We start from the raw sequence: 57,671 nt of genomic DNA on the forward strand, positions 1-57,671 counted from the left end.
TGGAGACGCCGGCGCCGAGAAAACCGCGCACGAGGCCGATCGCCTCATCCGCCCCCTGCACGCGTACGGCGCCGCTCTGGCAGGCGCTCAAGACCACCAGCCTCGCCCGCAGCGGCAACCGGTAAATCGTGCGAACATCGAGCCAACCGTCCGCCAGTTTCAGCGCCGAAAAGAAAGGGTTGTCGGGGCGGAACAGCCCATGCGTGGCAAAATGCAATACATCGCAGGCGGCGGCGTTTTGAAGTTGGCTTAACGTGGCCTCAGCATCGATGAACACGCGGGCTTCCTCGAAATAACGAGCGGCCGATTGCACTTCGTTCTCGGTCTGCGGGATCGACGGCTCGCGCAGCGCAAAGCCGGCGAGCGAATGGAAGCCATTGCTTTCGTTGCGCCGCCGACGCTGCACTTCGACGCTGGCGCTCGGTGCATAGGACACTTCAAAGCGCTCCAAAAGATAGCGCTTGCCGTCCCAAAGCGCATGAAAGGGCGTCAGGTGCAGGTCTCCGTATGGAATGATCAGCAGACGTTCGGCCTCCAGCAGATGGACGAGCGGCGCAACGAGCAGCGCATAAACGCGCTGAAGGGCCGTCCCTGCTCCGCGCAGCAAGCGTTCGTGATGGCGCGTCAGGTAATCGGCGCCGATCTCAATGCGACCCAGTTGGAAGCGAAGGTCCGCCAGAGCTGCGTCAAGGGAGGCGTGTCTGCACAGGCGACGCACGATCTGCGCCGATCTGCGGTCGACGACAAAGGCCATCCACTCATCGCCGGCTTTGTAGTAGATGAGCGCCTGCTCGCACGGCTCGAGCGCCGCCTGCAGCGCGCTCAACGGTTCGGGTTCAACCTCGACCAATTCGGCGGCAAGACGTCGCTCGATTTGCGCTAACGTTGCTTCGTGTTGGCGAATGGTTTCGGAGAGGCGTTGGCCGGCGCCGCGGCTATCGGGATTGTCGCTCAGGAGTTGATTGTAGAGCCAGGTGAGCTGTTGACGAAGGGCGGCGCTACGTTCGGCGGCGGCCATTTCCTGCTGGCCCGCTGCGTGGGCTTCAACAGCGCTCAAGAGGCGCTCCAGGAGCACGCGTGCACGGGCGCGTTCGATGACGGCGAACGCATCCGCCAGCGCCTGCTCCGTTGGCGCCGGCTCATCGAGCAGGGCGAGCGTCAGATCGGCGTAGAGGGTCGCCTTGTCGTCGAGAAAGGCTGTGCGAAATTCTTCAAGGGGCAGCAGGGCGCGCTGCCGCTCCACCGTTTCCACCGCCTGCTGAAAGAAGCGACGCGCAGCAACAAGATCGCCTCCGCGGCGCGCCAGCAAGCCGCGCGCGTGCAGAATTTGCAGCGCAAGGTGCGGGTAGAGGAGCGCCGGCTCGGCGGGCGCCGCGGCCTCCGCCAGCCATCGTTCAGCCAGAGAAAGTTGCTCGTTTGCCGCATCGACCTCGTTGCGACGCAGGGCGAGGCGACAGGACAACAGCGCCGCTTCACAGCGCGCGAGCACGTCCCATGTCAGCGCCCGCGCCTGGTCAGGGAGGCTTGCCTCTCGCACCAGTGCGTCGAGCGTCGCCGCCGCGTCTGCTTCCAAGCCTTCCAGCAGCGCGGCATGCGCCTGTGCAATACGCACGCGGTTGAGCCAGTAGCGATTGGCGAGGCTGTCGAAAATCTCCGCCGCCGCAGAGAGCGCAGCACGCGCCGCATCGAGCGCCTCCTCGCGCAGCGCCAGCAATCCCCGGTAATAATGCGCCTGCGCCAGCTCATACCGTTTGCCGGTTTGCTCAAACAGTGCAGCGGCGCGCGCCAGATCGGCGGCGGCTTCAGGCAGCAGGTTGAGTGAGAGATGGGCGAGCCCCTGCTCTAGAAAGAGGACGTCGGCGAGCCGCCAGCGTTCTGGCTGTTGATCGGGCTCCGCGTCTCCGACCAGGTCGCCCAGGGCAGCCTCGAACGCAGCCAGCGCACTGGCCCACTGCCCGGTGCGCGTGTAAAGGTGCCCCAAATTGGTGTATGCGCGCCCGCGCTCGATGGAGGCGCCCGCCGCCGTCAACTGTTCGATGGCGCTCTGCAGCACGGCGATTGCCTCCTGGGGGCGGTCGAGATAGCCGTAGCAGAGAGCGAGATCGACGCCGGTTTCACCGAGCAACGCCGTTAGATGAAGCCGAAGATCGGCGTCGGCGCTCGCGGCCAGCGCGGACTCCACTTCAGCTCGGAGGGCGTGCAGCACCTCCAGCGCCTCGCGGTGGCGCTCCTGATAGGAAAGCACCGTGGCCAGATTTTGACGGGCGGCGAAGCGCACCAGACGTGCCTCGATTTCGTCCATCGCCAGGGCGTCCAGCGTCTGGATGGCCGTCAGAATTGCCGTTTCTGCGTCGGCGAAGCGCCCCTGCATGGTCAGCACCTGCGTCAGGCCGAGGCTGCTGCGCGCTTGCAGGAAAGATTCGCCTGACGTCTCCCACGCTTCGCGCGCGGCCAGCAGATTTGTCTCGGCGGCGTCGAGATCGCCGGCCAGGACGTTGAGTCTCGCCTGCGCATAGTGAAGCCACGGCGTCACAGCGTCAACAGCGCCCGTCTCTCGATGCACCGCCTGCGCCAGCTCCAGGAGACGCAAGGCGTTTGGAGGGTCGTCCGCTGCGATTTCCAGGCAGTGACGGGCAAGTTGGCCGACTGCCTCCGCCTGGAGGCGACCGGCATTCTGTAGTTGCGCCAGCGCTTCCGCACTGGGAAGCCCGGCCAGCGCAAGGGCCTCGTCAAGCGACAGCGCCATCTACGCAATCTCCAGCGGATCGATCTCGACGATGGCGCCATCGGGGCGCGTGATGACTGCCCGATAGGGGCCGGGCGCGACCCGCTCCAAATGGAAGCGATCTTCAAATTCCACCGCATGGAGGACGGCGCCGCCGGGGTCGATCAACTCGAGCAACGTCGGGCTGGATTCCATCGGCTCGCTGAGCACTTCGCCTTCCACGCGGCGCAGCCGGCCTGTGCGCTCCACCATCAGTTCGATCTCGATGTCTCCGGCCCAATAGACTTGACGATAGCTGTTTTGCTCAAATCCGCGCATGCCCTGGAGCGTTGGCTGGAGGCGACTGTCCCAGGTCAGCGCTGCGCGGATTCGCTCGAGGACGCGCTGCAGCGGGGATGGTTGCGCCTGCACGTGTTTGAACAGCGCCCGATAGGCGTCGAGGGCCGCCGAATCGGGCGCGCTGCGCCGGGCGATTTCTAGCTCGCTCGCCAGACCCCGCAAGGTAGCCAGCTCTTGCCGACAGTGTGCACAGGCGGCTAGATGTTGAACTGCCTCAGGAGATGTTGCGCCATCGAACGCCAGGGCGTACAGATCGTCTAGGGCAATATGTTCACTCATGTGCACGCGTCCTTTTGCTTCCTTTTTTGCGTCGATGCATCCTGGGTCTGTTTGCGGGTTGGCGAAATGTCCATTCAATCGCCTTCCATCTATTTAGTGTTCGTAGGCAATTCGTATGATACATGAAATTTTTGACACAAAGTGTGCAAAGCGATAGCCTCTAAGCGAGACGTCTTGGAATTTCAGAAAGGATGGGTGATCCCTATCCCTTCCAGAAGAGTGCGCAGACGTTGCAGGCAGCGGTTGCGCGTTGGGCCGATGCTGCCTTTGGGAATATCCAGACGCTTGCTGATCTCGTCATAGTCGGGTTGGCGTTCATCCAGGAAGAGCAAATGAAGGAGTTCCTGACAACGCGTCGGCAGATGGCGAAGCGCCTGCGCCAGCGCCTCCTGGCGAGACCAGCCGCTCAGCAGCTCCTCTAGCGCGAAACTAGAGACGGAGCTCGGATCGGTCGAGGCGGGCGGGTCTGCGTCGTCAGGATGCTCGATGGGCTGTTCGCGGCGTCGGCGTTGGAGTGCGCGCCAGGTGAAACGACGCGTGGTGGTCGCCAGCCAGCCGGAGAGCCGCTCCGGGTCTTCGATCTCGTGCAGGCTTTGCGCCAGCGCCAGAAACACTTCCTGGGCGACGTCATCGACTTCGTCGGCCGTCAGCCCATAACGCACCGGCACAGAGCGCACCAGTCTGGCGTAGCGCTCCACAAGCAGCGACCAGGCGTCCATTTCGCCCTGCAGGCAACGATGAATGAGGAAGGTCGTGCTAGGTTCATCCCGTATGGCGTCCATGGGCATTCCAAAGCTGAAAGGCTGTTTCACCGCCGAGACGCAGGATGCGCAGACGCTTATAAAGAGCTCCCGTGTTCCCAGCGTCTCTAGGGCGAGTTTTTGGAGGGAGTAGAATAGCGATTGTTTCAGCCATCTCTCTTATTGTACTTGAAAAAGACGGCGGCGTTGTCCGCTTATTGATCGTCTTTTGCTCTGCGCTTTTTGTTCGGAGGGAAGGCTTGCATCCCATCGAATACGCCTATGTCTGGCGGTCGTTGAATTTACACCGTTTATTTCGATCCCGAAAAAACAAGAATCTGAGTTTCGTCTCCAACCGGCGCCATGGAAAGGGGAGAGCTATGCCGGACTCGCAACGAATCGCCGTCATTGATCTGGGCTCCAACACGGCGCGGCTGATTGTCATGAACGCCGTGCCCGGCTATCGCTACCGGCTTGAAGATGAAATTCGCGAGGTGGTGCGGCTGCGCCAGGGGATGGACGCGCAGGGGTTGAGCGAAGAGGCGATGAATCGCGCCTTCGTGACGCTGCGCCTTTTCAAGCGCTTTTGCGACAGCACCTACGTCGATGAAATCATCGCCACCGCCACCAGCGCCGTGCGCGACGCCGCCAATGGCCGCGCCTTCGTCGAACGCGTCCGGCAGGAACTGGGTCTCGACCTGCGCATCCTCGACGGCGAGCGTGAAGCCTATTACGGAGCGATCGGCGCGCTCAACGATGTGGCGCTGCGCAACGGCGCCGTAGTCGACATCGGCGGCGGCAGCGTGCAGATCAGCCAGGTGGCGGATCGCCGCTATGTGCAAGGGTGGTCCGGGCCGCTTGGCTGTCTGGCCTTGACCGAACGCTTCGTGCGCAGCGACCCGATCGGTGACGGCGAGCTGAAAGCGCTGGAGCGAGAGATTCAGCGCACACTCCACGAAGTGAAATGGCTGCATGAGCTTCCCGGCGAGCTGGTGGCGCTCGGCGGCGCCATTCGCAACCTGGCGCGCATGGACGCGCGGCGCTGCGGCTATCCGCTGACCACGCTGCACGGCTACACACTTTCTCTGACGGCGCTCGAGCAGCTGATCGAACAACTGCGCACCCTTCCTCTGGCCAAACGCATCAAGCTGCCCGGCCTGCGCAGCGACCGCGCCGACATTATCCTGCCCGGCGCGCTGGTGGCGCGCGCCATCATGCAAGTGATGGGGGTGCGCGCGCTGACGGTCTCGGTCAACGGCCTGCGCGAGGGGCTCTTCTTCGAGCACTTCTGGCGGCACTGGGACGAACCGATCATCGCCGACATCCGCAGCTTCGGCGTGCTTAACCTGGCGCGCATCTATCACTATCAAAAGAAGCACGCCAACCATGTGCGCTTTCTCGCCGGCCGCGTCTTCGAGCAGCTGACGCCGCTGCATGGCTACGGCGCACCCGAACGCGAGCTGCTGGACGCCGCCGCCCTGCTGCACGACATCGGCGCCATCATTGCGTATGAAAACCACGACGTGCACTCCCAGACCCTGATCGTCACCAACGGTTTGCCCGGCTTCACCCCGCGTGAAATTGCGTTGATCGGGCTGTTGACCCGCTATCATCGCAGGGGAACGCCGGACCTGGGAGAGTGCGCTCCTCTCATGCTGCCCGGCGACGACCTGCTCCTGTGGCGCCTGGCCGCAATCCTGCGCCTGGCCGAGTACCTGGAGCGAGGGCGCTCCTCGGCCGTCGATGACGTCGTCGTGAGCTGGAGTGCCTCGACCCTGCGGCTGACGTTGATTGCGGACGAGTACCCGGCGGTGGAGATCTGGGACACGCAACGCAATGCCCTCGATCTGATGCGACGCGCCTTCGAGCGGGAGGTGTTGCTCGACAGCACGGTTGCGCCGAGCCCGCTTGCGTAGGAAGCGCCGCTCACTTTTCTGCAAGGGCGAACAGCACCCGGTGACGTCGGTCAGGTTGGTCGGCCTGAAGCGGAGTCAATTCGTGGAAAGGGTCGGCCAGGCGCATCGAAGCGGGCAACAAGGGCGGCAGCGGGGTGAGCGTCCCGTAGCCGAGGCGCTTCAGCGCCCGCGTCAACAGGTTGTCGCTGCGGAAGACGCCGACGCCGAGCAGCAGACGGCGCACGCGCGCCCGCGCTGCGCCCCATGGCGAGAGCATGCGATCGACCGGCAATGAGCCGTACAACGCCACGCTTTGAAACCCGGCCTCCTGCAACAGGCGCGCCAGCTCCGGCGCCGTCGGATAGTGGACGCTGAGCGCGCCCGGCGCAAAAAAAGGCCATTCCGGATTGCTGGTGGAGAGCAGCAGCCGGCCTCCCGTCGCCAACAGGCGATGACATTCGCTCAGGAACGCGGCGGGCTGCGGCAGGTAGTAGATGGCCTCGAAGGAGACGATCAGGTCGAAAGCGCCCGCTGCATATGGTAGATGCTGGGCGTCGGCGGCGGCCAGGAGAACCTGCGCTCCCGTCGACTGTTGCGCCAGCGCCAGCGCCGCCGTCGAATAGTCGCACGCCGCCAGCGAACGGGCGACGCCGCGCAGCAGCCCCAGACCGACGCCGGCGCCGCACGCCACCTCCAGCACGCGACGGCCACCCGCCAGCTCGGCCGCCAGGCTATAGCGCAGCGCCATGCGGCCGAGCTGTTCACGGTTGAGCAAAGCGCCCGGCGTCTCGGTGATGGAGAGAAAATCCGTCATGCGTCGCCGGTGTGGAATTCGTCGTTTTCGACGCGGCGAAGCCAGAACCAGGCTGAGCGCCAAGGCGGCTGGTCGCCCACCTGCGTCTGACCATATTCGACCCGCTCCAGGGTGAAGCCTGCAGCGAAGATCGCGCGCATCTGCGCTTCGTCGAGCCAGCGCCGGCGCTCCGGCGTTGCGTCCTCCTCGTTGAGATGGGCGAACCAGAGGAAGACGGCGCCGGGGCGCAGCAGGCGCACCAACCCTGCATGATAACGGCGCAGTTGCTGCGGCGTGAAGGCATGCGCACAGCCGACGTCGAGCGCGAAATCGTAGGGGCCTTCGAGAAAGTCGAGCTGCTCGACCGGCGCCAGGTGAAAATGGATCTTCTCGGCGAGGCCGGCCTGCTGCGCGCGTCGCTGCGCCTCCTCGATGGCCAGAGGGATGAAGTCAATGGCGTCCACTTCCCAGCCGAGCCTCGCCAGAAACAGCGCCCCGCGGCCAAAGCCGCATCCCAGGTCGAGGGCGCGACCGACCGGCAAAGTCGGCGCATAGACGAGCACCTCCGGCGGCGGATCGGCGTGATCCCACGGCGCCTGGCCGGACTGATAGCAGCTGAGAATGCGCTCGTAGTGCTCCCGATCGGCCGGCTCGTAGCCGCAAAGTTTTTCCACAGATGAAATGTGTTCAGCATCGCCCATACAACATCGCCTCCAATCGCGCTTTAACGGTGGGCCACTCATAGTCTAACATGCGGAACCAGGCGGTGTCTCGGCTCCGCCCTTTGACGATCATGTGCTGCTCCTGGACGCCCTCGAAGGTGAAGCCGATGCGCAGCGCCGCCCGCCGCGAGCGTTCGTTGCGGCTGTCGCACTTCCATTCGACGCGACGATAGCCGAGCGCAAAGCAATGGCCGAGCATCAGGTAGGCGCTCTCCAGGTTCGCCTGCGTGCGTTGCACGACCGGGCTGAACCAGATGCCGCCCAGCTCGATGCGCAAATGCATGGGCGCGTTGCTCATCAGGTTGACGACGCCGACGGGCTGGTCGCTCGCCTGGTCGATCACGCAGAGCGCCAGGCGGTCGGCGCCGCAGATCAACTCGTCGATGTAGCGCTCGAAGCCGGCGAAGTCCGCAAACGGGCCGACGAACAGATAGCGCCAGATCAGCTCGTCCGGGTCATAGGCGGGGAAGCTTCGCCCCGCCAGCTCGATGGGTGAGCCGTCGGAATGGCGGTGAAGGGCAGGCGCATGCGATCGGGAAAGCGGCTCCAGCCGCACGAAGCGGCCGACGAGCGTCACCGCAGCGGGTTTGAGCGGCAGGTTGTTGCGCCGTGCCAGCACTTCTTCCGGCAACATCGGGAAACTCCATGAAAATTCATAAATTCTTCTAAAATTTGTGGGCGTCCAAACCCTGTGACCTGTTAAGAATGTGCGGCTGGGGGCCGCACCGGCGTCGTAAAAGGCGCTTACGTAGATCATCGTCTCGGGCGTGGCATGGCTGTAAACTGCGGCTGAGAGCCGCAGCTACGAGAATCGCCGGAGTGTCCGCAAGGACGTTCGCTCATAAGATCGTTTTCAGGACGTCGAGGTCGATGTTGGCGCCGCAGAGCACGATGGCGACGTTCCGTCCCCGCCCGCGCTGCGCATCTTTCAGGTAGGCGGCGACGGCGACGCCGGCTGCGCCTTCGACCATCAGATGATGCGTTCTGGCGATCAGGCGCACGGCGTCTGCGATTTCAGCCTCCGTCACCAGCATCCAGTCGTCGACCAGCCGCTGGCAGAGCGCGAAGGTGATGGCGTCTTCCTCAATGCCGCCGGCGCTGCCGTCCGACAAAGTCGGCAGCGACTCCATCTGCACGATGCGGCCGGCGCGCACCGATTCGTACATCACCGGCGAGTGGGCGGGCAGACAGCCGACGATGCGCACCGATCTTCCTGCGTCCAGGGCTTTGATGTAACCTGCGATCCCGCCGATCAACCCGCCGCCGCCCACGGTGACGTAGAGGGTCTCCACGTCGGGAAGCTCCTCGAGCACTTCAAGCCCGATCGTGCCTTGGCCCGCCACGATCTCCCAGTCATTGTACGGTGAAATATAGGCTCGTCCGCTTTGGGCGGCGAAGGTGCGGGCTTGTTGCTCGGCTTCGACGCTGTCCATGCCCCAGCGTCGCACCTCCGCGCCGTAGCGTTGAATGGCTTCGACTTTCGTCGCCGCTGCGCACTCCGGGACGAAGACGACGCCTTTCGCTTCCAATCGCCGCAGCGCATAGGCGACGGCTGCGCCATGGTTGCCGGAGGAGGCGGCCACTACGCCGCGCGCCAACGTTTCCGGCGAAAGGCTCAGCAGCTTGTTGGTCGCCCCGCGCAGTTTGAAAGAGCCGGTGTATTGCAGATTCTCCAGCTTAAGAAAAACCCGATCGCCGCCCATCTCGCTGAGCGCAATCGATTCATCAAGCGGGGTCCGCCGCACATAGGGGCGGATGCGCCGCTCCGCTTCAAGGATGGCTTGTTTCAGCGCAACCATCGCCTCTTCTCTCCTATTCCTCCTCGCTCATCCTCTTCACCAACACTTTATCGACGCGGCGGCCATCCATATCGACCACTTCGATGCGGTAGCCGTCGATTTGCACCTGGCTTCCAATCGTGGGAATCTCGCCCAGGAGCGCCATCACCATGCCGCCGACCGTCTGATAGTCAAGCTCCTCGCGCAGCGGCAGGTGGGACAGGCCAAAATGCTCTTGAAAGGCGTCGACCGACCACAGGCCGTTGACGAGCCAGGAACCGTCCTCGCGCGGCACGATGTCCGGCTCTTCGTCCATTCTGGCTTCCTCGATGGCGCCGAGGATCGCCTCGACGACGTCCGTGATGGTCACCAACCCTTCCACGCCGCCGTACTCGTTGATGATGAGGGCGACGGGCGTGCGTTTTTTGCGCATTTGTTCGACCAAATCGAGCGCCGACATGTTTTCCGGCACGAAGAGGGCGGGTTTCGCCAGGCTGCGCAAGTCGATGCTTTCGGCGGTCAGACGTTGCACGAGCAGATCGCGCGCGTACACAACGCCGATCACGTGGTCCAGCGAGTCCTCCGCCAGCGGGAAGCGCGAATGGGGTGAGGAGACGATGAGGTTGCGAATTTCCTCTGGGCTTTGGTTGACGTCGATCCAGACGATTTCGGTGCGCGGGGTCATGATGGCGCTGGCGCGCCGATCGCTCAGACGAAAGAGCTGGGCGACGATCTCCTCTTCGATCGGCTTAAAGACGCCTAGCTGCGCCCCTTGTCGCAAAAGAACGCGCACTTCATCGTCGGTGACGGCGGGGGCGTTGTCGCTGCGCACGCCGAACAGACGCGAGAGCGCGCCGCTGGAGCGGTCGAGCAGCGAGACCAGCGGCCGCGCCGGCCTGGAGAGACTGTCTAACACCGGCGCAACCAGGCAGGCGATCGTCTCCGGCCTGCTGAGGGCAAGGCGTTTCGGGGTCAGCTCCGCCACCACCAGCGCCAGATAGGTGGTGGCGAGCACGACGGCGAAGATGGCGATCTGCGTTGCATAAGGCGCCAGGAATCCAACTCGTCGCAACTGATCGGCGAGCGGTGTGGCGAGCGTGGCGCCGCCGAAGGCGCCTGCGAAGATGCCGATCAGCGTGATGCCGATCTGCACGGTGGAGAGAAAGTCCCCTGGATTTTGGAGCAGCTTCAGCGCGGTGGCGGCGCCCGGCTTGCCGGCGGCGGCCATCGCCTGCAAGCGCGAAGGGCGAGAGGAGACGATCGACATTTCGGCCATCGCAAGGAAACCGTTGGCGAGCAGCAAGATAACAAGAAAAAACAGATCAATCGCAATACGCATACGCGCCTGTCCACCGCTTTGCGATCAGACCAGCCCGACGACTTTGAGCAGGAACGCGTACTCAAAGGCCGTTTCGCGCAGAGCCTCGTATCGTCCAGAGGCGCCGCCATGCCCCGCCGCCATATTCGTCTTCAGCAGCGCAACGTTATCGTCGGTTTTGATGCAGCGCAATTTCGCCACAAATTTGGCAGGCTCCCAGTATGAAACCCGCGGATCGTTGAGGCCGGCCGTCGCCAAAATGGGAGGATAGGCTTTCGGTTCGATGTTGTCATACGGCGAATACGTGCGCATATATGCATAATACTCCGGATCGGCCGGATCGCCCCATTCTTCATACTCGATGACGGTCAAAGGGAGCGTGGGGTCGAGCATGGTGTTGAGGACGTCGACGAACGGGACTTCAGCGATGACGCCGGCGAAGAGGTCGGGCCGCATGTTCACAACGGCGCCCATCAGCAGGCCGCCGGCGCTGCGTCCCAGGATCGTCAGCCGTTCTGGAGAGGTGTAGCCTTGGGCGATCAGCGTTTCGGCGGCGGCGATAAAATCGGTGAAGGTGTTTTTCTTGTGCAGCAACTTGCCGTTGAGATACCAGGCGCGGCCTTTCTCGCTGCCGCCGCGCACATGGGCGATCGCAAACAGAAAACCGCGTTCGAGCAGGCTCAGCCGGTTGGCGCGGAAAGAAGGTTCGCTGCTTGCGCCGTAGGCGCCATAGCCGTAAAGGAGACAGGGATGACCGCCGTCCAGGGCAATCCCTTTGCGGTGAACGAGCGAGATCGGAACCTGTTCGCCGTCGGGAGCAGTCGCCCACAAGCGCTGCGTCTCGTATGCGTCGGGATCGTAGCCTTTGATCTCCTCCTGTTTGAGCATCTGCAGGGTGCGCTGCGCCATGTCATAGGCGTAGATGGTCTCAGGCGTCTTGAGAGAAGAGTAGCGCAGGCGCAGCACGGTCGTGTCAAAGATCGGATTTTCATCAGGATCGACGGCGTAGCTCTCCTCGCCGAAGGCGACGACGTGGGCGTCCACCACTTCTGGCTGCGCCGGCGCAAGCTGCACCACGCGCACGCGCTTGCCGCCGTTGGCCCACTCGAAGAGCGCCAGATGATCCTGGAAAAGTTCGATGCGCTCGATCCAAACGCCGGGCGTCTCGGGAATCAGCTCGCGCCAGGCGGCCATGTCGGGCGTCTCCACAGGCGCAGTCAGCACGCGAAAGTCTTGAGCGCCATCGTTGCTCAGCACATAGAAGCGGTCTCCGCGATGTTCGACAAAGTACTCGTGACCGCGTCGCCGCGGTTCGATCAGGCGCAGCGAAGCATCGGGCGCATCGGCGTCGAGCACGCGCGCCTCGCTCGTCATATTGCTGTGCAGGTGTAAGACGATGAAGCGTCTGCTGCGCGTCTTATAGAGGTTGACGAAGAAGCGCTCATCCGGCTCGCGCCAGAGCAGGACGTCGTTCGCCTGCGCGCTGCCGAGGCGATGGCGCCAGAGCGCGTCCGGGCGGTGAGCGTGGTCGAGCGTCGTATAGAAGATCGTGGCGTTGTCGTTGCCCCATTCCAACCCGTAATAGGCGCCTTCGATCCGATCGGGCAACAGCTCGCCGGTGCGCAGATCCTTGACGAAGATCGTGAACGCTTCGTCGCCTTTGCGGTCCAGCGCGTAGGCGAGCAGGGAGTGGTCCGGGCTGACGGCGAATTCGCCGACTTCGCAGAACGCATGGCCTGCCGCCAGTTCGTTGACGTCCAGCAAAATCTCCTCTTCTCCCTCCAGGCTGTGGGCGCGACGACAGTAAATCGGATAGTCCAGCCCGGCCACAGTGCGTCGATAGTACCAGTAGCCGCCGTCCTGAACCGGCGCCGTGCTGTCGGTCTCCTGGATGCGCCCGCGCATTTCCTGAAAGAGAGCCTCTTGCAACGGCTCGGCGTCGCGCATCACCTCGGCGGCGTAGGCGTTCTCCGCCTCGAGATAGGCGATCACCTGCGGGTCCTCGCGATTGCGCAGCCAGTGATAGTCGTCGATGCGCACATCGCCATGCAGAATGCGCCGGATAGGGCGTCGCGTCGGCGCAGGCGGTTGCGCGGCGGTGAAGCGAAAAGGCATTCCATCCTCCTGAAAAAGATCTCTTTCAAAAAATTGGCGGGGTGATGGCGGACAGAAAGATCGTCTCTTCCTCGACGGCGCTGATCTCACGCAGCAGCCGACCATGAATGTAGATGCTGTCGCCTTCGCTCAGCACGTACTCCTGCTCGTTGAGCACCACGCGCACCTTCCCCTTGAGCACGAAAAGGCATTCCTCCGTCTCCAATGGAGGCGGCCGCGCAATGTTGCCCGCCGAAGGCTTCACGTGCGTGATGAAGACCTCTAGCCGATTGCGCAGGTTGGGCACAAGCAGCTCACTGGTGACGTCGCCTGGAGGGAAGGTGATCTTGATGCGCTGATCGGCGCGCACGACCGGGTTCTGCAGCGTCGGCGGCGCCGGCTCGGCCTCCTGCGAAAAATAGAAGGGCGGAACGCCCAACGCCTCGGCGATGTGGCGCAACGACTCCAGCGAGGGATTGCTCATGTCGCGCTCGACCAGGCTCAGAAAGCTGGCGGTCAACCCGGTGCGCTGCGCCAGCTCCTCCAGGCTTAATCCCAGCTCCCTACGTCGCGCCCGAATGCGGCTCCCAAAGGAGTCGGGCTGTTCACCGTTGCCTGGAGCCAAATGGTTGATTTGTTCTCTCGTGGGCATATTCAGAGTGTACAATGCGCACTTTGAGAAGTCAAGAGGATTTGAGCCCTACTTAAAATTTTTAAGCGGCGCTTGACAGCAGGTCTCGAATATGCTACTTTAATAGCGTCCCGGTAAACGTTTCGACAAACAGGGGTTACATGGTTGCGAGTTTTCTCGTGGCTGTGGAATACGACCTTTCAGAAAGCTTCAATTTGTAGATGCGGCATCCGGCCGCACGTTTTAATGATGATAGTAGGTGCGGCTCCCAGCCGCACGTTCGCAACGGGCCGCAGGTCTTGGGGGAATGCGAGGTTGCATTCTACGAGAAGGTTTCACCAAACTGCGCAACATCTATAAGGTAAAATAGGTTGGAGCAAACGTTTCCCGTAAGTCAACGTGGACAGAGGAAGAGCTCCTCGTGTTCAACGACAGCGCTTCCGGGCATTGTTCTGCATCGATGCCCCAATTCTCCAACCTATCAGAAAGGGAGGTCCTATGCCTGCACACATTCAAGCGTATCAACGTCCGCCGACGCCGGAACAGGCGTTGGCGCTGTTGAGCCAGGCCGCCGGGCAAGCGGCGCCGTTGATTCCTCAGCCGCGCATGCCGGATGAAGTCTTTCCACCGACGCCGACCGTCGTCGATCTACAGGCGTTGCCCTGGGTGTACATCAGCCGCGAGCCGACGACGCTGCGCCTCGGCGCCAACACGCCGCTGCAGACGCTGGTGGACAACGCCGCAGTCGCTGCGGTGGCCGACGGCATCCTTCAGCAATCCGCCGAGCTGGCCGCCCCGCGAACGCTGCGCAACTTGGCGACGCTGGCCGGGGCCGTCGAAGGTGCAGCGGAGGGCCCGCCGGAGCTGCTGCTTGCGCTCCTGGCCCTGAACGCAACGGCGACCGTTCAATCCGCTGCAGGGGCGGAGCAACTTCCCTTGCGCAACTATCACTCGGCCCCTGGTGCATTGCTGGTCGAGGTCGCCATTGACCTGGAAGCTGCGCCACATGGCGCGTTGGCGCGTGTGGCGCGCACGCCCATGGATCGGGCGATCGTGGCTGCGGTCGCTGTGGTGGACGCCCGGCAGGCGCGCATAGCGGTCGCCGGCGCAGCGCCGCAGCCGATCGTCGCCGAAACGAAGCTCAGCGATGCATCCCTGAACGCAGCGATCGATGCGCTGGTCGAGGCTGTGGTTGCACAGTCTGCGCCGGTGGGCGACTATCGCGGAAGCGCCGAATACCGTCGCGCCATGGCCGGCGTGTTGACGCGACGCGCGCTGGAGAACGCCATTCCGCAAAGGAGGAGCGCATGAACATTCATCTGACGTTGAACGGCGTCTCGCGCACCCTTGCGTGCGAGCCGGGCGAAACCTTGCTTTCCGTGTTGCGCCGCAACGGCGTGTGGAGCGTCAAACACGGCTGTGAGACCGGCGAGTGCGGCGCCTGCTCCGTGCTGCTCGACGGCAAACTGACGCCGACCTGCGTGATGCTGGCGGCTCAGGCGGACGGCCACGCCCTTGAGACGGTGGAGGCGCTCGACCGCGGCCCCGGCGCGCCGTTGCATCCCATCCAGCAGGCGTTCGCCGAGACGGGCGCCATCCAGTGCGGCTATTGCACGCCGGCGATGGTGCTGGCCGCTAAAGAGCTGCTCTCCAGGACACCTACGCCCACCGAAGCGGAGATTCGCGACGCGCTGGGCGGCGTGCTTTGTCGCTGCACCGGCTACGTCAAGCCGGTCGAGGCGGTGCAGCGCGCAGCCGCCATCTTGCGCGGGGAGGCCGTTCCGCCCATCGATGCAGCGGGCGGCGTTCCGCTCGAAGGCTTCTTTGACGCCGTGCGTCGGCCCATGGAGCCCGACCTGCCCGGCCCCGGCGACAACGTGCTCACCCAGCCCAAAGTCGCCCTCTTCACCTTCCCCACCGTAGACCTCCAGGGCGCCACCGAGGTGGTGGGCAAGCCGGAGGTGAAGGTGGACGCCGTCAAGCTGGTCAAGGGCAAGCCCGCCTTCGCCGATGATTTTGATCTACCCGGCATGTTGCATGCGGCCATGCTCACCAGCCCGCACGCCCACGCCCGCATCAAGCGCATCGACGCCTCCAAAGCGCGCGCGCTGCCGGGGGTTCACGCCGTGTTGACCTATCAGGATGTGCCGCGCGTTATTTACGCGTCCGGCGGGCAGAGCTGGCCGAACCCGCACCCGTGGGATCAGGTCTCGCTCGACAGCAAGGTGCGCCATGTGGGCGATCGCGTCGCCGTCGTCGCCGCCGAAACGCCGGAGATCGCCCGGGAGGCGCTCAAGCTGATTGAGGTCGAGTATGAAGTGCTGCCGGCGGTCTTCGACCCGCTGGAGACGATGAAGCCCGGCGCGCCGATCATCCACGATGAGCCGGACGCCGTAGGCATCGCCGACGCCGAACACAACATCGCCGTCAAAATTCATGCAGCGGTCGGCGACGTGGAAAAGGCGCTGGCCGAGTCCGACTATGTCTTTGAGCGCACCTATCGCGTGCATCAGGTGCAGCAGGCGTCGATCGAGCCGCATGTCGTCGTCACCTACTGGGACGAGGACGAGCGGTTGGTGATCCGCACGAGCACGCAGGTGCCTTTCCATGTGCGCCGCATGATCGCGCCGTTGATCGGGCTGCCGGTCAAGCGCATCCGTGTGATCAAGCCGCGCATCGGCGGCGGCTTCGGCGGCAAGCAGGAGATGCTGATCGAAGACCTCTGCGCACACCTCACCATCGCCACCGGCCGTCCGGTGCGCTTTGAATACACGCGCGCACAGGAGTTCACCAGCGCGCGCTCTCGCCACCCGATGGTGATCACCTTCCGCGCCGGCGTCATGCGCGATGGGACGTTGCATGCGCTCGACATGCACACGGTCTCCAACACGGGCGCCTATGGCACGCACGGGCTGACCGTCTGCAGCGTGGCCGGGCTGCGCGGGCTGGCGACCTATCGTTGCAACAACCTGCGCTTCGACGCCCAGGTCGTCTACACCAACATTCCCACGCCCGGCGCCTTCCGCGGCTACGGCGCGCCGCAGGGCGAATTTGCGCTCGAAAGCCTGATGGAGGAGATCGCCGAGGCGTTGAATCTGGACCCGGTGGAGTTCCGCCTTAAGAACGCCGTGCGCTCCGGAGATCCGATCCCGATCACCGCAGCCTTGGGCGAAGGCGAGGCCGGCCGACAGCCACAGATCGTGCAGAGCTGCGGGCTGGAGCAGTGCGTGACGCAGGGCGCAGCCGCCATCGCCTGGGATCGCCGCGGCGACCCGGCCTGGCGCGTCGACCCGAAGCGACCGTACATCCGCCGCGGGTTGGGCATGGCCGTCTGCATGCACGGCACCGCCATCCCCGGCCTGGACATGGGCGCGGCCAGCGTCAAGATGAACGACGACGGCAGCTTCAACGTGCTTGTCGGCGGCACGGACCTGGGCACCGGCTCCGACACGGTGCTGGCGCAGATCGCCGCCGAGACGCTGGGCGTTCCGCTTAACGACATCATCATCTACTCCTCGGACACCGACTTCACGCCCTTCGACACCGGCGCATACGCCTCCTCGACGACGTACATCTCCGGCGGCGCGGTCAAAAAAGCGGCCGAACAGGTGCGCGAGCAGATTCTGGAGCGAGCAAAGATGATGTTGAAGCTGGAGACGACCGAAGGACTGCACCTGCGCGACCGCTGCGTTGTTGCGCCGGATGGCCGCAGCGTGACGCTCGCCGACATTGCGCTGAACAGCCTGCATGTCGCCGACCAGAAGCAGATCATGGCGACCGCCTCGCACATGTCGCTGCATTCGCCGCCTCCTTTCGGCGCCCAGTACGCCGAGGTCGAGGTGGACACGCAGACTGGCCAGGTGACGGTGACCAAGCTGGTGATGGCGGTGGACTGCGGCACGGCCATCAATCCCCGCACTGCGCAGGGACAGATCGAAGGCGGGTTGGTGCAGGCGTTGGGCTACGCCGTCAGCGAGGAGATGGCCTATGACGAGCAGGGCTGCGTGCTCACGACGCGCTTTGGCGACTATCGCATCTTCCAGGCCAACGAAGTGCCTGAGATCGAGGCCATCCTCGTGCCGACCTACGAGCCGAGCGGCCCGTACGGCGCCAAGGCGGTGGCCGAGATTCCCATGGACGGCGTCGCGCCGGCGGTCGCCAATGCCGTCTACGACGCAGTCGGCGTGCGCATTCGCGACCTGCCGCTCACGCCGGAGAAAGTCTGGCGCGCGCTGCAAAATCTGTAGTTTCTCTCCTCTTCACCTGAAAGGGGGAGATTGGACATGATCGAGATGGGGAGTGCACCTTATGGCATTAGACATCGAAACGCTGGTTGACCTTTACCGCGACATGTGGCTGATCCGCGCCTTTGAATTCGGCCTGGAGCGCGAGTTCAAGAAAGGCAACGTGCCCGGCATGTTGCACACCGGCGTAGGACAGGAAGCGACGCAGGCGGCGCTGGCTGCGCATCTCCAGGCCACCGATGCATTTTTCCCCGACCATCGCTGCCACGGCATCAACGCATTGGCGGAGGAAAAGCACCAGGGCGACGGCGAGCGCATCATGGCCGAACTTTTTGGTCGCGCCACCGGCGTTTGCAGCGGCAAAGGGGGCAGCCTGCACAGCGCCAACCCGAAGGTCGGCAACTTCGGCGACAACGCGGTCGAAGGCTCCTACATGGCGACGGTGTTGGGCGTGGCCCTGGCCTTTCAGATGCGCGGGCAGCCGAACGTCGCCTGCTGCATCATCGGCGACGGCACGGTCGGCCGCGGCGAGTTCCACGAGAGCCTGAACATGGCGGCGATCTGGAAGCTGCCGGTGCTCTACGCCTGCGTCAACAACGGCTACGCCATCTCGACGCCGGTCGGCAAGGCGCACGCCTCGGCGGACATCGTCGATCTGGCGCGCGGCTACGGCTTTCCTTGCGAGCAGGTGGACGGCAACGACATCGAGGCGGCCTACGAGGCTGTGCAAAAGGCGGTCGAGCATATCCGCGCCGGCAAAGGCCCCTATTTCCTGGAGTTCAAAACCTGGCGCTGGCAAGGCATCTTCTCCGGTGAATTTCGGCCGCCCGAAGAGGTGCGCTACTGGAAAGAGGAGCGCGACCCGATCAAGTTGGCGCGGCGGAAGATTTTGGAGCGGGGCAGCCTGAGCGCTGCAGACCTCGACCGCATCGAGGCGGAGGCGAAGGCGCAGATCGAAGAATGGATCGAGTTCGCCAAATCCAGCCCGCCGCCCGACCCGGCCAAGGCGACGGCGGATGTGTATGTTGGATGGTAGCCAGTGTAATCATGAGGCGGTGTCTATGACGCAAACTACTGTGCGTACGCGCACCTTCGTCCAGGCGCTCAACGAGGCGCTGGACCTTGCGATGGAGCGCGACCCCAACGTCTATCTGATCGGCGAAGACATCGGAGAGATGGGCGGCGACTTTGGCGTCACGCGCGGGCTGTGGGCCAAATACGGCGAGGCGCGCGTGCGCGATACGCCGCTGTCCGAGGCCGCCATCATCGGCACGGCGGTCGGCTCGGCGATGATGGGCTTTCGACCGGTGGCCGAGATCATGTTCGCCGACTTTCTCGGCGAGTGTTATGACCAGTTGGTCAACAACGCCGCCAAGATGCACTACATGTTCGACGGCCAGTTCAAAGCGCCGATTGTCGTGCGCACCGCATGTGGGGGCGGTTTCGGCGGCGGCCCCCATCATTCGCAGTCGGTCGAAGGATGGTTCCTCAACGTGCCGGGCCTTGTGATCGTCGCCCCTTCGACGCCCGCCGACGCCAAGGGCCTGCTGCTGGCCTCGATCGAGAATGACAACCCGATCCTTTTTCTGGAGCACAAGGCGCTCTATCGCATCAAGGGCGAGGTGCCGGAAGGCTATTACACAACGCCGTTGCGCAAGGCCGCAGTCGTGCGCGAAGGGAAGGACGTCACCATCGTCGCCACGATGAAGATGGTGCACGAGGCGCTGGCCGCCGCGGCCGAACTGGAGCAAGAGGGCGTCAGCGTCGAAGTGATCGACCTGCGCACCATCCGCCCCTACGACGCCGAGACGGTGCTGGAGTCGGTGCGCAAGACCGGACGCGCCGTCGTCGTCAACGAAGCGCCCAAGATCGGCGGGCTGGCCTCGGAACTGAGCGCCGTCATCGGCGAAGAGTGTTTCTACAACCTCAAAGCGCCGGTCGTGCGCGTCGCCGGCCTGGATGCGCCGATCCCTTTCTCGCTGGCGTTGGAGAAGATCATCCTACCCGGCAAGGAGCAGGTGATTGCGGGGATTCGCAGCGTGATGAAGTAGAGCGTGTTGCGTGGTGCGTGTTCCATGGCTCGTGTTGCGTATTGCGTGATGCGTATTGCGTGAATTGTCACGAAACACGCAACACGCCTAAAACTGATTCAACAAGGAACCGAGAAGCATGGCCGTCGAAGTGATTCTTCCCAAATGGGGATTGACGATGGAGGAAGGCACGGTCTCCGAGTGGCGCAAGCAGGAAGGGGACGCCGTTGCGGCGGACGAAATCATCGCCGACGTGGAGACCGACAAGATCACCAACGAGCTTCCTGCGCCGGCGTCAGGCATCCTGGCCAGAATTCTGGTGCAGGCTGGCGAGACGGTCGAAGTGGGCAGGGTGTTGGCCCTGATCGCAGAGAGCGAAGAGGAAGCGGCGCGCATTCGGAGTGAGGGGTAAGGGTGCAGGAGAGCGGGAGAATGAGGCGTCGTCCAACGTCCATGCAGCCTTCCATCTCCACGCTATTGGTGTACGGAGTACACGCATATGACGAACGACATTCACCGGGGAATTCCCGTTAGACAGCGAACGCCTCTCACCCGCGTGCGGCGGATGATGGTGCAGAGCATGGAGGAGTCGGTGCGCCGCGCTGCGCTCAGCCAGGTGACGCGGGAAATGGACCTTTCCGCCGTCCAGGCGGCGCGGGCGGCGGCCGGCGATCGGCGCCGCTCGGTCAACACCTACATCATGGCGGCCGTGGCGCGTGCGCTGCCGAGTCATCCTTTGCTCAACGCCGAGCTGGTGGAGAACGCCGTCGTCACCTTCGAGGCCGTTAACCTCGGCATGGCCGTGGCCACGCCCGACGGCCTGGTGGTGACGGTGATCCGCGACGCCGATCAGAAGTCGCTCGATGAGCTGGAGGCCGCCGCCAACGACCTGGCGACGCGCGCTCGCGCCGGCAAGCTGAAGCTCCCCGACATCGAGGGCGGAACGTTCACCGTCAGCAACCTGGGCATGTACGGCATCGACGGCGGCTTTCCGCTGCCGCGCCCGCCGGAGGGCGCCATTCTGCTGGTCGGGAGAATGCGCGACCAGCTTGCGGTCGTGAACGGACAGCTCACCCAACGGCCGATGGCGTGGTTCAGCCTTGCCTTCGACCATCGCTTCATCGACGGCGCAGCTGCGGCGGCGTTTTTGCAGGACGTGCAGGAGCGGTTGGAGAGCGTCTGCGCAAATGCGTCGGATTTACCGTAGCTGCGGCTCGCAGGCGGTGGGCCCTCGCCCCCTGCCCCCTCTCCCAAGGCTGGGAGAGGGGGAGAGGAAGGCGTCGGATTCATCGTAGCTGCGGCTCGCAGGCGGTGGGCCCCTCACCCCCTGGCCCCCTCTCCCAAGGCTGGGAGAGGGGGAGGAAGGAGCGCCGTCGCTGCGGCTCGCAGCCGCAGGCTCTGCTTTACGCAAATGAATTGAAGGTCGCTTGATTATGGGGAATTACGCTTTTGACTTCACCGATCACACCGTGCTCATCACCGGCGCCTCGCGCGGCATCGGCGCAGCGACGGCGAAGCTCTTCGCCCGCAGCGGCGCGCGCGTCGTCGTCAACTACCGCGAAGATCGGGCGGGCGCCGAGCAGGTGGCCGCCGAGATTGCAGCAGCCGACGGCCAGGCGATGGTCGTGCAGGGCGACGCCGGCGACGAAAGTGACGTGCGGCGCATGATGGAGGCCGTCGCCGCGCAATGGGGGCCGGTGCGCGTGCTCGTGCACAATGCCTCGGCCATCAACCGCTCCTATTTTCTCGACGCCACGCTCGGCGACTTCGACCTCATGTTCGGGGCCAACGTGCGCGGGCCGTATCTCATGAGTCAGCTCGCCGCGCAGCAGATGATTGCGGCGGGCGTCGGCGGCAGCATTCTCTTCATCAGCTCCATCCTGGCGCGCCAGACCATCCCCAACCGCACGCTGTACGCGGCCACCAAAGGCGCGCTCGAGTCGTTGACGCGCGCCCTGGCGCTCGACCTGGCGCGTCACCATATTCGCGTCAATGCAGTGGCGCCGGGGCTGATCTACACCAAGGCGCTGCGCGACGGCATTGCGGCGCTGGGTGAAGAAAATTTCACGAAATACATTCCCTTCGAACGCTTTGGTCAGCCGGAGGAGATCGCCAGTGTCGTGGCCTTTCTGGCTTCGGACGCGGCGAGCTACATCACCGGCGCACTGATTCCGGTGGACGGCGGACTGGGCGTGGTGGAGGCGGGGCCGAAGTAAGAACCGCGATCAATAAGGATGACCATGATGAGCATGATTAGCGTCAATCGGGAAGCGATGAAGATTGTGCGTCGGATTTTGGAAGCGCCGGAGCCGCTCGGCGTGTTCGTCGAGCGACTGGCGTGCGGCGCGACGGTGATCGACATGGGGCAGAAGGCGCCAGGCGGTTGGGTGGCGGGCAAATATTACACGCTGATCACGCTCGGCGGGCTGGCGGAGGTGAGCTACGAGCCGTTTCCCATCGGTGCGCGCGTGCTCTCCGCCGTGCGCGTGATGATCGACCATCCGCAACTGGCCTGCATCGCGTCGCAGATCGCCGGCTGGCGGCTCGAGGGTGCGCGGGAAGGCGCGCCGATCCTGGCCGGGCCGGCGCGGGCGCTCAACCGCGACAACCCCGACCACTACTTTGACCTGATCGACTATCGCGATCAGGCCGAGGAAGGCGTCATCGCCATTCAGACCGCCGAGCCGGTGACCGACGATTGGGCGACGACGATCGCAGCGGCGTGCAGGCTCAGGCCGGAAAATCTCTACATCCTGGTGGCGCCCAACTCCAGCCTGGTCTGCGCCATTCAGGTGGCGGCGCGCATCGTCGAGCAATCGTTGCATCGGCTGGCCGAAGAAGGCTTCAATGTGAAGACGGTGCGCCATGCGTACGGCTTCGGCGTCATTCCGCCGCTCATCCGCGACGAAGTGATCGCCATGGGGCGCATCAACGACTCGCTGCTCTACGGCGGCGTCTCCACGCTTTACGTCGACGCCGAAGACGAGGCCATCGCTGCGGTTATCGACAAGGTGGTCTCTGTCGCTTCGCGTGCATATGGTCGCCCCTTCGTGGAAATCTACGAGGAGGCCGGTCGCGACTTCTATCAGATTCCGCTCGACCTGCACTCGCCGGCCGTACTGCATATCAACAACCTGAAGAGTGGCCGCACCTTCAGCGCAGGCGAGATCAATTACGCTGTGTTGCGGAAGTCGTTTTGGGGAGAATAGGTGCAGCACATGAATTATATCCTGGCCTTTCTAGACTCCTCGAACGTTCTCTATAATGATCGTCCTGCGATCTGTGACAGACGTCCCGGTTGCGGGCGTGATAAAAGACCTTTTTAGGCGGGACACACGCCCTCCGAACAGAGGTCAAAACTCTCTCTTCCATTTTTTGAAAATTGCGTCATAATGATTGTGTCTCCACTAGGAGACACAGTTATAAACGGCTTTGAAACTTTAGAAATCTTAGGAGGAGAGAGATGACCGGTCTAAGTTCCCACAATCCCCTGATCTTGATCCTGGGCCTGGTTGCGGCTGCGGGCGTCACCGGCGCCGTGTACCTGCTGTACGTCGCCCGCGGCAAGGAGACGCCGGAAATCCGCAAACAGTTCGGCGCTCTGTTCTTTATCATCGGCCTCTTTTCGTTAGGCGGCTTTGTTCAGTTAATCTGGTCCGACTGGGCCGGTTTTCCTGCGGGCCATTATACGGAGCTCTTCGGCGTGACGACGGGGTTGTTCGCCTTCATGTTGCTGAGCGCAGGCTTTTTCCTCTACACCGGCCTGGGGCTGCACGCCTTGGCCTGGCCTTCGGTGCTGCTCGGCTTGTATCTGATTCAGGGCGCGCGCGCCGTGCTGGAGTTCAACCTCACGCGCAACCCGCCGATGACCTTTGTCCTCTGGTTGGCCGCCGGCTTGGCCAGCATCGGCATCCTGCCCTACGTGTACGCCAGTGAATCCAATCGACAGAAGCTGGCCTATGCAGGCGCCGTCGTGCTGGCTGTGATGGCGCTGGCTGCATTCATCACCGGTTTCTTCGGCTTCTATGGGCACATCGAATCGGTGATTCGAGGGCAATAAGTCTGTCAACACCTTAAAGGAGCAGTGTATTGGCTCGCTGAGGAGAACGTCCTCTTCAGCGAGCTTTTATATGTGGATGGAAATACGGACGGATTTATCGGACAAATCCGTTGAATTTTATCACATCGTCGCACGTCGAAGGTTGTTTTCAAAAATTTCCTACTATCCTTCGAATATCTTCCCCCAGCCTACGCCAGTTGTCCGATCACATCATAACTGAGAAAAATATAGAATAATTCAGAAAGTTTTGGCGTCGTGAGATGCGCACTTCTCGTCGCCAGGAGCCTCTCAGCGAACTTCCATTGGTTGAAAAGCGTTATCGTGCACACCCTGTAGAATTTGTTGAAGAAGCTGCGCAGTTGAACCCGGAATCGATAGAGCGGATTGAATAAACGGGCGGCGATGGCGCCAGAGGCGGCTCCCGGCAGCACGTTCTCGGGAGGGCGCAAGGTTTTGGATGAATCAAGGAAGCGCTGCGGCGAGCAGCGCCTACGAGTTTGCCAGAATCCTCTGTGAAATTCCATCCGAGGTTTTATAGAGAAAGAGCGAAAGAAGCCTTATGGTCTCTCCTTATCTATACATTTATCTGAGCGGCGCGCTGATCACCGGCATGGCGGCCGGCTACGCCTGGCATCGTCGCCGCGCACCCGGCGGAGTCCCACTGGCGATCTTGCTCACGGTTTCGATGGTTTCGATGGTGATCGCCGCCTTGATTCTGGCTGCGCCGGACATCGAGAGCAAACTGCGCTGGGAAAAGCTGAACGTGGCGACGTCGCTTTCTCTATCTTTGCCGGCGCTGCTCTTCGTTTTGCAGTTTACGGGTCGCGCAACCACGTTGAAGCCCTCAATGCTCGGGCTGCTGTCCTTTCCTATCCTCATCTCGATTGCACTGGCGTGGACGAACGAATATCACGGCCTTTTCTGGCGCAGCGTAGCCGTAGACGCGCACGGGGCGTTAATTCTGGAGCCGGGGCTGTGGAACTGGATCGGAGCGATCTTCTACGGGTATCTCATCATTGGGGTCACGCTCTATCTGGCGGCGCGCGCGGCCTGGACGGCTTCTCCGCCCTATCGTAAGCAGTTCGTCGCCGTAGTGGTGGGCGGGTTGATTCCGGTTGCAGCCAGCGTCCTTTACTTCTCCGGCCTCAACCCTTGGCCTGGATTGGAGCTGATTCGGGTGGGCGTCGCTGCAACCGGCTTGATCTGCCTGTGGGCTTTCACCCACTTTCACCTGCTCGACCTGTTGCCGCCTGTGCACAGTCTGTTGACGGCGACGTTGCCCGACGGCGTGATTGCGCTCGACGCCGAACGCCGCATCGTCGACTTCAATCCGGCGGCGCGCACGCTGCTCGGCCTTACGGACGAGTGCATCGGGCGCCGGCTCGAGGAAGCTTCCGGTCTCGCCGCCGGGATCGTCGAACGGTTGCAAGAAGCAAAATCTGACCTGAAAGCCGAGGGCGAGGGCGTCCAGGTGCAACTCGGCGAGCGCACCGTGCAGGCGCTTTGCCGGGAAATCCAATCCGGAGGACGGTCTGCGCAGGGGTGGTTGGTGCTCTTGCGCGATGTGACGCAGCTTGCACAGGCGGAGGCGCGCTATCGCGACCTCTACACCATGCTGCGCCTGATGTGCGACAACGCGCCGGACATGATCTGGGCGAAAGACACGCAGAAACGCTTCCTCTTCGCCAACCGGGCCATCTGCGAAAAGCTGTTGCACGCCAAAGATACGGACGAGCCGATCGGCAAGACCGACCTCTACTTCGCCGAGCGCGAGCGCGCCGCCCGCCCGGACGACCCCAACTGGCACACCTTCGGCGAGATTTGCGTGGACTCCGATCAGGTGGTGCTCGACACCTTGCAGGCGCAACGCTTCGACGAGTTCGGCTTCGTGCGCGGCGAATTTTTGCGGCTGGACGTGTACAAAGCGCCGTTTTGGGGCGCCGACGGGACGTTGATCGGCACGGTGGGCTGTGGCCGCGACGTCACGCGTGAAAAGGCGATGGAGGAGGAGCTGCGCCGTCGCGACGCCATCTATCGGGCTGTGGTCGAGGTGCATCCCGACATGATCTGTCGCTGGCGTCCGGATCGCACGCTCACGTTCGTCAATCCCGCCTTCTGCGCTCACTTTCGCTGCACGCCGGAAGAGGCGGTCGGCCGCGATTTCGTCGAGCTTTTTCCGGCGCATGAGCGTCCTCAGATTATCCAGAGCGTGGCGCAGGGACTCAGGCGTCTGACGCCGGAGCAGCCGACGCATACGCTCGTCCAGCGTGCGCAAGATGAACAGGGCCGCGTCTTCTGGCTCGAATGGACCGATTGCGGGATCTTCGACCCCGAAGGAAATCTGGTCGAGGTGCAGTCGGTCGGCCGCGACGTCACCGAGCGGGTGCAAGTAGAGCAAGCGTTGCGTCGCAGCCAGCAACAGCTGGAAGAAGCGCAGCGCATCGCCCATGTCGGCAGTTGGGAAAACGACTTTCATCTAAACCGCCTGGAATGGTCTGAAGAGACGCGCTGCATTTTCGGCTGGCCGGCCGATCAACCGGTCACCTACGAAGCTTTTATGCGTTGCGTCCACCCCGACGACGTAGAGCGGCTGCGTGCAGCGCAGCAGGCGGTTCTCGCCGGCCTGGAGCCGCTGCAGATCGAATATCGCATCGTGCGGCCCGACGGCGAGGTGCGCTATCTGGCCGAGCGCGGGGAGCTGATCCGCGACGAGGAGGGCCGACCGATGCGCATTGCGGGAATCGTGCAGGACATCACCGAACGCAAACGCATCGAGGAAACGCTCGCCAATGAGCGTCAGCTTCTGCGCACCTTCATCGACACCGTGCCGGAAGTGCTCTACGCCAAAGATCGCGAGAGCCGCTTTGTCTTGGTGAATGCTGCGACACTGGCGCAGCTCGGTGCAACTTCGGAGGAGGAAGTCATCGGCAAGAGCGATTTCGACTTTCATCCGCTGCATTTGGCGAAAGAATATCGCAAGCGCGAGCTCGCCCTGCTGGAAAAGGGCGAAATTTTGAACATTGAAGAGCCGGTCGTCCATCCATCCACAGGTGAGCTGCGTTGGTACGCCAGCGTCAAGGTGCCGTGGCGCAACGCCAACGGCGAGATCATCGGTTTGGTGGGGATCGGCCGCGACATCACGGAGTCGAAACAGATGCATGAGGCGCTGCGTCAGCGGGAGCAGTTGCTCCAGGCTGTCGCCGAAGCGCTCTCTGTGTTGTTGGCGCCCAAACCACTGCCGGAGACGATCCAGTCGGCGCTGGCGATCCTGGGGCAGACGCTCAAAGTGGATCGGGTCTACATTTTTGAAAACTCGCAAGACCCGGAAACCGGCGCCCACTTCACCAGCCAGCGCTTCGAGTGGTGCTCCCCGTTGGCCACGCCGCAGATCGACAATCCCAGCCTGCAAAATATCCCCTACGCAGAGTTTGTGCCGCGCTGGTACGAAGTGCTCTCGCGCGGGGAGCCGATCGTCGGGCTGGTGCGCACCTTTCCAGCGGAAGAGCGCGCCATCCTCGAGCCTCAGGAGATTCAGTCGATCCTGGTCATCCCGATCCTGGTCGAGGAGCGCTTCTGGGGTTTCATCGGCTTCGACGACTGTCACTCCGAGCGCGTCTGGAGCGCGAGCGAGGAAAACATCCTCACCGCCGCTGCGGCGGCCATCGGCGGCGCGCTGATGCGCGACCACATGGAGCGGGAGCTGCAATGGTCGCAGCAGGAGCTGGCCGAAGCGTTGCATCGCGCCGAGCAGCTTGCGATTGAAGCGCAGGCCGCCAGCCGCGCCAAGAGTGAATTTCTGTCGGTGATGAGCCATGAAATCCGCACGCCGCTCAACGGCGTGATCGGCATGACCGGGCTGCTGCTCGACACGCCGCTGAACAACGAGCAACGCCAGTACGCCGAAATTGCGCGCACCAGCGGCGAAACGCTGCTGGCGCTGATCAACGATATCCTGGACTTTTCCAAAATCGAGGCGCGCAAGCTGGAGCTGGAGCGCCTTCGCTTCGACCTGCGCGCCATGGTCGAAGATGCGGTCGATATTCTCGCCGGCCGCGCGCAGGCCAAAGGATTGGAGCTGGTCTGTTTTGTGGAGCCGGAGGCGCCAACCTACGTCATCGGCGACCCCGGCCGACTGCGACAAATTGTGCTGAACCTGGCCGGCAACGCCATCAAATTCACGGAACAGGGCGAAGTGGTCATTCGCGTCGGTGTGGCCTCCGAGAGCGAAACGCACATCACCCTTCGCTTTGCAATCAAGGACACCGGCATCGGCATCCCTCCCGATCGACTGCACCGTCTTTTCCAGCCCTTCAGCCAGGTGGACAGCTCGACGACGCGGCGCTTCGGCGGCACCGGCCTCGGCCTGGTCATCTCCAAACAGCTTGCCGAGCTGATGGGCGGCGAGATCGGCGTGCAGAGTGAGCCGGGCGTCGGCTCCACCTTCTGGTTCACGGCGACGCTGGAGAAATGCAAAGAGACGGACAGCCCGGCGGAGAACGAGTTGGACCTACGCAACGCCCATCTGCTCGTCGTCGACGACAACGAGGCCAATCGGCTGCTGGTGCGCACGCTGGTGACGCAGTGGCGTGGGCGCTGCGATGAAGCCGTTGACGCCCACCAGGCGATTGCAATGTTGCGCAGCGCAGCCGCGCAGGGCGATCGCTATGACCTGGCGTTGCTCGATATGCAGATGCCCGACGCCGATGGCCTCGCCCTTGCGCGTTGGATTCGAGAAGACCTGGCGCTGGCGCAGACGCCGCTGATTTTGATCACCTCGTTAGGGTATCAGAGCGCAGCCAATCATGACGGACTTTTTATCGCTCAGATCGCCAAACCGTTGCGCCAGTCGCAGCTACGCGAGCAGATCGCATTGGCGCTGGGTCAGCGCGCACAGCCGCCCACGCCGACGTCCCATTCCCCGGTGGAAGCGCCGTCTCCGGCGCGGCCGCTGCGCATCCTGCTGGCCGAAGACAACGTCGTCAATCAAAAGGTGGCGCTGACAATGCTCAAGAAGCTCGGCTACAGCGCCGACGCCGTGGCGAACGGCCGGGAAGCGCTCGCCGCCCTGGCGGAGATCAACTATGACCTGGTGCTGATGGACTGTGAAATGCCGGAAATGGACGGCTTCGAGGCGACGACGCACATTCGCAGCGGCGAGGCGGGCGTGCTCAATCCGTCGGTGCCGATCATCGCCATGACCGCCCACGCCATGCAAGGCGACCGCGAGCGCTGCCTGGCGGTGGGGATGAACGACTATGTCTCGAAGCCGGTTCAGCTTGCGACGCTCAGCGCCGCCCTGGAGCGCTGGCTGTCGCCTGAACCGCAGACGAAAGCGCCGCAACCGTAAACGATATTCAACGGAACATTCGCCTCCTCCTGAGCGTCCCCGTTATGGTTGCACAGCCAGAGCAAAAGGGCTATGATGGCTGTGCAGGCCACGAGAATACGCCCTCAATCAGGAGGAGGTCCCATGAAAACGTCTTCGGGCTTATCCCGGCTGCTGCTGTCCCTCATTAGTCTTATCGTCATTCTTTCAATCGTGATAGGAGCTGTCTGGCCGGTGGGCGCCGCTGTGCGCGTGGAAAGTCGCCCTGCCGCCGGCGTGTTTTCCCCCATTGCTCAGGAGGGAATGCCTGTGTCCACCAGCGAACCGACGCCCGCCGCCCTGAACGGCCTGGAGGTGCTGCTCGAGGAAGGCGCCGCACAACCCCAGCCGCCGACGCCCCTCGCACGGCCGCCTGCGCAGCCGCTCGATGCAGAGGCCGTGCAGCCGATTCTCGACCGCCTTCCTCCTCTTGAAACAGCGCCCACCGACGTCGAAGCTTTCAAGCTGCCGCCGCAGTCGCTCCCCCCTGTGCGGGCGAGCGAGATTGTGACGCAGAGCTTCCCCCCGCCGGAGAGCGAGCTGACGGCGCCGGAAGTTCCCGCCGGGCCGCTGGAAGTGCTGCGCTACGCGCCCGAGGGCGACGTTCCGCTGGCTTCTTTTATCAACGTCACGTTCAACCAACCGATGGTCCCGCTCGATACGCTGGAGGCGCTTTCTGCCGCCGAGGTTCCGGTCAAGGTGACGCCGGAGCTGCCCGGCGTTTGGAAGTGGCTGGGAGCGCGCACGCTTTCTTTTGAATATCGAGGGGAGGGCCTGAATCGCTTCCCGATGGCGACCGAATACGTCGTTGAAATCCCGGCCGGAACGACGTCGCTGAGCGGCGGCGTCCTGGAGCAGACGGTGCGCTGGACTTTCCGCACGCCGCCGCCTACGGTCGTGCGCACCTATCCAGGCGTCAGCCCACAGCCGCTCGAGCCCTTGCTCTTTGTCGCCTTTGACCAGCGCATCGACCGGCAGGCGATGCTTAACGCCATCCAGGCGTTCGCCGGCGGGAGAAGTTACTCCTTGCGCCTGGCCACTGCCGAAGAGATCGCGGCGAACAAAGAGGTGAACGGGTACGCGCAGCAGTTCCCCGCCGAGCGCTGGCTTGCGTTTCGCGCCGAAGAGCCATTCCCACCCGCAACGACGGTGACCATCAACATCGGGCCGGGCGCGCCTTCCGCCGAAGGGCCGCTGACCACGACGCAGGTGCAGTCTTTCAGCTTCCAGACCTACGCACCGCTGCGCGTGGTCGATCAAAATTGTAAATCGCCTCAAGATAGTTGCTATCCAGGGCAGCCGTTTTACGTGCGCTTCAACAACCCGCTGAAGGTGGAGGCGATCACCAATGACGTCGTGACCGTGGAGCCGGCCATCTCAGACATGGTGGTGAGCGCTGCTTACGACGGGCTTTCGATCGCTGGCGTCATGGCCGGGCGCACGACCTACAAGGTGACGCTCAAGACCGACATCGAGGACATCTTTGGCCAGCGCCTGGCCGAGCCGGTGACGCTGACCTTCTACACCGGCGACATGGGCGCGTATCTTTCGGGACCAAGCGGCCCACTGGTGACGCTCGATCCTACGGCGCCGACGCCGGCCTTCCCGATCTACACGGTCAACATCAGCAAGGTGCGCGTGCGCGCCTATCAGGTTTCGCCGGAGGACTGGCCCGCCTTTGTCCGATACCAAACCGCCTACTACAACGAACCGAGACCTGACCCGCCAGGCCGCGAGGTGTTGAACACAACGATCGACATCGACGCGCCGCGCGATACGCTGACCGAAACCCATATCGACCTATCGTCCGCTCTGGGCGGCCGTTACGGCCACCTGGTCGTCATCGTCGATACGCCGCCCTCCTTGCTCGAGATGCTCTTCCCCAACCGCTACGCCCCGGTCGTTCGGACATGGGTGCAGGTCACCAAGATCGGGTTGGACGCCTTCTACGACGCCGATGCGCTGGTCGCATGGGCGACGGCGCTCGACGACGGCGCTCCGCTCGAGGGCGCGATGGTGAGGCTGCATCCGGACGGCGTGCAAAAAGTCACCGACGCCAACGGCATGGCGCGCTTCGAGCTGACGCAGTCGCCGCAGATGCTGCTCATCGCCCAGCAGGGAGACGACGTCGCCTTCTTGGTTTCCCCCAGGAGTTACTGGGGCGAGGACGGCTGGCGGAGGGAGACGTTGAGCGACAGCGTCCGCTGGTTCGTCTTCGACGACCGCCAGATGTATCGACCTGGCGAGGAGGTGCACCTCAAAGGCTGGGTGCGCACCCTCGGCGCCGGACCGCAGGGCGACGTTCGCCTCGATCCCGCGCCGAACGGGGCGGTGGACTACACGGTCTTCGATCCCTTCGGCAACCAGCTTGCGCAAGGTTCGGCGCCGTTGACGGCGTTAGGCGGCTTCGACCTGAGCTTCGCGATCCCAGAAAACAGCAACCTCGGCTACGCCAGCGTGCAACTCAACACGCGCAACACGCCGGTCTTCGGCAGCTACACCCATAGCTTCCAGATTCAAGAGTTTCGTCGGCCCGAATTTGAGGTGACGGCGCGCAACGAGACCACCGGCCCCTACTTCCTGGGCGGCGAGGCGATCGTCGCCGTCTCCGCGCAGTATTACGCCGGCGGTCCCCTCCCCGGCGCAGAGACCACCTGGACGATCAGCGCCCAGCCCACCACCTACACGCCGCCCAATTGGTCGGACTTCGTCTTCGGCGAGTGGACGCCCTGGTGGTGGGGCGCACGCGGGGCCTATGTTGACTTTTATCCGACGCCCTTTGGGCCAAGCAGCGCAGGCGGCCAGACCTATGCGGCGCGAACCGATTCCACCGGCCATCACTACTTGAGAATGACCTTTGTCTCGGCGGAAAAGCCGCAGCCTTACAGCGTCAACGCCGCAGCCGCCGTCATGGATGTCAACCGGCAGACCTGGGCTGCCCAGACCAGCTTGCTCGTGCATCCCGCAAAGCTCTACGTCGGCCTGCGCGGGAAGGGCTATTTTGTCCAGAAGGGCGACCCGCTCGAGTACCAGGTGATCGTCGTCGACGTCGACGGCGCGGCGATCGCTGACGTCCCTGTCGCCGTGCGCAGCGTGCGGCTGGCGTGGGCGTTTGAGAACGGTCAGTGGGTGGAAAAGGAAGTGGACGAACAGCGCTGCGACCTGATCTCCGCCGGGGAGCCGGTGACGTGCGCGCTGCCCACCACCGAAGGGGGGCAATATCGCATCACCGCCGAAGTGCGCGATGACGCCGAACGGCTCAACCGCACCGTGGTCACGGCGTGGGTCAGCGGCGGCCTGACGCAACCCTCGCGCACGCTGGAGCAGCAGGAGCTGGTGCTCGTGCCCGACAAGCAGCAGTACGAGCCAGGCGACGTAGCGCGCATCCTGGTGCAGGCGCCCTTCGCCGAAGGCAGCGGATTGCTCACCGTGGCGCGCAGCGGCGTCCTGTACACGCAGAATTTCACGCTCGACGGCGGAACGGCCACCCTGGAAATCCCTATCGAGGAGGTGCACATCCCCAATCTGCACATCCAGGTCGATGTGAACGGCGCAGCGCCCCGCCTCGATGACAAAGGGAATGTGCTTGCGGGCGCGCCCGATCGGCCCGCCTACGCCACCGGCAGTTTGCAGCTCGATGTGCCTCCGCTGAGCCGCGCGCTCTCGGTCGAAATCGAGCCTGACGCCGTGAAACTCGATCCAGGCGCCGAGACCGGCGTGCGGGTCAAGGTGCGCGACGCCCAGGGCGAACCGGTTGCCAACGCCGAGTTGGCCATCGTCGTCGTCGATGAGGCGGTGTTGGCGCTCTCCAATTACCGGCTGGCCGACCCGCTGGCGATTTTCTATGCGGCGCGAGAAAGCGGCGTCGAGAGCGTGTATGGTCGCCGGTCGCTGCTGCTGGCCGCCCCGGACTTGCTGATCGCACAGGCGCGGGGCGGCGGCCCAGAGGCGGCGCCGACGCGCGGCGCTGCGATGGCGGACATGATGCTGGCCATGCCGGCGGCTGCACCGGCCATGCCAGAGGCGGCTGCGGAGGCGCCCGCCCCTGGCGCACCGAGGATCGCCGTGCGCACCGACTTTAACCCGTTGGCGCTCTTCGCCCCGGCTGAACGCACGGACGCTCAGGGCGAGGTGTACGTCGCCTACAAGCTGCCCGACAATCTCACCCGCTATCGCCTGATGGTGGTGGCCGCCACCGAAAAACAATTTGGCGCTGCGGAGAGCAACATCACGGCGCGGCTGCCTCTGATGGTGCGCCCCTCGGCCCCGCGCTTCCTCAACTTCGGCGACCGCTTCGAGTTGCCCGTTGTCATCCAAAACCAGACGGACGAATCGCTGACGGTGGATGTGGCCATCGAGGCCGCCAACCTGAAGCTGGATGGAGCGACAGGGCAGCGCGTCGAGGTTCCGGCCAACGAGCGCGTCGAAGTGCGCTTCCCGGCCTCGACCGAGAACGTCGGGACTGCGCGCGTGCAGATCGCCGCAGTGGCGGGCGAGTACGCCGACGCTGCAACCGTGCAGATGCCCGTCTACACGCCGGCGACGACCGAGGCCTTCGCCACGTACGGCGTGCTCGACGAAGGCGCAGTGGCCCAGCCGATCGCTTCGCCCCAGAATGTCTTCCCGCAGTTCGGCGGGTTGGAGCTGAGCACCTCTTCGACTGCGCTGGCGACGCTCACCGACGCCTTTCTCTACCTTCAAGCGTATCCTTTTGAGTGCTCCGAGCAGCTGGCCGCGCGCATCCTGAGCGTGGCCTCCCTGCGCGATGTGCTCACGGCCTTCCAGTCGCCTGAGCTGCCCGCAGACGAAGAGATCGTCGCCGCCATGCAGCGGGACATCGAGCGGCTGCGCCAGATGCAAAACTGGGATGGCGGCTTCCCCTACTGGACCAAAGGCGACGACTCCATCCCGTACAACTCGGTCTTTGCGACGCACGCGCTGGCGGTCGCCCGCAACAAGGACTACGTCGTCCCGCAAGAAACGTTGGACGCTGCGCTCGGTTACCTCCGCGCCATCGAAAACGCCTACCCGGCCTGGTATGGACGCAAGGCGCGACACGCCATCAGCAGCTACGCCGTCTATGTGCGCAGCCTGCTCGGCGACTTCGATTACGTCAAAGCGCGCAGCCTGTACAACGAGCTGCCCGTGGACGAACAGTCGCTGGAAGCGCAGGCCTGGCTGTGGCAGACGCTCGCCGGCGATCCGGCTTCGGCGGAGATCGTCGCCGCCATCGAGCGCAACATTCAGAATCGGGCGGTGGAGACCGCCGGCGCCGCCAACTTCATCGTCTCCTACGACGATCAGGAGTGGGTGTTGTTGCATTCCAACCGCCGCACCGACGCCGTAGTGCTCGATGCGCTGATCACGCAGACGCCCGCAAGTGATCTCATTCCGAAAGTCGTGGCCGGGCTGATGAACGGTCGCGTCAAAGGGCGCTGGGCGAACACGCAGGAGAACGTCTTCGTGTTGCTGGCGATGGATCGTTACTTCAACACCTTCGAGGCGACGACGCCTGATTTCGTGGCGCGCATGTGGCTGGGCGAGACCTACGTCGCCGAGCATGCGCACCGAGGCCGCACGACCGAGACGCAACAGACCGTCGTCCCGATGCAGTTCCTCGTCGAGCAGCCGGGTGTGCAGGACCTGGTGATTGCCAAAGAAGGCGATGGCCGACTCTATTATCGGTTGGGCATCCGCTATGCGCCGACCGATCTGGAGCTGGAGCCGATCGACATGGGCTTCGTCGTGGAGCGCACGTACGAGGCTGTGGATGATCCGAGCGATGTGCGCCGCGATGAGGATGGCGTCTGGCATATCAAGGCAGGGGCGCGGGTGCGCGTGCGCCTGTCGATGGTGGCCGTCAGCCGCCGTTACCATGTGGCGCTGGTCGATCGTCTGCCCGCCGGCCTGGAGCCGATCAACCCTGCGCTGGCCGTCTCCGAGCGCGTCCCCGTCGATCCGACCGGTCAGGCGACCAACCGCTTCTACTGGTGGTGGGGCCCGTGGTACGAGCACCAAAACTTGCGCGACGCCGGCGCAGAGGCATTCACGTCGATCCTGTGGGATGGCGTCTACGAATATAGCTACGTGGCGCGGGCGACGACGCCGGGCGAGTTCGTCGTTCCACCGGCCAGGGCGGAGGAGATGTATTCGCCGGAGGTCTTCGGCCGCAGCGCCAGCGACCGGGTGATCGTGGAGTGAGAGGATGGGGAGAGGTGGAGAGGGGGAGAGGTGGAGAGGGGGAGAGGTGGAGAGCGGGAGAGGTGGAGAGCGGGAGAGGTGGAGAGCGGGAGAGGGGGAGAGGGGGAGAGCGGGAGAGCGGGAGCGGAGCCGCGGTTCCGCTCAAACGGCGCGTTCATTCCAGAGGTCGCCATTTCCCTCGTCGTTCTAACAGCCTCTCCGTGCCGGCGCGTTGGGCGAGATGCTGTGCAGCGCGCTGCGCGTCGCGGAGGATTTTCGCTTCATCCAAATGTGTAAAGACGCCGTTCTCCATCAATACGCGGCCATTGACCACCACCATCTCGACGTTGGGCTGGCCTGCGGAGTAGACCAGCGTGGTCACCGGGTCATGCACCGGCGTGGCCTTGGGGGTGAAAGGGTTGACCAGGAAAAAATCCGCCTTTTTGCCCGGCGCCAGGGAGCCGACCTGGTCGGCCAGGCCCATGGCTTCGGCGCCCCCGCGCGTCGCCCAGTCGAGCGCCTGTTGCGCCAGCACGCAGGAGGGATCCTGGCGCCCCACCTTCTGGAGCAGCGCGCCGAATTTCAGCGTCTCCAGCATGTCCTGACAGTTGTTGCTGCCGGAACCGTCGGTGGCGAGGCCGATGCGCAGTCCCCGTCCGGCCAGTTGCACGATCGGCGCAATGCCCGAGCCTAAGTACATGTTGCTCACAGGGTTGTAGGCGACGGCGACATTGTGACGCACGAAAAGCGCAACGTCCTCCTCGGTCATATGGACGCAATGCACGGCGATAAAATCAGGGCCGAGCACGCCGCTCTCGGCCAGCATGGGGATGGTGGCGCGTCCCCAGCGTTGCTGCGCCGCCACATTGTCGAAAGGCGTCTCGTTGACGTGCATGGTGATCGTCATGCCGGTTTCGTCGGCGCAGCGGCGCACGGCGCGCAGCCCCGGCTCGGTGATCGCCCAAATCACGCCGATCGCCAGGCCGATGTCCAGTCGACCATCGCCTGCGCCGTGGAAGCGCTCCTGAAGCGCGCGGGCGTGCGCCAGCGCATCCTCCGCCGGTTGCCGCATGACGTCGGGAATGCCCATCTCTTCGCCGCTGTCGACGACGGTGCGCGTATAGCGCCCGCGCAGCCCGCTGTCGAGCATGGCCTGGATCACCGCCTCGTGCAGGGCTGGATTGTCCAGGCTGTACATGAAATCCATCACCGTGGTGGCGCCGCTGCGTAGATTCTCCAGACAGCTCACCAGCGACAGCAAATACGCTTCTTCGGCGTTGATGGCGCGCGCTGTAGGGAAGGTGACCGCCTGCACCCACTGTTCGACGGGCATATCTTCGCCCAGCCCCTTGACGGCGGACTGAAAGAGGTGGGTGTGAATGTTGAGCAGGCCGGGAAAGAGCGCGCGTCCGTTTGCGTCGATGGTGCGGTCGGCGATGCATTGGGCGTCCAGCTCGGCGGTGGAGCCGACGGCCGCAATGTGTGGGCCTTCGACTGCGATGGCGCCATCTTCCAAAATGCGACGCTGGTCGTCTTGGGTGACGACCAGCGCGTGACGGATGAGAAGATCGACTTTTGACATGGCTCCAGAGTTCATGGAGAGCCGACGACCTGGCTCTGCAATTTTTGCAACGGCGCAACGCCGTGATTGATGGCCACCGGGCGCAGCTCCGCATCGAGCACCACCGTCGTCGGCACGGTCATAATGCCATAAAAATTCGCGAGCGTTTGCTGCTCCAGGGCGTCGATCTGATGCACGGCCACATCGAATTTCGCCTGGAGCTGCGTCAGGATCGGCGTCTGCTGTAGACGACATTGTGCGCACTCGCTGGTGGAAAAGTATAGCACGGTGGGCTTGCCGCCGGCAACGCCGGGGGGCAGATGAACGGGCGCAGTTACGCCTCGCAGTTTTCGCAGGCGACGATGCTGCCAGATGCGCCAAAGCCCGTACAACAACGCCGCCGCCAGCGCTACGGCGAACACGATCAACAGACGCTCCAACACGGCTTATCCTTTCCTGTTCTTCTGGGTTGCATTGACCTGGGTCGAGGCCGTCTGCCAGGAGGGCAGGGACGGTTTCACGCCGAGCCGTCCCAACTGGTAGTAGAGGAAGCAGCCCAGACAGAAACCTAGGAAGAGATTGACTGCAGCCAGCACGATCACAATCGCCGCCAGCGTCCAGCCGACGACCGACGCGTTAAGCCAGAGGGCGATGGCGCTCGCCACCAGAAAGAGGCCGCCCAGCCCTTGGGCAAAGAGGTGTGGGCGGGGATCGTCTTCGATCAGGTGAGGCTTGGGCCAGCCCAACGGCTTGAAGATGCGAGCGTAGATCAGCTTGAACAGGCCGGCTTCCGGCCACACCGTGCCGACCACCATCACAGCCGCCACCAACGCCACCAGCCACACCGAGTTCAGCAGAAACGCCAGCGCCAGCAGCAGGATGATGCTGGCCTGGTTGAATTTCAATGCAGTTTGATCGACCTTCATGGCTTTCCCCCTTGCGCGTTGCGCTTCCACGCCTGAAATGTAGATGTCTGTCTTATCCAAAAAGGCCCAGACTCACATATTTGCTGCCGTCGTCCGGCAGGATGGTCACGATGCAGCCGCTGCGCAGCTCGCGAGCAAGCTCGATGGCGGCGTGCACCGCAGCGCCGGCGCTGATGCCGACAAACAGACCGGCCTTACGGGCAAGCGCGCGCGTCGTCCGCCATGCATCCTCCGCGGCGACGCCCAGGAAGCGATCCACCAGATGGGGGTCATAGATGCCCGGCGTGATGGCCGTCTCCAGATGCTTCAGCCCTTCGATCACCGAAAGTTCGTCCTCCGGTTGCACGGCCACCAGCTCGACGTCGGGGTTGCGCTCCTTCAGATAGCGGCCCGTGCCCATGAAGGTGCCCGTCGTGCCCAGCCCCGCCACGAAATGGGTGACGGCGCCCGCCGTCTGCCGCCAGATTTCCGGGCCGGTGGTGTCGTAGTGCGCCTGCCAGTTGGCCGGATTGTTGTATTGATTGGCGTAGAAATAACGAGAAGGCGCTTCGGCCACGATCTCCCGCACCACTTCGATGGCGCCGTCCGAGCCTTCCAGCGGATCGGATTCGATCAGGTGGGCGCCATAGGCCTTGACCAGCGCTTTGCGCTCGGCGCTCACGTTGGCGGGCATGACCAGATGCACGGTGTAGCCTTTGACCGCGCCGATCAGCGCCAGCGCAATGCCCGTGTTGCCGGAGCTGGAGTCGATGATGATCTTGTCCGGCGTCAGTCGGCCGTCTCGCTCGGCGTCTTCGACCATGCGCAGCGCAGCGCGCGCTTTCACCGAACCGCCTGGATTGGTCCACTCCGCTTTGGCGCGGAGGCTCACCCCCGGCGCAACCCCGCGCGCATGGGCGAACCCGCTCAAGTCCAGCAGCGGCGTGTTGCCGACCAGAGACAGAATATTGCTCGCCTCGGTTCGCCTTCGTTCAATGGTGCGAATCATCCTGGTTAGCTCCCGGAGCCTGGAGCGAGAGAATCCGCTGTCGCTCTGAGCCCCTCTCCCTTCTTCACATCTTTTCGCCTACGCCGCCACCAACTCCGCACTGTGCTCTCGCGCCGGGAACCCGCAGAACTGGTCATAGTCGATCAGTTCGGTCACCGTGGGATGCTCGCCGCAGAGCGGGCAGTTGGGGTCGCGCTGCACTTTGAGCGTGCGGAAGCTCATGTCGAGCGTGTCGATGAGCAAGAGGCGTCCCACCAACGGCTCACCGATGCCGAGGATCAACTTGATCGCCTCGATGGCCTGGATCGAGCCGACGATGCCCGGCAACACGCCCAACACGCCCGCCTCGGCGCAGCTCGGCACCTCGCCCGGCGCCGGCGGTTCGGGGTAGAGGCAGCGGTAGCACGGGCCGCCCACGATGCCCTTTTCGGGAATGTCGGGCATGTAGACCGTCGCCTGTCCCTCAAACATGAAGATGCTGCCGTCCACCAGCGGCTTGCCGAGCATGTGGCATGCGTCGTTGACCAGATAGCGCGTCGGGAAGTTGTCCGAGCCGTTGAGCACGATGTCGTATTGCCGGATGATGTCGAGCGCGTTCTCGCTGGTCAACGGCGTGTTGTGCGGGATCACCTTGACGTCCGGGTTGATGTCGCGGATGCGATCTGCGGCCGATTCGACCTTAGGCCGGCCGACGTCTTTGTTGCCGTGCAGGAGCTGGCGTTGCAGGTTGGAAAGATCGACCACGTCGAAATCGACGATGCCCAGCGTGCCGACGCCCGCCGCCGCCAGATACATGGCCGCCGGGCTGCCTAACCCACCTGCGCCGATCAGGAGCACTTTGGCTTCCAAAAGTTTGATCTGGCCGGCCTCGCCCACCTCTTTCAGCAACGTGTGGCGCGAGTAGCGGATGCGCTGCTCTTCGGTCAGCACGCGAGGCACGGTGAATTTGAAGCCGGCGTTCTTCCAGCCGGTGAAGCCGCCGATCATCGAACTGACGTTCGCGTAGCCCATCTCCTTCAGGCTGCGCGCCGCCAACAAAGAGCGCACGCCGCCTGCACAGTAGACCACGATCGGCGCATTGCGGTCGGGGACGTACTGCTCGATCTGCAGCTCCAGATAGCCGCGCGGGATGAAGAGCGCGCCGGGAAGATGCCCCTGCACAAATTCGTCGCGCTCGCGCACGTCGATTACCGTCACCGGCGCCCGCCGGTCGAGCAGCTCTTTGACCTCCTGCGCCGTCACTTCGGGCACTTCGCGGCGGGCAAGCTCCAGCAATTGATCACGGTTCAGTTGCGGCATCATTCACTCCTGTCCACCCGCCATAGCCGGGACGATCGAGACCTTGTCGTTTTCGCCCACGGGCGTATGCAAACCTTGCAATCCGCGAATTTCGGCGTCGTTGACGAAAACGTTGATGAATCGTTTGATATTGCCGTCGTCGTCGAGTAGACGGTCGGCCACGCCCGGATATTGGGCGTCGATGGCCTGGATGATCGAGCCGACGTCGCTGCCCGTCACTTCCACCTTCGCCTGACCGCCGGTCAATCGGCGCAACGGCGTTGGCACATATACAGTCGCCATAAGGTCAAACACCCTCCTTGATTGCTTTGCTACATTGACATCAAAAAATCACATCAAAGAAAACGCCGGGTCATTCAACGATGAACCCGGCGCAGACCAAACTATTTGCATGAACGGCGCAGAAGGAAGGTCAAGAAAATTGCGAACTTCTCATTCTGCTGAAATTGTTGGAGTTTTGCTCAGGCTCATCGCTTGCAATCGGAAACAGCGGGAGACCACCAGCGCCATGCTGGCTGTTCCCGCTATCGACACAAGCAAGTCAGTTGATTCGCCGAAAAGCAAAACTCTCGTTGCATACGATTGTTGTAGAAAGCTATCTTCAGCGCACTTTCATTCTGTGCGCCCAAGTATACTCGACAATGCTTTCTTGTCAAACCTCTAATGAAAATAGCGCACAATTCGGCTGCGATCCGTATCTGCGCTTACGTTGGCTCCTCTTGAGAATTAGCGTACAATCCCTCCATAGTTCTTGTTGCATGGCAGTGCCAAAAGAGTTGAACCCAGAAAGCGACCAAACGATGAGCTCTTATCCGCTTCAATCCTTGCTTGCTGCGCGTCAGTTTGTTTCGCCCCAGCGCGTCGGGGACAGGCTGTACTTCATCAGCGACATGTCGGGACGTTTAAGCCTGTACTCGATGCGGGTCGGCGGCAGTGTGCCGGAGCCGTTGATTCCGCCGGACATTGCGCTGCCCAATCCGCATCATTTGGGCGACGCTGTTGCGTACCGGGTGTTGCCTTCGTTGGGCAAAATCCTGTTGATGCTCGACCGCGACGGCGACGAAAACTACCAACCGGTCTTTGTGCCGATCGAAGGCGGGCTGCCGACCCCAGTCTTCGGCGACCGTTTCGCCGGGCAGCAGGTTTTTTGCGCGGCCTGTGACCCAGAGCGCAACCTGGCGCTTTTCAGCGTCGATCCGCGCACGTCGCCGTACTACGAAAGCTTTCTGGCGGACCTGAATTCGCTGGAACTGACCAGCCTTGGGGTCAGCCTGTATGGCAACCATCCCGTCGCCCACAACGATGACTTCTCCGTGATTCTCCTCGCCGACCAGTACACCTTCGGTGATGTGGTCTGGTGGCTGTGGCGCCAGGGCGAAACGGAGCGCACGCTGCTCTTCGGCCTTCCGCTTGAGCAGCGCCTCGAGGGACAGGCGGTCGCCCCCAACGGCCTGGGCGACGCCATCCTGATTGAGGATGAAGGAGTGCTTTTTGTTTCGGCGCTCTTCAGTGAACACTATGGCCTCGCATATTTCCGGCTCGATGCGCCAGACCAGGTGCAACAAGTGGAGGTGCAGGGGACGATGCATCGCGGCCAGGGAGAGATGACGTCGTTGAAGCGGAGCTTTGGCGATCGCCACCGGCTCACCTACAACATCGACGGCGTTTCGTGGTGTTACGCCGGCGTCTTCGATCGCGCCAATCTGCTCTTTCGGGTCGATCGGGTTCTGGTCGGCGAGGGGGAGCTGAGCAACGGCGTGATCGAGTCGATCAGCGCAGACCCCGTCTCGAAGAGCATGGCGCTTTCCTTCTCCACGGCGACCTCCCCTTCGCAAATTTACATCATCGAATCCGATGATTCACGCCTCCGCCAGACGAACGAGCGCGTGCTTGGCATCCCCGCCGACTTGCTCTCGCCTGGAGAAGACTATCCATACACATCCCATGACGGCCTGCGCATCTCTGCACGGCTCTACCTGCCTGCAGCAGAGCTTGGCTACGCAGGGCCAAGGCCGGTCATCTTTTACATCCACGGCGGCCCGCAGAGCCAGGAGCGTCCCGATTTCACCTGGTTTTCGATGCCGCTGATCCAGTTTTTTACGCTCAACGGATTCGCCGTCTGGGTTCCCAACGTGCGCGGCAGCACCGGCTACGGCATCTCCTACATGAAGCGCGTCGATCGCGACTGGGGCGGCGCCGACCGTCTCGACCATATCGCCGCCTATGAGCTGCTGCGCAAGGATGAGCGGCTGGACATGACGCGCGTCGGCGTGATGGGGCGTTCCTACGGCGGCTATATGACGCTCACGCTGGCAGGGCGCCACCCCGAGCTCTGGAAGGCAGCGTGCGATATGTTCGGTCCCTACAATCTGCTCACCTTCATGGAGCGCATTCCCGCAACGTGGAAGACGTACTTTTACACCGCCGTCGGTCACCCGGAGAAGGATCGAGAGTTTTTGATCGAGCGCTCGCCGAGCACCTATCTGCATCAGCTCGCCTGCCCGCTGCTTGTGATCCAGGGCGCCAACGACCCGCGCGTCGTCGAGCGCGAGTCGCGTGACCTCGTCGAGCACCTGCGCAGCCAGGGCAAAACGGTGGAGTATGTCGTCTACGAGGACGAAGGTCACGATGTCATCAAATATCCGAACAAGGTCGATTGCTACAGCCGGATCACCGAATTTTTCAAACGACATTTGAATCCTTGAAATGAATGATGCGCGCAGAGCGGTGAAGAGAATGGAGAGTGAATTTGTGTTTCTTTACGTCGCTTTGTAAAGTAGGATGACCGGAGTGGAAGGCTATGTTTACGACGTTGATCTCTACAGCCGAGCTGGCGGCGCATCTGGAGGACCCCGGCTGGGCGATTGTGGATTGCCGTTTTGCGCTGGCGGACCCAGGCAAAGGACGCCGCGACTACCTGGCGGCGCATATTCCCGGTGCCGTATATGCGCATCTCGACGAAGACCTCTCCGGCCCGGTCCTTCCGGGCCAGACCGGACGGCATCCGTTGCCTTCAGTGGAAACATTTGCGGCGACGCTCTCGAGGTGGGGGATTGATGAGCGAGTGCAAGTTGTCGTCTACGATGACCAGAGCGGCGTCTTCGCCGGTCGGCTGTGGTGGATGCTGCGCTGGCTGGGCCACGACGCCGTTGCGCTGCTGGACGGCGACTGGCGGCTCTGGCAGGCGGAGGGGCGCCCCACCCGCAGCGGGGTGGAGACGCGTCCGCCGCGTCCTTTCACCCCCCGCCCCCGCCCTTCGTTGCAGGCGACCACCGACGAAATCGTTCAGCGCCTCCAGGAATCCTCCTTGCGTCTTTTCGACGCGCGCTCGCCGGATCGCTATCGAGGCGAAAACGAAACCATCGATCCGGCGGCGGGGCACATTCCCGGCGCCATCAACGCGCCCTACGCCATGAATCTTGACGCCGATGGCCGTTTTCTTTCCCCCGGCGAACTGCGGGAGCGCTACGAGGCGCTGCTTGGCGACGCCTCTCCTCAGGAGGTGATCTTTTACTGCGGCTCCGGCGTCAGCGCCGTGCATGACCTGATCGCCATGGAGATCGCAGGCCTGGGCATGGGGCGACTCTACGTCGGCTCGTGGAGCGAATGGATCGCAGACTCTCGACGTCCGATCGCGGTGGGAGAACAGCCATGAACGCTCAGCAGCACCCTGCCTTGGAGCTTTTCGTCGATCTGCTGGCGCATCCTTCCCCGTCGAGCATGGAGCGCAAACTGGCGGATCGCGTCTGCCAGCATCTCCAGCAATGGGGCTATGCGCCACAGCGCGACGGCTGCGGCAACGTCTGGGTGCGCCTGGAAGGGCGGACGGGGGACGGCCCCCTGGTCTGCTACGCAGCGCACATGGACGAGATCGGGCTGGCGGTGCACGCAATTGAGCCGGATGGCCGGCTGCGCGTGAGCCGTTCCGGGGGACTTTTCCCGTGGAAGCTGGGGGAAACGCCCGTGGAAATTCTGGGCGACCATGCCACTGTCATCGGCGTGCTCTCGATGGGCGCGGGCCACGGCGCGTCGGGGCAGGCGATCGATTGGGCCAACGTGCGCGTGCTCACCGGTCTGACGCCGGCCCAACTTGCCGAGGCCGGCGTGCGTCCTGGCTCGTTGGGCGTTCCTCTGCGCTCCCACTGCGGCCCCGTGCTGTTCGGCGACCCGACTGATCCATTGGTCGCAGCCTGGACCTTTGACGACCGCATGGGCGTCGTGACGTTGTTGCGATTGTTGAAGACGCTGGCGGAGGAGCGACGTCGGCCGCATTGTCCGGCGCTCGTCGCCTTCACCGTGCAGGAGGAGGTTGGCGGCATGGGCGCCAAAGTTTTGGCGCAACGCGAACGGCCCGACGTCTTTATCGCCATCGACGGGTGTCCGATCACGCCCGGCGCGCCGCTGGAACTGGATGGCCGCCCCGGCGTCTGGACGCGCGACCGCGTGGCGCCCTACGATCCACGGTTGATCGCAGATTTGTGCGCGGCGGCCAATGCCGTAGGCGCGGCGCTGCAGCCGGTCGCCTATGACGTCAGCGCCAGCGACGCCAGCATGGTCTTTGAGGTGGGGGCGGCGCAGCGCATCGCTTGCTTTGGCCAGGTGCGAGAGAACAGCCACGGCTATGAAGTGGCGCGGCTGGCCGTCTTCGACAACATGCTGCGCACGTTGTTGTATTTCGCCGAGCACTGGGAGGGGTAGTCGGTCGAACGTCTATTGAGGAATCCCGATGCTCCTGTGCAGACATCGCCTGAGTTGCGCCTGGCGCAGGCAATCCTGTTTTTACCTGTTGTTGGCCGGGGTGCTCCTATGGACGTTCTCCGCCTGTTCGATGCCCCAGCTCCGAACAACGTCCCCGCTCCCTCCTGCTACGGCCGACCTTGCGACGCCTCCGGGTTTCACCGTCGAATTGATTGTCGCCGGCCTGAATGGCCCCACCCAGATGATCGTCGGCCCGGATGGTCGCCTATGGGTGGCGCAGCTCAACGGCGGCGAAAATGAGGGAAAAGGGCAGGTGCTCGCCGTTGAGCTCGAGACCGGAGGCCGTCGCGTCCTGCTGGAGAACTTGTTCAAGCCCACCGGCGTCGCCGTGCATGCGGGGCGACTTTGGATCGCGTCCGGCCGCGATCTGCTGACGGCGCCGATCGGCTCCGACGCGTCCGTCGGCCCGCCGGAGCCGGTGTTCACCGATCTGCCTTTTAACGGTCGCTCCAACGGAACGCTTACAGTCACGCCCCATGGGGAAATTCTGTACGCCACCACCGGCGCGCGGCTGGGAGGCGCAGCCGCGCCCGGCTCGGCGACGCTTTGGGCGTTGACGCCGCAGCAGCCGAGCCATCCCAGGGCGCTGGCCACCGGCTTGAAGGGCGCCTACGCTCACGCGATAGATCCCCAGGGGCGCATCTGGACGACGGAGATCGGCGACGATCCGATCGGCAATGGTTTCCCGCCGGACGAACTGAATCTCGTGGTCGTCGGGGCAGATTATGGCTGGCCTCAGTGTGCAGGCGACCGCGAGCCGGTGCAGCGCTACGGCGGCGCAGTCGAACGGTGCGCCGCTACGCAAGCGCCTGTCGCCCTCTTCCCGCCGGGCGCCACGCCGACGAGCGTGACGGTTGCGCCGTGGGACGAGACGGTCTTGCTCGTGGCGCTGTGGAACCGCGGGGAGGTCGTGCAGGTGAAGGCGACGCTCGAAGGCGACCATGCACGCGGGGAAGTGGCGCCTTTTTTAAGCGGATTGCGCAATCCGCAGCACCTGCTCGTGTGGCGCGATGGCAGCCTGTTGGTCAGCGATTTTGCATCCGGCGCCGTCTATCGATTAAAACGTGATAGATAAGCCTCCGTCCACCACGAGCGTGTGGCCGGTGATGTAGCTGGCGCGCGGGGAAGCCAGAAAGCAGACCGCCTCGGCGATCTCTGCAGGCTGCGCTGCGCGAGCGAGAGGGATGCGTCGCCGCCTGACGTAAAACTCCTGAAATTCGGGCGTCTCCAGCTCGTTGACGCCGTTGACGATCGACATCGGCGTGTCCACGAAGCCGGGCGCTACGCTGTTGACCAGGATGCCGTAGGGCGCCCACTCGACGGCCAGACAGCGCGTGAGCTGATCGACGGCGCCCTTGGCGGCGTTGTAGTGGCTGGACTGCGCCATGCCCAAGAACGCGTTCACCGACGAGACGTTGACGATGCGCCCCCCTTGCCTCTGCTCGACCATGACGCGAGCTGCGGCGCGGCTGCAGTGAAATGTCCCGTAGAAAATCACGTCCACGGCTTTCAGCCACTCCTCAAACGGGATAGTCAGGGCGTCGGCGTTGTAAAAGACGCCGGCGTTGTTCACCAAAATATCGAGGCGGTCAAAGGCGGCCACCGTCGCCGCCACCATCGCCTCGGCGTCGCGCGTCACATCCCCTTGTACAAAGGCGACCTGCCCTCCATTTGCGCGCAATTCGGCTGCGGTCGCCTCGCCTGCGTCCGACAACAAGTCGGCGATCATCACGGCCGCGCCTTCGCGCACAAACGCCTCCGCCACGGCCCGTCCGATGCCGCGGGCGGCGCCGGTCACCAACGCCACTTTGCCGGTTAACTCTCCCATCTCCGCTCCTCCTCCTCCGATCTTGTTCGCAAGCTCTCATGAGTTCTTCATCTTACTTCGCCATCCGGAGAGATCTCCGTCACCGACGCTCGCCCGGGATAGAGCACGGCGGTCACGGTGGTCTCGACGCTGGCGCCCGCGGCAAGCCGGCTGGCCGTCCCTTGCGCCACCGCTTGCTCCAACCGATAGGGATAGGCCGTGCACGGCTCCAGGATGGTGACGTAGTGTCCACGCCAGCCGCCGTATGCACCGAAGACCCAGACGCTGCGAAAGATCGTCGGGTCAAAGGCCAGCCCAAAGCCATAGCCGGCCTGCGCATCGGTCAGGGCGCACCAGCCCGCCGCCAGATCGGTGGCGTAGTAAAAATCGCAGGTGGCGGCTTCAGGAGGAGGGACGATGCGCATGTCCACCGCTTCACCGCGGGGGCTGCGCGCCGTTGGCCAGGCGAAGGAACGCCCGTCCAGCCTGTCGTTGAAGCCGGCCTCCGGCAGCACGGTGCAGGCGGGCAGGTCGATGCGGGCATGGGGCGAAATCGCCAGCGCCGGGTGCAGCTTCCAGAGGAAGTCCAGCGGCTGCGGTCCGGCGTTGTGGAGGCGATAATGGATGGAAAACCCTGGCTGCCCTGCCCGCACCGTGATCTGGCGTTCGATCGTCGTGTTGGTCACCACGCCGTAGCGCCAGCAGCGCACGGTGACCTCTTCTGGCCGTTGCGCAACGATCTCCCATTCGAAGGGCATCGCCCACCATTCGCCGTGGTCTGGATAGACATCGCCTGTGAACGTCGTCGGCGCATCGTTGGGGAAGAGTTCATCCCAACCGCCGCAGAACCAGTCGTCGTAGGCGGCGCCGTAGGGGGCCGGCCGCGGAGCCATGCGCGGATTGTGCCAGAAGACCTCGCGGTCCACCGGCTTGTAGACCAGCGACCAGAGCTTGCCGCCCAGTTCGGGCAGGAGCACCAGGCGCAGCAGGTTGTTTTCGATCACCACTGCGCGCAAGTCGTGATAGCGCCAGTTGGCGTCGATGTGAACAGAAGAGGGCATAGGTTCCGTCGCTTTCTATCGAGTAGTTCTTGCGATTTGTTTTCGAGCGTGTGGAGGGCCGCTGCTCAGCCGGCCCCTCCCTTCAGAGCACCATCCCCGCCACGCGCATCAGCGTTTCCCCGAGCACCGGCGTGCGCAGGGCCAGCACCAACGCGCGATAGAACAGGCCGGGCACAATGACCACCCGGCCGTTGCCGAGCGCATCCAACGATTGGCGCACGACTTCCTCCGCCGACATCCAGAGAAAGTCGGGATACTGCCGGGCCTGGCGCTTTTTGAACTCCTCGGTGTGATGAAACTCGGTGCGCGTGAAGCCGGGACAGAGCGCCTGCACATGCACGCCGCTGCTGCGCAGTTCGATCTGCAGCCCCTCGGAAAAGGCGACCAGATAGGCTTTGGTGGCGGCGTAGTTGACATTGCCCACAAAGCGCCAGTACGCTGCGACGGAGGCCACGTTGATGATCGCCCCATGACGCCGTTCCATCATGCCGGGCAGGGCGGCCTGCGTCAACCGCATCGGCGCCATGACGTGCAGGTAGATCATCTCCTGCTGCCGCCCGGGGTCGACGTTCACCAGCCGGCCAATCGTGCCGAAGCCGGCGTTGTTGACGAGGATGGCGAGGGCGTCCATGGCGCGGATGCGCGCCTCGACAAGTGAGACGCCCTCGTCGTGCGCGAGGTCGGCGGCGATGACTTCGCAGTGGACGCCGTGGGCGGCTGTCAGCGACCGGGCAAGTTCGTATAGGCGATCGGCGCGTCGGGCCACCAGCGCCAGGTCAAAACCGCGCGCCGCCAGTTGACGCGCATACTCGGCGCCGATGCCGGCCGATGCGCCGGTGATCAAAGCCACGGGGCGCGGCGTTGCGTTGCGCAGGGGCCAGGAAAAGCGCCCGCGCGGCGTGTGCAAGAGCGCCCACGCCGCCGCCGAGGTGGCAAGACCGGTGAAAAGCAGCCGTCTGTTCATTCGCAAATGCTCTCCGAAGATTTTTTGGGCGTTCAGAGGGTTGTTTCTGTTCGCTCCAAAGGGTACAATAAGGTCGTCGCCAGGGCAATTTTGATTCTGAGCCAGTTGCGCGCTTCATGACAGGAGCGCTTCTGGTTGATGCGCTGCGCCAGGGACGCAATCATAATCAAAAGTCTTGATTTCGACTTGCTCTATGCAACTTTTCGTCGAGGGCGACGTATGTGAGGAGTGTAGTTGATGGCGATCTGAGTCAGAGGAGAAACTCTCATGGAAACGAATCAGCCGACCCCCCAAAATCCCGAATCGACGTCATCTCAAGCGGAGAGCGGCGCCGAAGCCAACCCCAAGCGGACCACCCAAGAACTGCTGGATGAGCTCGCCGAGGCGGCCAATCGCCTCGCTTCGCTCGGCAAATCCTGGTGGAACAGCGAACAGCGCAAACAGCTCGAGGAAAATTTGCGCACCGGCGCCGAAACGATCGTCTCTACGCTGGAAAGCTCGTTTCAGAAGGTCGCCTCTTCGCAAGAGGCGAAGGAATTGCAGGCCAAAGCCGGCGAAGTCGGCGAGAAGGTGGCTTCCAGCAAAGTGGTCAATGAATTGTTGGAGGCGCTGACCAAGGGGCTTCATACTTTGAGCGAACAGCTCGAAAAAGCGGCTCAAGAATTGGAGGCCAAAAAGAAGGTGGAGCCCTCTACGACGGAGACCGCCGGAGAGGAGCCGGCGTCTCAGGAGATCCCGGTCGATAAGGCGTAAATCGCCGCAATTTTTCAGAAGAACGCGTCCGCCGATTGGAAATCCGGCGTCTGGGAGGAGAAACCGGCTCGAGTCGGCCGACGTCTTCACCGCCGCGTTGCAGCGCAGCTTCTCCTTCCAGACGCAGAATTCATTTGGCGTCTGCCCTTAGAAAAACCACTTCGCCAGCGCCAGCGCTCCCTGCTTCCACGGCGTGCGGTGCGACACACCGGACTTGCCCTCGAACTCGTGCAGATGGTCGATGTACCACTGATAGTTGCGGATCAACGCCTCTTTGTTGGAGTATTTGGGCCGGAAGCCGAGCACCCGCTCCGCTTTTTCGATCGAAACAAAAGAATCTTCGGTGACCGTTTCGTACACCCACTTGTACAGGGGCGACAGGTTCACCTTCTCCAGCATGCGCAACAGCCAGATGGCCGGGCCCGCCGGGATCGGGATGATTTTTCCGCCCTTGCCTGCGTAGTCGAGCACCGCCTGATAGTCCTCCTTGATCGTGCCGAACTCCTTGGCGCCGATATTGAAGACGTCGTTGACTTTGTCGCAGGGCAGCGTGGCGGTCAGATAAATGGCGTCGCACAGGTCTTCAACGTCGAGCAGCTGATAGCGATTGTTGCCGGAGCCGAGCACCGGGAAATTCTTGCCGTCCTTCGCCCAGTCGTAGAGCAAGGCAAACACGCCCAGTCGCTCCGGCCCGACGAAAGATTTGGGGCGAATGATCGGAATGCACATGCCCTTCTCTCGATACTGCTGGCATAACTCCTCCACCAACACTTTGGCCTCGCCATAGGGGCCGACTCCCTGCAGTTTATCGGTTTCGTACAGCGGATGGTGGTCGGGGATGCCGTAGACGGCGGTCGAGGAGATGTGGATCAACCGTTCGACCCGATGTTCGTACGCCGACTGGAGCACGTTGCGGCTGCCGTCGATGTCCGTCGTGTAGATGTCCTCCGGCGCATAGAGCGGAAGCGCCGCCGCCGTGTGCACGACGATGTCGACGCCCTTCATGGCTCGATCCACGGCGCTCTTGTCGCGAATGTCGCCCTTGATCTCCGTGATTTGATCACGCTCCGGATAGTCGAAATCGGCAATGTCCAGGCTGACGACCTTGTGGCCACGCGCCAGCAGATAGCGCGTCAAATTGATGCCCAAAAAGCCGGCGCCGCCCGTGATCAAAAACGTCTTGACGCCGATCGACGGCGCACTCGCCGACCGGGGCGTGGACGCCGTTTCTACAATCGCTTCTGTCATCGCCGCCTCAGACGATGTCGTCATTGTGAACCTCCTATGCCAGAATCAAATTTGCGCCTCCAGCGCGCCAACAACGCTTTGGTGGAATCGAACGCCAGCGCTGTCGGCAGCTCGTCGACGGAAAACCAGCGCGCCTGGTCAACGTCGTCGCAGGCGGTCGGCTCGCCGGCGTCGGCATGCGGACGCGCGTGATACGCCAGCACAATGCCGAGGCTGACGCCGCCGCTGTTGACCATCGGAAAGATGTCCAGAAGTTCGCCCACGTCGATCAGGATGCCGACTTCTTCCTGCACCTCGCGCTGCAGGGCGTCTTTGGGCATTTCGCCTGCATCCATATAGCCGCCGGGCAACGCCCAAAGCCCGCGCGCCGGATCGACGGCGCGACGAATGAGCAGAACGCGCTCCGCCTGCTCGATCAAGGCCACGACGGCCACTTTGGGATCTGGGAAATAGATGAAGTTGCAGGCCGGACACACCCGCCGCAGTTTGCCCTCGACCAGCCGGTCTTCGAGCGCATGTGCACATTGCGGGCAATAGCGATAGCGTTGCTGGCTCATGTCCCCTCTCGTGCAATACAGCACAAACGTGCATTATACGCTGCGCTGCACGAGCCGCCAAAGAGGGCTCCTGCGGAACGCGCTTTGTGCGCTTCTACCTTTCTGCCGCCCGATTTTCTGAAAGAAGCGTGCGATATAGATGCATCGGCTGTCCATACAGCGAGAACGTTTGTACGTAGGTGAACCCATGACGCACATAAAAGCGCTGCGCGCCCCGATTGGCGGCGGCGACCGTCACGTCGAGCGCAGCCACGCCTCGCCGCCGGCATTCGGCCTTGAGCGCAGCAACGAGCAGCCCGCCGACGCCCAGGCTGCGCAGCTCCGGCCTCACCATGATCGAAAGCAGCTCGCCCGTCGGCGATGGAGCGTCGGACGTCTCATGCAGGAAAGGATAGAGGACGGTCTCTGTCGCGCGCAGCGCCAGCGTCGGCTCCTGAACGAAGCGCCGCGCCAGGGCCGGCGCAAAGTCCGGAAAGCGGCGCAGCCCCATTTCCAGGAACAACGCGGCCACACCGGTCGTCGCACTGACGAAGCCCAACAGCTTCTGCGGCTGCAGCGGGTCTACGGCGGCGAAGCCAAACCCAACCCTGGACTGCGGCAGAACGCGGTACAGGACGGTGAGCACCTCGTCGCCGAGAGCGGTCAAAAAAGAGCCTGGCTGCCCCACCGTGTGCAGCCAGGCGGCGTCTGCGGCGTGTTGCGGCGTCAGCGATGTCAGGGTGAGACGTTCAACAGGCGGGCGCATCATGCGAACGCATGCTCCGGCCAGCGTTTGAAGCGCTCCCACGCCTTTTTTTCCAGCTCCTCGCGATGGTCCGGATGCGCAATGTCGATCAGAGCGCGGGCGCGCTGGCGCAAGTTCTTGCCGTACAGATAGGCGATGCCGTATTCGGTGACGACGTAATGGACATGGGCGCGGGTCGTCACCACGCCGGAGCCGAGGCGCAGATACGGCGTGATGCGCGAAATGCCGGAGCTGGTCGTCGATGGCAGCGCAATGATCGGCTTGCCGCCTTCGGAAAGCGAAGCCCCGCGCACAAAGTCCATCTGCCCGCCGACGCCGGAGTACTGGCGCGTGCCGATCGAGTCGGCGCCGACCTGACCGGTCAGATCCACCTCGATGGCGCTGTTGATCGCCGTCACTTTGGGGTTGCGGCGAATCACGGCCGTATCGTTGACGTAGGCGACGTCGAGCAGCACCACCTGAGGATTGTCGTCGATAAAGTCATAGAGCCGCCGCGTGCCCATGGCGAAGGCGCCGACGACTTTGCCGGGGTGGATGCGTTTCTTTTCATTGTTGACGACCCCGCGTTCGATCAGGTCGATGGCGCCGTCGGAGAACATTTCGGTGTGGATGCCGAGGTCGCGGTGGTTGCGCAGCGCATAGAGCACGGCGTTGGGGATGGCGCCGATGCCCATCTGCAGGGTGGCGCCGTCTTCGATCAGCTCGGCGACATAGCGTCCGATGGCGGTCTCGATCGGCCCGGGTTCTCCTGGCGCGACCTCCGGCAGCGGATCGTCCACCACCACGGCGCTGTCGATGTTGCTGATGTGGATCAGCCCGTCGCCATGCGTGCGCGGCATGTTGGGGTTGATCTGTGCAATCACATGGCGGGCCACCTGCACGGCGGCGCGCGCCACATCCACCGAGACGCCCAGCGAGCAAAAGCCGTGCCGGTCCGGCGGAGAGACCTGCACGAGCGCTACGTCGAGCGGCATGACGCCCTTGCGAAAGAGCCCGGGCACCTCGCTCAAAAAGACCGGCACGTAGTCCGCCACGCCTTCGTTCACCGCCTCGCGCACGTTGGCGCCGACGAAAAGGCAGTTGGTGCGAAAGCTGTCGACATGTTCCGGGGAAGCGTAGGGCGCCGGGCCTTCTGTGTGCAGATGGACGATTTCGACGTTGCGCAGCTCGGGCGCGCGCGCCGTCATGGCCAGCACGAGCTGCGCCGGCGTCGCCGCGCCGCCGTGAATGAACACCCTGTCGCCTGATTTGATGACCTGAACGGCCTCTTCAGCAGTTGTGATTCGCATAAAAATAATCGTTTCTGTGCTTGGAACAACGTCTATGTTGATTTCAGCGCATCGCTCACGATCTGCTGCGCCTCCTCCTGAATTTGCCGCAGATGATCTTCGCTGATGAAACTTTCGGCGTAAATTTTGTAGACATCTTCGGTTCCAGAGGGCCGCGCGGCAAACCAGCCGTTTTCGGTGACGATCTTCAGGCCGCCGATGGGCTCCTGGTTGTAGGGCGCGCGCGTCAGGCGGGCGCGGATCGGTTCGCCGGCCAGCGTTTCCGCTTTGACCTGTTCAGGCGTCAGGTTGGCGAGCCGCGCCTTTTGCTCGCGGGTGGCCGGCGCATCGATGCGGGCGTAGAAGGCGCGGCCAAAGCGCTCCTCCAGCGCTCGATAATGCTCGCCGGGGTCCTTGCCCGTCGCCGCCGTGATTTCAGCCGCCAGCAGCCCCAGGATGACGCCGTCTTTGTCGGTGGTCCACACCGTGCCGCGGCGACGCAGGAACGAGGCGCCGGCGCTCTCCTCGCCGCCGAAACCGAAGTCGCCCTTGAGCAGCCCTTCCACGAAGTACTTGAAACCCACCGGCACTTCGGCCAGCGTGCGCCCCAGGCTTTGCGCCACACGGTCGATCATGGAGCTGGAGACCAGCGTCTTGCCCACGGCGGCGTCGCTGCGCCAGCCAGGGCGATGTTGGAAGAGGTAATGCACGGCGACGGCCAGGTAATGGTTGGGGTTCATCAGGCCTACGCTGCGCGTGACGATGCCGTGGCGGTCTACGTCCGGGTCATTGCCAAAGGCGATGTCGAAGCGATCTTTGAGCTGAATCAGGCTCGCCATGGCGTAGGGCGAGGAACAGTCCATGCGAATCTTGCCGTCGTGATCGACCGTCATGAAGCTGAAGGTGGGATCGACGACATCGTTGACGACGGTTAAGTTGAGGCCATAGGTTGCCGCAATCGGCTCCCAGTAGGCGACCGCCGCGCCGCCCATCGGGTCGACGCCGATGCGCAGACCTGCGGCCGCAATGGCCTCGAAATCGATCACATCCTTGAGATCGTTGACATAATCTGCAATGAAGTCATATTCATGCGTGCACGGCGAAGTTTTGGCTCTGCTCCAGGGAAGGCGCTTGACCGAGCGGAGCCCCTCGCGCAGCAGCTCGTTGGCGCGACGCTCGATGCGTTTGGTCACCGCCGTGTCTGCAGGGCCGCCGCTGGGGGGGTTGTATTTGAAGCCGCCGTCCTCCGGCGGGTTGTGCGAAGGCGTGATCACGATGCCGTCGGCGAAGTGCGCCTGTCGGTTGCGGTTGTAGGTCAGGATGGCGTGAGAGATGACCGGCGTCGGCGTATAGCCCAGTCCGGCCTGGATGACGAGCTCGACGTCATTGGCGGCCAGCACCTCGACCGCCGTCCTCATGGCGGGTTCGGAGAGGGCGTGCGTGTCCATGCCCAAAAAGAGCGGCCCGTCGATGCCCTCCTCGCGGCGATAGTCGCAGATCGCCTGGCTGATGGCGAGGATGTGATGTTCGTTGAACGAATTGCGCAAGGAGGAGCCGCGATGGCCTGACGTGCCAAACGCCACCTGGTGCGCCGGGTTGTCAGGATCGGGAAGGTGTGTGTAATACGCTGCGATCAGTCGAGGAATGTTCACCAGTAGACTCCGCGGCGCCGGTTTCCCGGCCAGTTCACTCGTCATACGACCTCCTTCCCTCTTTCTGAATGATACGGTGAGATGGGTTGTTTTCACGTGACAGGTGTCCTCTCTTCCGAGCCGTCTGTCACGAGTTTGAACGGAGTTTCCGGCAATGGGCGCGTTGGGCATTGCGGATGTCTATGCGGCAACGCGGCCCAGCAAGTAGCGATGGTGCGCCCAGATCGCCTTGATTTGCCACGGCAGAGGCGCATGGTCGAGCCAGGCGTACTTCATCACGCGCTCGCGCAGGTCCGGCTCCTGGTTGAGGTAGTAGGCCATCGTGCTCCAGCGCCAGCCGTCGCCGGTGAACCGCTCCTCCAGCGCTTTACTGCGCACGCCAAGCCGTTTGAGCACTTCGCTGGCCGGCATCACCGTGTCGGGCCACGGCGGCGTATCCAGCACGCCCTCTTCGATGATCTCCACCCCTTCCGCCTCCAGAATGCGTCGGATGCGGCCGATGTCGGTCCATGTTTCGTCGTGGGTGGCGAAGAACTCGCGGTCGATCACCAGTTTGCGCATCCAATAGCCAACCTGGATGTTGTTCGGCATGGCGACGAAGACCAATTTACGGCTCGTGCGCGCCAGCTCGCGCAGCAAACCGGCCGGGTCGGCGATGTACCAGAGGCCGGCCCACTGCCAGGTGAGATCGAACGAGCGGGCGGCGAAGGGCAGGCGCCCCCAGGTGTCCGGCGAGATGCAGACCAGATTGACGGGAAGCCGCAGGTCTTCCTCCCAGATGCGCTGCACCCCGCGAATGCGCTCCGGCGCGTCGTCCACCATGGTGACCTCCACGCCGGCCTGCGCCAGCGTCACGTCGTTGATGCCGCTGACGCCCGCCATGCCGTAGAGCGGCGCCTCCAGCACGGAGCGAAGGTCAAACGCACGGCGCAGGCGCTCTAGAAAGTCGTTGAGCACGAAGCGTTCATAGACCAGACCGAGCCCTTCGTTGTAATCGGTCAGATATTTTTGCCAGGTGTTGCTCATTCCAGGCCTTTCGCAGTTGTCAAGCGGGCGTCGGCTCAGCCTAGCATCAACGCCCCGCCTTTCACTTGGGCCACTTCGGACAGCATCTCTTCCACCGAGCGGCGGCCCGCCTCGCTCTGCGCACCGAGCATCGCCATCAATTCCTCGATGCGTTCGGCGGGGCTGAGCGTGCGCACGACCGTGTGGGTGCGCTCTTCGCCATTTTCCAGGATAACCTGTTTGCTGACGGTGTAGTGATGGTCGCCAAAGGCGGCGAGCTGCGGCAGATGGGTGATGCAGAGCACCTGATGCGCCACAGGATTGTCGCCGTTGGCGGCGGCGCCGGTCAGTCGCCACAGCTTCTGCCCGACGATGGCGCCGACGCGGCCGCCGATGCCCTGGTCGATTTCGTCGAAAATCAAGGTGGGCGTGGCGTCGGCGTGGGCGAGCGTGCTCTTGAGCGCCAGCATCAAGCGCGCGGTTTCGCCGCCCGAAGCCACGCGCGCCATCGGCTTGAGCGGCTCGCCCGGGTTGGCGCTGATCAAAAACTCGACGCGATCGATCCCCGCGCCGTCGAAGGCGACGCGACGCCCGTCGGGCAAGTAGGCGCCATCGGCCTGCTCGACCTGCTCGATCGAGACGCCGAAACGCGCCCGCACCATGCGCAGATCGGCCAGCTCCTGTTCGACCTGCCGCGCCAGCGCTTCGCCCGCGGCCTTGCGTTTTTCGCTCAGCTCCGCCGCCAGCGCCCCGACTTCTCGCAGCAGCGTCTCTTCGCGATGCTCCAGGTCGGCGGTGCGCGCTTCCCAGTTGTTCAGTTCTTCCAGCTCCTGCTGCGCTTTGATCGCATAGGCAAGGATCTGCTCGATGGTGTCCCCATATTTGCGCTTCAGATTGGCGATCAGCTCGAGCCGTTCTTCGACCTCGGCCAGTCGCTCCGGGTTGAACTCCAGCGCCTCGGCGTAGTCGCGCAGCGTGCGCGCCAGCTCGCTCAACTGTTCGAGCAGCGCCTGCCCCTCATCGGCGCGCGGCGCCATGTCGGGATCGATGCGCGCCAGCTTTTCGATGCGGCCGACGGCCTCGCTCACCATGTCGATGGCGCCCGGCAGCTCGCCGTCTCCCTGCTCCAGGATGCCCACCGCCGTCAGCGCCAGATTGTTGAGCGCCTCGGCGTTGCCCAGCCGTCGGCGCTCCGATTCGAGTTCGGCGTCTTCGCCGGGGCGCAGGTGTGCAGCGGCGATCTCCTCGACCTGAAAACTGAGGAGATCGAGGCGCTGCGCCACGGTGCGCGCATCCTGGCGAAGTCGTTGCAGCTCGCTGCGCACGCGGCGCAGCTCGGCGACGCGTGCCGCCACCTGTGCGCGCAACCCCAGCAAGCCCGCATAGCGATCGAGCAGATGAATGTGCGTGCGCGGACGCAACAGCCCCAGGTGCTCTCCCTGGCCGTGCACATCGACCAGGAGACCGGCTACATCGGCGAGAAGCTGCAGATTGACGCTGCGCCCGTTGATGCGGCAGAGATTGCGTCCGTTCAGTCGCACCTCTCGGCTCAAGACCACCCAGTCGGGATTGTCGGGGTCGTCCAGCCCTTCGGCTTCAAGCAATGAACGGATCTCGGCGGCGCGCTCCGGATCGGTGGGCAAGGTGAACGTCGCCTCGATGCGCGCCAGCTCGGCGCCGGCGCGCACCCACTCTCCAGCCGCACGGTCGCCCAACAGCAGTCCGACGGCGTCGATGATGATCGACTTGCCTGCGCCGGTCTCGCCGGTCAAAATATTTAAACCCGGCCCAAATTCCAGCCGGAGTTCATCGATAATGGCGAAATTTTGGATGCGCAATTCCGTCAACATAGCAGCATCTATTCTAGCATATGCACGTCTTTCTCG

The 57,671-nt window shown here is 63.5% G+C and carries 44 protein-coding genes; 17 read left to right on the forward strand and 27 right to left on the reverse strand.

Annotation, left to right across the window (positions count from 1 at the left end; translation table 11 throughout):
- The 3 genes from Q0367_RS19105 to Q0367_RS19115 form a co-directional block, all read right to left on the reverse strand.
- A partial coding sequence (locus tag Q0367_RS19105) for a CHAT domain-containing protein (protein ID WP_298984181.1) occupies positions 1–2,746 on the reverse strand: 2,746 nt, incomplete at its 3' end.
- Positions 2,747–3,343, reverse strand: a complete 597-nt coding sequence (locus Q0367_RS19110) for a hypothetical protein (protein WP_298984183.1) — start codon at positions 3,341–3,343, stop codon at positions 2,747–2,749.
- Positions 3,344–3,525: 182 nt separating this feature from the next.
- A complete protein-coding gene (locus tag Q0367_RS19115) occupies positions 3,526–4,125 on the reverse strand; it encodes an RNA polymerase sigma factor (protein ID WP_298984185.1) in 600 nt (199 codons plus the stop codon).
- 338 nt (positions 4,126–4,463) lie between these two features.
- Between Q0367_RS19115 and Q0367_RS19120 the strand changes: the two genes are divergently transcribed.
- Complete coding sequence (locus Q0367_RS19120) at positions 4,464–5,999, forward strand: Ppx/GppA phosphatase family protein (RefSeq protein ID WP_297640261.1); 1,536 nt, start codon at positions 4,464–4,466, stop codon at positions 5,997–5,999.
- 10 nt (positions 6,000–6,009) lie between these two features.
- On the opposite strand, the gene Q0367_RS19125 is transcribed toward Q0367_RS19120, so the two are convergent.
- From Q0367_RS19125 to Q0367_RS19155, 7 genes are all read right to left on the reverse strand, one after another.
- The gene (locus Q0367_RS19125) at positions 6,010–6,792 is read right to left on the reverse strand and encodes a class I SAM-dependent methyltransferase (protein WP_298984187.1); all 783 of its coding nucleotides are present in this window, start codon (positions 6,790–6,792) and stop codon (positions 6,010–6,012) included.
- The gene (locus Q0367_RS19130) at positions 6,789–7,472 is read right to left on the reverse strand and encodes a cyclopropane-fatty-acyl-phospholipid synthase family protein (RefSeq protein WP_298984189.1); all 684 of its coding nucleotides are present in this window, start codon (positions 7,470–7,472) and stop codon (positions 6,789–6,791) included. The genes Q0367_RS19125 and Q0367_RS19130 overlap by 4 nt, the downstream gene beginning before the upstream one ends.
- On the reverse strand, positions 7,459–8,127 hold the full coding sequence (locus Q0367_RS19135) for a GNAT family N-acetyltransferase (protein WP_297640258.1): 669 nt from the start codon (positions 8,125–8,127) through the stop codon (positions 7,459–7,461). Before Q0367_RS19135 ends, Q0367_RS19130 begins: the two co-directional genes overlap by 14 nt.
- Positions 8,128–8,332: 205 nt before the next feature.
- Entirely contained in the window at positions 8,333–9,292 is a 960-nt protein-coding gene (locus Q0367_RS19140) for a threonine/serine dehydratase (protein ID WP_298984191.1), read from the reverse strand.
- Positions 9,293–9,305: 13 nt separating this feature from the next.
- Positions 9,306–10,610, reverse strand: a complete 1,305-nt coding sequence (locus Q0367_RS19145) for a hemolysin family protein (protein ID WP_298984193.1) — start codon at positions 10,608–10,610, stop codon at positions 9,306–9,308.
- A gap of 24 nt (positions 10,611–10,634) precedes the next feature.
- Entirely contained in the window at positions 10,635–12,704 is a 2,070-nt protein-coding gene (locus Q0367_RS19150; RefSeq protein WP_298984195.1) for a S9 family peptidase, read from the reverse strand.
- Positions 12,705–12,729: 25 nt separating this feature from the next.
- Complete coding sequence (locus tag Q0367_RS19155) at positions 12,730–13,308, reverse strand: helix-turn-helix domain-containing protein (RefSeq protein ID WP_298984197.1); 579 nt, start codon at positions 13,306–13,308, stop codon at positions 12,730–12,732.
- A 504-nt stretch (positions 13,309–13,812) separates the two neighbouring features.
- Here Q0367_RS19155 and Q0367_RS19160 point away from each other — a divergent pair.
- From Q0367_RS19160 to Q0367_RS19200, 9 genes are all read left to right on the forward strand, one after another.
- Positions 13,813–14,625 carry an FAD binding domain-containing protein gene (locus Q0367_RS19160; RefSeq protein ID WP_298984198.1) on the forward strand — a complete coding sequence of 271 codons (813 nt, stop codon included), beginning with the start codon at positions 13,813–13,815 and terminating at the stop codon, positions 14,623–14,625.
- Positions 14,622–17,561 carry a molybdopterin cofactor-binding domain-containing protein gene (locus tag Q0367_RS19165; RefSeq protein WP_298984199.1) on the forward strand — a complete coding sequence of 980 codons (2,940 nt, stop codon included), beginning with the start codon at positions 14,622–14,624 and terminating at the stop codon, positions 17,559–17,561. Before Q0367_RS19160 ends, Q0367_RS19165 begins: the two co-directional genes overlap by 4 nt.
- A gap of 61 nt (positions 17,562–17,622) precedes the next feature.
- On the forward strand, positions 17,623–18,594 hold the full coding sequence (locus Q0367_RS19170; RefSeq protein WP_298984201.1) for a thiamine pyrophosphate-dependent dehydrogenase E1 component subunit alpha: 972 nt from the start codon (positions 17,623–17,625) through the stop codon (positions 18,592–18,594).
- 25 nt (positions 18,595–18,619) lie between these two features.
- Positions 18,620–19,609 carry an alpha-ketoacid dehydrogenase subunit beta gene (locus tag Q0367_RS19175; RefSeq protein WP_298984203.1) on the forward strand — a complete coding sequence of 330 codons (990 nt, stop codon included), beginning with the start codon at positions 18,620–18,622 and terminating at the stop codon, positions 19,607–19,609.
- A gap of 118 nt (positions 19,610–19,727) precedes the next feature.
- Complete coding sequence (locus tag Q0367_RS19180; protein ID WP_297640250.1) at positions 19,728–20,000, forward strand: lipoyl domain-containing protein; 273 nt, start codon at positions 19,728–19,730, stop codon at positions 19,998–20,000.
- 87 nt (positions 20,001–20,087) lie between these two features.
- A complete protein-coding gene (locus tag Q0367_RS19185) occupies positions 20,088–20,795 on the forward strand; it encodes a 2-oxo acid dehydrogenase subunit E2 (protein WP_298984205.1) in 708 nt (235 codons plus the stop codon).
- Between the two features lie 226 nt (positions 20,796–21,021).
- Entirely contained in the window at positions 21,022–21,804 is a 783-nt protein-coding gene (locus Q0367_RS19190) for an SDR family NAD(P)-dependent oxidoreductase (RefSeq protein WP_298984206.1), read from the forward strand.
- A gap of 24 nt (positions 21,805–21,828) precedes the next feature.
- Positions 21,829–22,797, forward strand: a complete 969-nt coding sequence (gene mch, locus Q0367_RS19195) for a methenyltetrahydromethanopterin cyclohydrolase (RefSeq protein WP_298984208.1) — start codon at positions 21,829–21,831, stop codon at positions 22,795–22,797.
- Between the two features lie 254 nt (positions 22,798–23,051).
- Positions 23,052–23,648, forward strand: coding sequence for a DUF981 domain-containing protein (locus Q0367_RS19200; RefSeq protein ID WP_298984210.1), 597 nt, complete (start codon positions 23,052–23,054; stop codon positions 23,646–23,648).
- A gap of 188 nt (positions 23,649–23,836) precedes the next feature.
- On the opposite strand, the gene Q0367_RS19205 is transcribed toward Q0367_RS19200, so the two are convergent.
- A complete protein-coding gene (locus Q0367_RS19205; protein ID WP_298984212.1) occupies positions 23,837–24,172 on the reverse strand; it encodes a hypothetical protein in 336 nt (111 codons plus the stop codon).
- 35 nt (positions 24,173–24,207) lie between these two features.
- Between Q0367_RS19205 and Q0367_RS19210 the strand changes: the two genes are divergently transcribed.
- On the forward strand, positions 24,208–28,995 hold the full coding sequence (locus Q0367_RS19210) for a PAS domain S-box protein (RefSeq protein ID WP_298984214.1): 4,788 nt from the start codon (positions 24,208–24,210) through the stop codon (positions 28,993–28,995).
- Positions 28,996–29,283: 288 nt separating this feature from the next.
- On the forward strand, positions 29,284–35,214 hold the full coding sequence (locus tag Q0367_RS19215; protein WP_298984216.1) for an alpha-2-macroglobulin family protein: 5,931 nt from the start codon (positions 29,284–29,286) through the stop codon (positions 35,212–35,214).
- A gap of 154 nt (positions 35,215–35,368) precedes the next feature.
- Here Q0367_RS19215 and Q0367_RS19220 read toward each other — a convergent pair whose 3' ends face one another.
- The 6 genes from Q0367_RS19220 to Q0367_RS19245 form a co-directional block, all read right to left on the reverse strand.
- Entirely contained in the window at positions 35,369–36,775 is a 1,407-nt protein-coding gene (locus tag Q0367_RS19220; RefSeq protein ID WP_297639673.1) for an amidohydrolase, read from the reverse strand.
- Between the two features lie 11 nt (positions 36,776–36,786).
- Entirely contained in the window at positions 36,787–37,197 is a 411-nt protein-coding gene (locus Q0367_RS19225) for a thioredoxin family protein (RefSeq protein ID WP_297639676.1), read from the reverse strand.
- A gap of 3 nt (positions 37,198–37,200) precedes the next feature.
- Positions 37,201–37,680: a DUF4395 domain-containing protein gene (locus Q0367_RS19230; protein ID WP_297639680.1), complete on the reverse strand. Its 480-nt coding sequence runs from the start codon at positions 37,678–37,680 to the stop codon at positions 37,201–37,203.
- Positions 37,681–37,732: 52 nt separating this feature from the next.
- Positions 37,733–38,668 carry a PLP-dependent cysteine synthase family protein gene (locus tag Q0367_RS19235; protein ID WP_297639683.1) on the reverse strand — a complete coding sequence of 312 codons (936 nt, stop codon included), beginning with the start codon at positions 38,666–38,668 and terminating at the stop codon, positions 37,733–37,735.
- Positions 38,669–38,746: 78 nt separating this feature from the next.
- Positions 38,747–39,967: a molybdopterin-synthase adenylyltransferase MoeB gene (moeB, locus tag Q0367_RS19240; protein WP_363325895.1), complete on the reverse strand. Its 1,221-nt coding sequence runs from the start codon at positions 39,965–39,967 to the stop codon at positions 38,747–38,749.
- Between the two features lie 3 nt (positions 39,968–39,970).
- The gene (locus Q0367_RS19245) at positions 39,971–40,249 is read right to left on the reverse strand and encodes a MoaD/ThiS family protein (RefSeq protein ID WP_014431331.1); all 279 of its coding nucleotides are present in this window, start codon (positions 40,247–40,249) and stop codon (positions 39,971–39,973) included.
- A 518-nt stretch (positions 40,250–40,767) separates the two neighbouring features.
- Here Q0367_RS19245 and Q0367_RS19250 point away from each other — a divergent pair.
- From Q0367_RS19250 to Q0367_RS19265, 4 genes are all read left to right on the forward strand, one after another.
- Entirely contained in the window at positions 40,768–42,672 is a 1,905-nt protein-coding gene (locus tag Q0367_RS19250) for a prolyl oligopeptidase family serine peptidase (RefSeq protein ID WP_298984219.1), read from the forward strand.
- A 95-nt stretch (positions 42,673–42,767) separates the two neighbouring features.
- Positions 42,768–43,622: a sulfurtransferase gene (locus Q0367_RS19255; RefSeq protein WP_297639695.1), complete on the forward strand. Its 855-nt coding sequence runs from the start codon at positions 42,768–42,770 to the stop codon at positions 43,620–43,622.
- Positions 43,619–44,665, forward strand: coding sequence for a M20/M25/M40 family metallo-hydrolase (locus Q0367_RS19260; RefSeq protein WP_297639707.1), 1,047 nt, complete (start codon positions 43,619–43,621; stop codon positions 44,663–44,665). The genes Q0367_RS19255 and Q0367_RS19260 overlap by 4 nt, the downstream gene beginning before the upstream one ends.
- Positions 44,666–44,693: 28 nt before the next feature.
- The gene (locus tag Q0367_RS19265; RefSeq protein WP_297639710.1) at positions 44,694–45,800 is read left to right on the forward strand and encodes a sorbosone dehydrogenase family protein; all 1,107 of its coding nucleotides are present in this window, start codon (positions 44,694–44,696) and stop codon (positions 45,798–45,800) included.
- Here Q0367_RS19265 and Q0367_RS19270 read toward each other — a convergent pair.
- The 3 genes from Q0367_RS19270 to Q0367_RS19280 form a co-directional block, all read right to left on the reverse strand.
- A complete protein-coding gene (locus Q0367_RS19270) occupies positions 45,783–46,553 on the reverse strand; it encodes an SDR family NAD(P)-dependent oxidoreductase (protein WP_297639714.1) in 771 nt (256 codons plus the stop codon). The genes Q0367_RS19265 and Q0367_RS19270 overlap by 18 nt on opposite strands.
- 47 nt (positions 46,554–46,600) lie before the next feature.
- Positions 46,601–47,593: a DUF4432 family protein gene (locus Q0367_RS19275; RefSeq protein WP_297639717.1), complete on the reverse strand. Its 993-nt coding sequence runs from the start codon at positions 47,591–47,593 to the stop codon at positions 46,601–46,603.
- Positions 47,594–47,675: 82 nt separating this feature from the next.
- Positions 47,676–48,557: an SDR family oxidoreductase gene (locus tag Q0367_RS19280; RefSeq protein ID WP_297639720.1), complete on the reverse strand. Its 882-nt coding sequence runs from the start codon at positions 48,555–48,557 to the stop codon at positions 47,676–47,678.
- Between the two features lie 267 nt (positions 48,558–48,824).
- Between Q0367_RS19280 and Q0367_RS19285 the strand changes: the two genes are divergently transcribed.
- Entirely contained in the window at positions 48,825–49,310 is a 486-nt protein-coding gene (locus Q0367_RS19285; RefSeq protein WP_297639723.1) for a hypothetical protein, read from the forward strand.
- A gap of 147 nt (positions 49,311–49,457) precedes the next feature.
- On the opposite strand, the gene Q0367_RS19290 is transcribed toward Q0367_RS19285, so the two are convergent.
- The 7 genes from Q0367_RS19290 to recN all read right to left on the reverse strand — a co-directional run bounded on the left by Q0367_RS19290 (position 49,458) and on the right by recN (position 57,635).
- Positions 49,458–50,501, reverse strand: a complete 1,044-nt coding sequence (locus Q0367_RS19290; protein WP_363325896.1) for an NAD(P)-dependent oxidoreductase — start codon at positions 50,499–50,501, stop codon at positions 49,458–49,460.
- Between the two features lie 77 nt (positions 50,502–50,578).
- A complete protein-coding gene (locus Q0367_RS19295) occupies positions 50,579–51,115 on the reverse strand; it encodes an NUDIX hydrolase (protein ID WP_297639729.1) in 537 nt (178 codons plus the stop codon).
- Positions 51,116–51,209: 94 nt separating this feature from the next.
- Complete coding sequence (locus Q0367_RS19300) at positions 51,210–51,863, reverse strand: N-acetyltransferase (protein WP_297639732.1); 654 nt, start codon at positions 51,861–51,863, stop codon at positions 51,210–51,212.
- Positions 51,860–53,149, reverse strand: coding sequence for an acetyl-CoA hydrolase/transferase family protein (locus Q0367_RS19305; RefSeq protein ID WP_297639735.1), 1,290 nt, complete (start codon positions 53,147–53,149; stop codon positions 51,860–51,862). The genes Q0367_RS19300 and Q0367_RS19305 overlap by 4 nt, the downstream gene beginning before the upstream one ends.
- A 32-nt stretch (positions 53,150–53,181) precedes the next feature.
- Entirely contained in the window at positions 53,182–54,825 is a 1,644-nt protein-coding gene (pgm, locus tag Q0367_RS19310) for a phosphoglucomutase (alpha-D-glucose-1,6-bisphosphate-dependent) (RefSeq protein WP_297639738.1), read from the reverse strand.
- 135 nt (positions 54,826–54,960) lie between these two features.
- Positions 54,961–55,806, reverse strand: a complete 846-nt coding sequence (locus Q0367_RS19315; protein WP_297639741.1) for a methyltransferase domain-containing protein — start codon at positions 55,804–55,806, stop codon at positions 54,961–54,963.
- 35 nt (positions 55,807–55,841) lie between these two features.
- On the reverse strand, positions 55,842–57,635 hold the full coding sequence (recN, locus tag Q0367_RS19320) for a DNA repair protein RecN (protein WP_297639744.1): 1,794 nt from the start codon (positions 57,633–57,635) through the stop codon (positions 55,842–55,844).
- Between the last annotated feature and the right edge of the window lie 36 nt (positions 57,636–57,671).

It is taken from the genome of uncultured Caldilinea sp., from assembly GCF_937128415.1.
Classification (GTDB): Bacteria; Chloroflexota; Anaerolineae; order Caldilineales; family Caldilineaceae; genus Caldilinea.

What these genes read in the sequence shown, in the direction of transcription:
- Q0367_RS19110 (WP_298984183.1), bottom strand. Translation starts at nt 3,343, where the DNA reads ATGAGTGAACATATTGCCCTAGACGATCTGTACGCCCTGGCGTTCGAT.
- Q0367_RS19115 (WP_298984185.1), bottom strand. Translation starts at nt 4,125, where the DNA reads ATGGACGCCATACGGGATGAACCTAGCACGACCTTCCTCATTCATCGT.
- Q0367_RS19120 (WP_297640261.1), top strand. Translation starts at nt 4,464, where the DNA reads ATGCCGGACTCGCAACGAATCGCCGTCATTGATCTGGGCTCCAACACG.
- Q0367_RS19125 (WP_298984187.1), bottom strand. Translation starts at nt 6,792, where the DNA reads ATGACGGATTTTCTCTCCATCACCGAGACGCCGGGCGCTTTGCTCAAC.
- Q0367_RS19130 (WP_298984189.1), bottom strand. Translation starts at nt 7,472, where the DNA reads ATGGGCGATGCTGAACACATTTCATCTGTGGAAAAACTTTGCGGCTAC.
- Q0367_RS19135 (WP_297640258.1), bottom strand. Translation starts at nt 8,127, where the DNA reads ATGTTGCCGGAAGAAGTGCTGGCACGGCGCAACAACCTGCCGCTCAAA.
- Q0367_RS19140 (WP_298984191.1), bottom strand. Translation starts at nt 9,292, where the DNA reads ATGGTTGCGCTGAAACAAGCCATCCTTGAAGCGGAGCGGCGCATCCGC.
- Q0367_RS19145 (WP_298984193.1), bottom strand. Translation starts at nt 10,610, where the DNA reads ATGCGTATTGCGATTGATCTGTTTTTTCTTGTTATCTTGCTGCTCGCC.
- Q0367_RS19150 (WP_298984195.1), bottom strand. Translation starts at nt 12,704, where the DNA reads ATGCCTTTTCGCTTCACCGCCGCGCAACCGCCTGCGCCGACGCGACGC.
- Q0367_RS19160 (WP_298984198.1), top strand. Translation starts at nt 13,813, where the DNA reads ATGCCTGCACACATTCAAGCGTATCAACGTCCGCCGACGCCGGAACAG.
- Q0367_RS19165 (WP_298984199.1), top strand. Translation starts at nt 14,622, where the DNA reads ATGAACATTCATCTGACGTTGAACGGCGTCTCGCGCACCCTTGCGTGC.
- Q0367_RS19170 (WP_298984201.1), top strand. Translation starts at nt 17,623, where the DNA reads ATGGCATTAGACATCGAAACGCTGGTTGACCTTTACCGCGACATGTGG.
- Q0367_RS19175 (WP_298984203.1), top strand. Translation starts at nt 18,620, where the DNA reads ATGACGCAAACTACTGTGCGTACGCGCACCTTCGTCCAGGCGCTCAAC.
- Q0367_RS19180 (WP_297640250.1), top strand. Translation starts at nt 19,728, where the DNA reads ATGGCCGTCGAAGTGATTCTTCCCAAATGGGGATTGACGATGGAGGAA.
- Q0367_RS19185 (WP_298984205.1), top strand. Translation starts at nt 20,088, where the DNA reads ATGACGAACGACATTCACCGGGGAATTCCCGTTAGACAGCGAACGCCT.
- Q0367_RS19190 (WP_298984206.1), top strand. Translation starts at nt 21,022, where the DNA reads ATGGGGAATTACGCTTTTGACTTCACCGATCACACCGTGCTCATCACC.
- mch (WP_298984208.1), top strand. Translation starts at nt 21,829, where the DNA reads ATGATGAGCATGATTAGCGTCAATCGGGAAGCGATGAAGATTGTGCGT.
- Q0367_RS19200 (WP_298984210.1), top strand. Translation starts at nt 23,052, where the DNA reads ATGACCGGTCTAAGTTCCCACAATCCCCTGATCTTGATCCTGGGCCTG.
- Q0367_RS19205 (WP_298984212.1), bottom strand. Translation starts at nt 24,172, where the DNA reads ATGGAATTTCACAGAGGATTCTGGCAAACTCGTAGGCGCTGCTCGCCG.
- Q0367_RS19210 (WP_298984214.1), top strand. Translation starts at nt 24,208, where the DNA reads ATGGTCTCTCCTTATCTATACATTTATCTGAGCGGCGCGCTGATCACC.
- Q0367_RS19220 (WP_297639673.1), bottom strand. Translation starts at nt 36,775, where the DNA reads ATGTCAAAAGTCGATCTTCTCATCCGTCACGCGCTGGTCGTCACCCAA.
- Q0367_RS19230 (WP_297639680.1), bottom strand. Translation starts at nt 37,680, where the DNA reads ATGAAGGTCGATCAAACTGCATTGAAATTCAACCAGGCCAGCATCATC.
- Q0367_RS19235 (WP_297639683.1), bottom strand. Translation starts at nt 38,668, where the DNA reads ATGATTCGCACCATTGAACGAAGGCGAACCGAGGCGAGCAATATTCTG.
- moeB (WP_363325895.1), bottom strand. Translation starts at nt 39,967, where the DNA reads ATGCCGCAACTGAACCGTGATCAATTGCTGGAGCTTGCCCGCCGCGAA.
- Q0367_RS19245 (WP_014431331.1), bottom strand. Translation starts at nt 40,249, where the DNA reads ATGGCGACTGTATATGTGCCAACGCCGTTGCGCCGATTGACCGGCGGT.
- Q0367_RS19250 (WP_298984219.1), top strand. Translation starts at nt 40,768, where the DNA reads ATGAGCTCTTATCCGCTTCAATCCTTGCTTGCTGCGCGTCAGTTTGTT.
- Q0367_RS19255 (WP_297639695.1), top strand. Translation starts at nt 42,768, where the DNA reads ATGTTTACGACGTTGATCTCTACAGCCGAGCTGGCGGCGCATCTGGAG.
- Q0367_RS19260 (WP_297639707.1), top strand. Translation starts at nt 43,619, where the DNA reads ATGAACGCTCAGCAGCACCCTGCCTTGGAGCTTTTCGTCGATCTGCTG.
- Q0367_RS19265 (WP_297639710.1), top strand. Translation starts at nt 44,694, where the DNA reads ATGCTCCTGTGCAGACATCGCCTGAGTTGCGCCTGGCGCAGGCAATCC.
- Q0367_RS19270 (WP_297639714.1), bottom strand. Translation starts at nt 46,553, where the DNA reads ATGGGAGAGTTAACCGGCAAAGTGGCGTTGGTGACCGGCGCCGCCCGC.
- Q0367_RS19275 (WP_297639717.1), bottom strand. Translation starts at nt 47,593, where the DNA reads ATGCCCTCTTCTGTTCACATCGACGCCAACTGGCGCTATCACGACTTG.
- Q0367_RS19280 (WP_297639720.1), bottom strand. Translation starts at nt 48,557, where the DNA reads ATGAACAGACGGCTGCTTTTCACCGGTCTTGCCACCTCGGCGGCGGCG.
- Q0367_RS19285 (WP_297639723.1), top strand. Translation starts at nt 48,825, where the DNA reads ATGGAAACGAATCAGCCGACCCCCCAAAATCCCGAATCGACGTCATCT.
- Q0367_RS19295 (WP_297639729.1), bottom strand. Translation starts at nt 51,115, where the DNA reads ATGAGCCAGCAACGCTATCGCTATTGCCCGCAATGTGCACATGCGCTC.
- Q0367_RS19300 (WP_297639732.1), bottom strand. Translation starts at nt 51,863, where the DNA reads ATGATGCGCCCGCCTGTTGAACGTCTCACCCTGACATCGCTGACGCCG.
- Q0367_RS19305 (WP_297639735.1), bottom strand. Translation starts at nt 53,149, where the DNA reads ATGCGAATCACAACTGCTGAAGAGGCCGTTCAGGTCATCAAATCAGGC.
- pgm (WP_297639738.1), bottom strand. Translation starts at nt 54,825, where the DNA reads ATGACGAGTGAACTGGCCGGGAAACCGGCGCCGCGGAGTCTACTGGTG.
- Q0367_RS19315 (WP_297639741.1), bottom strand. Translation starts at nt 55,806, where the DNA reads ATGAGCAACACCTGGCAAAAATATCTGACCGATTACAACGAAGGGCTC.
- recN (WP_297639744.1), bottom strand. Translation starts at nt 57,635, where the DNA reads ATGTTGACGGAATTGCGCATCCAAAATTTCGCCATTATCGATGAACTC.